Below are 57,671 nucleotides of genomic sequence, written 5' to 3' on the forward strand. Positions count from 1 at the left end.
GGAACCGCCATCCTGGCCGCCCAGGTTCTCATGAACCTCATCGGCCGCATCATGCATGCGAAGGCGCAGCAGCGCTGATCCAACAACAACGGAGCGCAATGCGGCAGGTCCGCATCGCAGGAGACCGGCGCGCTTCGGCGGCCGAAACGGGAGGAACCATCATGGACGCATCCGTCCGCACCTATCTGGATCAATACGGCGTCAGCGATGCGACACGGCGGTTTCTGGAAAAGCCGCAAAAGATGTTCATCGGCGGCGCCTGGGTCGATAGCAGCAACGGGGCGACCTTCGACATTTTCGAGCCCTCCACCGGCGGTCTGGTCACCCGTGGCCCTTCCGGCACGACGGACGATCTCGACCGTGCCGTCGCGGCCGCCCGTGCCCAGTTCGACGGCGGCGAATGGCACCGCCTGAAGCCGCTGGAGCGCGAGCGCCTGCTGCACCGGCTTGCCGATCTCATCGAAACCCATGCCGACGAATTGGCGGAGATCGAAGCCATCGACATGGGCAAGTCGGTGAGTTTCGCCCGCGAGATCGACATCCAGGGCACCATCGACACCTTCCGCTATTTCGCAGGCTGGCCGACCAAGCTGCATGGGCGCACCGTCGAGCCGTCCATTCCCGGCAACTATCTCGCCTATACCCGCAAGGAACCGCTCGGCGTCGTCGCCGCCATCGTGCCCTGGAATTTCCCGCTGCAGACCATGGCCTGGAAACTTGCCGCGGCGCTCGCGGCCGGCTGCACCGTCGTCGTCAAGCCGGCGGAGCTGACATCGCTGTCCACGCTGCGCTTTGCCGAACTGGTCGAGGAAGCCGGCATTCCCGCCGGCGTGGTCAATATCGTCACCGGCAAGGGCAGCGTGATCGGCGCGGCCATGTCGACCCATCCGGGCATCAACAAGGTCACCTTCACGGGTTCGACGCCGGTCGGGCAGGACGTCGGCCGTACGGCTGTCGGCAATCTCAAGCACGTGACGCTGGAGCTCGGCGGCAAGTCGCCGGTGCTGGTGCTCGACGACGCGGACCTTGCGAGCGCCGCGCGGGCGGTGGCAAACGGCGTGTTCTTCAATTCCGGTCAGGTCTGCGATGCCGGCACGCGCGTCTATATCCAGCGCTCGGTGCATGACGCCTTCCTCGAGGAACTTGTCGCGGTCACCAAAACGCTGAAGATGGCGCCGGGCCTCGACCGCGATTGTTATATCGGCCCGATGGTCTCGGCCCAGCAGAAGAAGGTCGTCGCCGGCTATATCGAGGCGGGCCTCAGCGAGGGCGCGAAACTCGTCCATGGCGGCGCAAATCCCGATGGCCCGGGCCATTTCATCGAGCCGGCCATCTTCGCCCATTGCACACCCGACATGCGCATCGTGCGCGAGGAAATCTTCGGGCCGGTGCTGGTGACGAGCCCCTTCGACACGCTGGAGGAGGCGATCTCACTGGCCAACGATACGCCCTTCGGCCTCGCCGCCGCGATCTATTCCAACGATCTCTCCCGCGTGCATACGCTGATCCCGCAACTGCATGCGGGCTCCGTCTACGTCAACGCGCACAGCACCATCGACCCATCCATGCCGTTCGGCGGCTTCAAGGATTCCGGCTTCGGCAAGGATCTGGGGCCGGAACAGCTCGACTATCTCATGGAGACCAAGGCGGTGTGGATCACGCTGCCGTAAGCCTGCCGGCCGCCGCCCATGGGCGGCCGCTTCGCACCATCGGCGGCTGATGGAGCCGCCTTCATCGCGGATAGACGCTTCAAGGCGCGGCGCGAAAGGGGAACGACAATGGAAAACGATATCGCCTGGCAGAACGAGCTCGCGCGTCGCGCGCGCATCTACGAGGACATCGAGGCGGGGCACCGCTTCGAAGGCACGATGACTGTCATCGACTACGCCTGCATGACGGCGCTGACGCTCGTGCTGGTGTTGGGTTTCTGGATCTGGGGAGCCTGATATGACCGATCACGTCAGCCATGGCGGCTTTGCCGCCGCCGAAACCGACCGGGCGGAAGCCGAGCGCAACCGCGCCGCCGCCGAGCGCGGCGACGCGCCGCTGCTGCCCTCCGAGCGACTCTGGGGTTTCTGGGAATTCACCTACGCCAATTCCGCGCTGGCCATTGCCACCTGGGCCTTCCTCATCGGCGGCTCGGTCGGCCTGTTCGTCGGGCCGAAGGAAGGCATCGCCGCCATCATCATCGGCAATATCGTCGGCGTCATGCTGACGGCGCTTGCGACCACGCCGCTTTCGGGCCGCTACGGGATCGAGCAGTTCGTCGCGTTGCGCAGCCAGTTCGGCTACAACGGCAGCCGCGTCGTCTATGTGCTGGCCGTGGTCATCCTCACCATGGGCTGGCTTGCCGTGCTGGCCATGATGTTCGGCCGTTCGATCGACGGCCTTGCGGCGCTGAGCGCCGGCGAGGCGGCCAATCCCACCGGCATCAAGATGATCATCGCCGCCGTGGGCGCGATCCTCGTCACCTGGTTCATCGTCGCCAAGGGGCCGACCTCGATCAAGTTCTTCAACATGGTCGTGTCGCCCGCGCTCGTCATCCTGATGGGCGTGATGCTCTACCTCATCCTGCAGCAGCGCTCGTTCTCCGAGCTGCTGGCGATGCCGGCGCTCGCGCCGCCCTTCGAGGACAACACCCTCAACTTCATCATCGCGATCGAAGTGAACCTTGCCGCGGGCTTCTCCTGGTGGCCCTATATCGGCAACCTTGCCCGCCTGACGAAGAACGAGCGCACCGCCTTCTGGCCGAACGTCGTCGGTATCTTCGGCGCCGCCGCGTTGGGGGAAATCGTCGGCCTGCTCGCAGCCGTCGCTCTCGGCGACAGCGATCCGACGATCTGGATGACCAAGATTGCCGGCCCGGTCATCGGCGTCATCGCGCTGCTCTTCGTCGCCTTCGCCAACATGACCTCGATGGCCAACATCCTCTATACCTCCATCGTCGGTCTTCGGCAGGTGGGCACGGCGTCGATCCGCGCCATCTCCTGGGGCACGATCCTCTTCCTGTTCTGCGTCATCCCATTGGGCCTCGTCGTCTTCTATCCGCAGATGTATGACGGCTTCTTCATCTTCCTCGTCTGGACCTCGGCGCTCAATTCCGCGCTCGCCGGCATCGGCATCGCCGACTACTTCTTCCTGCGTCGCCAGAAGCTCGACATGCGCAGCCTGCACGGCCCGCAGGAAAACGGTCCCTACCGTTTCTGGGGCGGCTTCAATCCGATCGGCCTCTTCGCTCTTGCCGTTGGCTTCGGGGTCTATGTGCTCGTCTTCAATCCGCAGACGCTCGCGAGCCTGCCGGCCTTCAAGTACCTCACCGCCTCCGTGCCTTCCTGCCTTGCGGCCGGTGCGGTCCACTATGTCCTGACCCGACTGTTCGCCCGCGGGCGCGGCTGGGGCCTCTACCCGTAACCTCTGGATGACAGCCATGACCGAGACCTACGACTACATCATCATCGGCGCCGGATCGGCCGGCTGCGTGCTTGCCAACCGTCTTTCGGAAGATCCGGCCACGAAGGTCCTGGTTCTCGAATATGGCGGCAGCGACAAGTCGATCTTCATCCAGATGCCGACGGCGCTGTCCATTCCGATGAACGGCACGAAGTACAACTGGAAATACATGACCTTGCCGGAGCCCGGCCTCGACGGTCGGCGGGTTCATTGCCCGCGCGGCAAGGTCATCGGCGGTTCCTCCTCCATCAACGGGCTTGTCTACATGCGCGGCCACGCCCGCGACTTCGACGAATGGGAGGAGCTGGGGGCACGCGGCTGGCGCTATGCCAATTGCCTGCCCTATTTCCAGCGGGCGGAAAGCTGGCAGGACGGGGGCGACGCCTATCGCGGCGCCACCGGGCCGCTTTCCACCAATGCCGGCAACAGGATGAAGAACCCGCTCTACAAGGCCTTCGTCGATGCCGGCCATGAGGCCGGCTACATCACCACCGAGGATCCGAACGGCCACATGCAGGAAGGCTTCGGCCCCATGCACATGACCGTCAAGGACGGCGTGCGCTGGTCGACGGCCAATGCCTATCTCAAGCCCGCGATGAGCCGGCCCAACCTCACCGTCGTCACCCATGCCATGACGCGCCGCGTGCTGCTGGAAGGCAAGCGCGCCGTCGGCGTGGAATACGAACTGGGCGGTGGCCAGCGCGTCGTGGCCAAGGCGAGCCGAGAGGTGCTTATTTCCTCCGGCCCGATCGGCTCGCCGCATCTCCTGCAGCGCTCCGGCATCGGTCCGGCCGCCGTGCTGCAAAAGGCGGGCGTCGAGGTTCTGCACGACCTGCCGGGCGTCGGCGAGAACCTGCAGGACCATTCGGAAGTCTACATCCAGTATGCCTGCAAGGAGCCGATCACGCTCAACGGCAAGATGGGACTTCTGAGCCGCGCCCTGATCGGTGCGGAATGGCTGCTGTTCAAGAAGGGGCTTTCGGTCTCCAATCATTTCGAGAGCGGTGGCTTCATCCGTTCCGACGCCGCGCTGCAATGGCCGGATATCCAGTTCCACTTCCTGCCCGCCGCCATGCGCTATGATGGCAAGAAGCCGCTCGACGGCCACGGTTTCATGGTGCTGACCGGTCCGAACAAGCCGAAGAGCCGCGGTTATGTGCGCCTGCGGTCGCCGGAAGCCCATGAGCAGCCCGACATCCTCTTCAACTATCTCGATCGCGAGGAGGATCGCGAGGGCTTCCGCCGGTGTCTACGGCTCACCCGCGAGATCGTCGCCCAGCCGGCCTTCGACCGCTTCCGCGGCGAGGAGATCGCGCCAGGCAAGGACGTGCGCAGCAATGACGAGATCGACGCCTGGGTGCGCGAGACGATGGAAAGCACCTATCATCCCTGCGGTTCGTGCCGCATGGGCGAGGATGGCATGGCGGTCGTCAACAGCGACCTCAAGGTGCGTGGTCTCGAAGGTCTCCGGGTGATCGACAGCTCCGTCTTCCCTGCCGAGCCCAACGCCAACCTCAACGCGCCGACCATCATGCTTGCCGAACGCGCCTCCGACATCGTGCGCGGCAAGCCGCTTCTCGCCGCCTCGAACGCGGAGGTCGGCGTTGCGCCCGGCGTCGGCGTCACCCAGCGCAGCGGCACGCCGATGCGCAGCCTGTAGGCAGCGACGATGCCACGCGGGATCGGCCATGGGATTGTCCGGCGGGATCCCGAGGGGCCCGAGGAGCCGCGCGACTGGGCGCTTTTCATCGAAGCGCTCTTTCGCGGGCTCATGGCCCGTTTCGCCGGCGCGCCCGTCAGGACCGGCGAGGGCCGCCTCAGGACGTGGAAAGCGTCTCGGCAAGGCGGTCGAGATAGGGGCGCATACGCTCTGCCGGCACGCCGGCATAACCGAGGATGAGGGCGTCCGGTCTCGCGGTCGCTATCGTGTAGTCGGACAGCGGATAACATTGCAGGCCGGCGTCCAGCACATCCTGTTGCACCGTCCGGTCTTTTCGCCCGTTCCGGAGCCAGACCAGCGCGTTGAGCCCGCTTTCGGAGCATTCGATCTCGGCGAGCCCGGCGAGGGCGGCTTGCCCCGCATCGATGAAGGCGCTGCGGCGTTCGGCATAGAGGCCGCGCATGCGGCGCAGGTGGCTGGCGAAATGGCCGCCGCCGATGAATTCCGCCAGCGCGAGCTGCGTTTCGACCGGCACGCTGCGATGGATCAGGCCGGAAAGATTGCGGAAGGTGCCGACGAGTTGCGGCGGCGGCACCAGAAAGCCGATGCGGATGCCGGGATAGAGCGCCTTGCTGAAGCTGCCCGCATAGATCACCCGTCCATGGCTGTCGATGGAGCGTATCGAGGGCAGGGGCGCGCCGTCGTAGCGAAACTCGCTGTCGTAGTCGTCCTCGATGATCCAGGCGTCGTTTGCCCGCGCCCATTCGAGAAGCGCGAGCCGGCGTGGCAGGGAAAGCGTCACGCCGAGCGGATGATGGCGCGAGGGCATGACGAAGGCGAGCCGTGCATCGGGATGACGCGCCATTGCGCCCGCGACGTCCATGCCGTCGGCGTCGACATCGGCAAGGCAGAGATCGAGACCGAGCGTGCGGAACAGGTTGGACGTGGTGACGGGACCGGGGTCTTCGAACCAGACGCCGTCGCCCGCATCGGCGAGAGCCAGTGCGGCGAGCGTGAAGGCGGCATGGCCGCCGGGAGTGATGACGATCTGTTCCGGATCACAGGGATCGCGCCGGTGCAGGGCGAGATATTCGGCGATCCGCTGGCGCAGCACGAATTCTCCCGCGACATCGCCATAGCCCATGCCCGCGCTACCGCTGCGTGCGCCGGCATTCCAGCATTTGCGCCAGACGGCGAAGGGAAACCGGTCGAGCGCCGGCTGGTTGGGCAGGAAAGGCCTCGGCTCCACGCGGCCGATCGCCGCCGAAACCCCGCGCGACGCGGCACCGATCCGCGACAGTCTCGGCGGGGCATCGTCTTCGGTCGGCGCAACACGCGCTTTTGCCGGCCGACGCGGCAGGGCCGCCGAAACATAGGTGCCCGCGCCTTGACGCGCCTCCAGATATCCCTCCGCCTTCAGGTTCTCCAGCACCCGCACCAGCGTCTGGCGCGACAGGCCCAGCTCCTCGCAAAGGATGCGGCTTGCCGGCAGGCGCGTGCCGGCCCGCAGATGCCCCTGCAGGATCGCGGTGCGCAACTGGTCCTGCACCTGGCGGAATTTCGGCAGCGCCGTGCCCGCGTCCAGGCGGAGAAACGGCAGGATCGGGCCTTCAAGCTGCTTGGCCAAGGGAGGCTCCAAAATTGGTACAGTCAAATGCATAATAATGGACGTTTTATTGTTGTCCAATTGTTACATGCTGCACCTACACGAAACGCACCGATGCAGCCCCTCAGGACGCAGACAGAGTGCGGGGGAACCGGAATGCACCGGATCGCGATTGCGACCGGAAGCACAGACCGACTGACAGCCAATGCTCACCATCCGTCACAGACGGTAAACAGGAGGACTTCATGACGCGCCTATCCCATGCCGCCCGCTCGGCTTTCGTTTCCACACTTGCCATCGCCGCCGCGCTGCCGGGCCTTGCCCGCGCCGAGGCCCCGCAGGATCTTGTCGATGCCGCCACGAAGGAGGGCATGCTGACGGTCATCGCCCTGCCGCACGACTGGTGCAATTACGGTGCGGTCATCGAAGGCTTCAAGGCGAAGTATCCCGGCATCACCGTCAACGAGCTGAACCCGGACGCCGGCACGGCCGACGAACTGGAAGCCATCCGTTCCAACAAGGGCAATACTGGCTCCCAGGCACCCGACGTCGTCGATCTCGGCCTCGCCTTTGCACCGGCGGCCACGAAGGAAGGCCTGCTGCAGCCCTACAAGGTCGCGACCTGGGACGAGATCCCCGACAACATCAAGGACGCGGACGGCTACTGGTACGGCGACTATTACGGCGTCATGGCCTTCGGCATCAACAAGGACCTGATCCAGACCCCGCCGGCCGACTGGGCCGACCTCACCAAGCCGGAATATTCCGGTTCCGTCGCGCTGACCGGCGATCCGCGGTCCTCGGCGCAGGCGATCCTCGCGCTGATGTCGGCCGGTATTTCGCGCGGCGCAGAGCCGGGCGCGGATTCCGGCAAGAAGGGCCTGGAACTCTTCGCCGAGCTGAACAAGGCCGGCAATTTCGTGCCCGTCCTCGGCAAGGCCGGCACCATCGCGCAGGGCCAGACCCCGATCATCGCCGCCTGGGACTACAACCTGCTCTCCTGGCGCGATGCGCTGAACGGCAACCCGCCGATGGACGTCATCGTGCCGACGACGGGCGTGGTCGCCGGCGTCTATGTGCAGGCGATCTCGGCCTATGCGCCGCACCCGAACGCCGCAAAGCTCTGGATGGAATATCTCTATTCCGACGAGGGCCAGACCGGCTGGCTGAAGGGTTACTGTCATCCCGCCCGCTTCAACGCCATGCTGAAGGCCGGGAAGTTCCCGCAGGACCTGCTCGACAAGCTGCCGCCGGCCGAAGCCTATGAAAAGGCGATCTTCCCGTCCGTCGAGGCGCTCGACGCCAACAAGAGCGCCATCGTCGAAGGCTGGGACAAGGTCGTCGGCGCCAACGTGAAGTAACCTTCAGAGCCGGAGGCGCCGCTTGCCGTGCGCCTCCGGCCAAACCTCTCCGGGAAACATCCGATGACGACAAGCGCCGCTTTTCTGCCGGCGGCCTTGCGGCCGCGGCAACTCATCAACTGGATCGGGGTTGCCCCGTTCTTCCTCTTCGCCACGCTGTTCCTGATCCTGCCGACGCTCAACATCGTCATCGGCGCCTTCCGCAATCCGCAAGGGCAGGTGACGCTGGAAAATCTCGGCAAGCTGCTCTCGCCTTCCATCCGCTCGGCCTTCTGGATTTCCATCGAACTCAGCCTGCTGACGGCCGCGCTCGGCTGCTTCTTCGGTTTCCTCATCGCCGCCGCCATCACGCTCGGCGACCTGCCGCGCTGGCTTCGCAACGGCATCATCACCTTCTCGGGCGTCGCCTCGAACTTCGCCGGCGTGCCGCTCGCCTTCGCCTTCATCGCCACGCTCGGCCGTCTCGGTTTCGTGACCATGCTGCTGCGCAACTGGTTCGGCATCAATCTCTACGGTTCCGGCTTCAATATCGTCTCGTTCCTGGGGCTGGCGCTCACCTATCTCTACTTCCAGATCCCGCTGATGGTGCTGATCATCACGCCCGCGCTGGAAGGCCTGCGCCGCGAATGGCGCGAGGCGGCCGAAAGCCTCGGCGCGTCCGGCGCGCAATACTGGCGGATGGTGGCGCTGCCGGTGCTCTGGCCCTCGCTGCTCGGCACGCTGGCGCTGCTGTTCGCCAATGCCTTCGGCGCCGTCGCCACGGCCATCGCGCTCACCGGTTCCTCGCTCTCCATCGCGCCCATCGTGCTCTTCGCGCAGATCCGCGGCGACGTGCTGAACGATCCGCATCTCGGCTATGCCATTGCCTTCGGCATGATCGCGCTCACCGCCGTCGCCAACGGCATCTATATCCTGCTGCGCATGCGCGCCGAACGGTGGGTGAAGTGATGGGAAAACGCTTCTGGTCCCTCTTCGCCGTCGCGCTCGGCGGCCTCTATTTCCTGCTGCCGCTTGCCGGCATGGTCGATTTCTCGATGCGCATGAAGCGCGGCGAATACAGTTTCGAAGCCTATCGCATCGTGCTCGCCGATCCGCAGTTCCAGCAGACCTTCCTCTATTCGGTGGGGCTTGCGCTGCTGACGATCGTGCTCGGCATCCTGCTGGTCGTGCCGACGGCTTATTTCGTGCGGCTCCGGCTTCCCGGCCTCAGGCCCGTCATCGAGTTCATCACGCTCCTGCCGCTGGTCATTCCGCCCATCGTCATCGTCTTCGGCTATATCCGCATCTACAACACGTCCTCGATCCTGCCGCTGACGGGAACCTGGTGGGGCACCAACCTGCTGCTGCTTTTCGGCTACGCGACGCTGGCGCTACCCTACATGTACCGTTCGGTCGACACGGGCCTGCGCACCATCGACATCGCCAGCCTCACCGAGGCGGCGCAGTCGCTCGGGACGGGCTGGGCGCGCATCCTCGCCGTCGTCATCCTGCCGAACGTCTTCGTCTCGGTCCTGTCGGGCGCCTTCCTGACCTTCGCCATCGTCATCGGCGAATATGTCTTCGCCGCCCTGCTCAACGTCAATTCCTTCGGCCCCTACATGGTCTGGATGGGCGGCAATCGCGCCTATGAGCCCTCGGCGCTCGCCGTCCTCGCCTTTGCCATCACCTGGGCCTGCATGGGGCTGATCCAGCTCGTCACCCGCTTTTCCAAATTCTCCACCGTGAGGCGTTGACCATGGCCTTTCTCGATATCCATCACCTGCAAAAATCCTTCGGCGCGCTGCGCGTCGTGAAAGACTTCTCCCTCGGCATCGAAAAGGGCGAGTTCGTCTCCTTTCTCGGTCCGTCCGGCTGCGGCAAGACCACGGTGCTGCGCATGGTCGCCGGCTTCGAGACGCCGACATCGGGCGCGATCCGCATCGACGGGCGCGATGTTACGACCCTTCCCGCCAACCGGCGCAAGATCGGCATGGTCTTCCAGGCCTATGCGCTCTTTCCCAACCTGACCGTGGCCGACAATATCGGCTTCGGCCTGAAGGTGGCGGGCGAGGACAAGGCGTCGATCTCCAGGCGCGTAGCGGAAATGCTGACGCTGATCGGCCTGCCGCAGCTCGGCGATCGTTATCCCTTCCAGCTCTCCGGCGGCCAGCAGCAGCGCGTGGCGCTGGCCCGCGCGCTGGCGCCCCGCCCGCAGGTGCTGCTGCTCGACGAACCCCTCTCCGCGCTCGATGCCAAGATCCGGATCAGCCTGCGCGAGGAGATCCGCCGCATCCAGCAGGAACTCGGCATCACCACGATCTTCGTGACGCACGACCAGGAGGAGGCGCTCTCCATCTCGGATCGCATCGTCGTCATGCACCAGGGCATCGCCGACCAGGTCGGCACGCCCTTCGAGATCTACAATCGTCCGGCAACGCGGTTCGTGGCGGAGTTCGTCGGCACGCTCAATCTCGTCGATGCCGATGTGATGGAGGCGGCCAATGGCCGCGTTCGCCTCGGCGAGGTGCCCGTCGCGCTGAACCGGCCGCTGTCGGCGCGCGCCGGCGAGCGTATCAGCCTGGCGCTTCGGCCGGAAACGGTGGCGCTCGGACGGGCCGAGGGGCACGACGTGGTGCTTGCCGGCCGCATCGCCGAGGTGCATTTCCTGGGTTCGGTGATCCGCATTCGCGTCATGGTCGGCGACCAGAGCCTTTCCCTCGACACGTTCAACCAGCCCGACCGGCCGCCGCCGGCCGTCGGCGCGGCCGTCGAGGTCAGCATCTGCGATCGCGACCTGCTGGTCCTCGCCGCCTGAAGGATGCGCAACGTGAACGACGGAGGAGCCGATACCGTGACGGAAATGCCATGGAGCCTTGACCCGCCGGACTGGCGCAAGTCGATCGCCGCGCTTGACCCGGCAAGCCGCACCCGGCTTGCGGCGCGCGCGCGGAGCGCACCGCTCTTTGCCCATGCCTATGCCTTTCATCTCAACATGCGCTTCGGGGGCATGACGCCGTTGCAGCTTGCGGATTTTGCTGCCGATCAGCGCCTTTGCGGTCTCAAGCTGCATGTCGACGACGGAGAGCATGCCAGCCTCAGCCGCATGGACGGCGACGCGCTGGCGGCTTTCGCCGCACAGCTCAAGGCGCGCGGGCTGGAACTCCATGTCGAGACCAGCACCACCGAGGCGTCCGGTCTTTCCGACGCCGTGCGCATCGCGCTTGCCACGGATGCGACCTCGCTACGCTGCTATCCCCGTTACGAGGGGCGGGTGTCGCAGATCATCGCCTGGACGATCGCCGATCTTCGCCGCCTTGCCGATTTCGATCCGGAGGGCCGGCTGCGCTATACGCTGGAGCAGCACGAGGATCTGAAATCGGAAGAGCTGGTGCACATCGTCAAGGCGGTCGCCAATCCGCGTCTCAGCCTGCTCTTCGATTTCGGCAACATGATCAACGCCTACGAGCTGCCCATGTCGGCGCTGGCGATCCAGAATTCCTATATCACAGAGGTTCATGTCAAGGATTGCCTCGTCAAGCCGGATCGCGGCGGCTGGGCGCATCTGGCCAGCGTATCGGGCGAGGGCCACCTGCCCATGCAGGCGATGTTCGTGGACCTGCTTCTGCTCGGCGAAGATCGCCCGCAGGTCCTCGCCTTCGGTCTGGAGGAGGAGGAGGGCTATTTTGCCCCGGCCCTGCGCCGCCCGTCGGATGCGCCGGATCCTTTCATTCCCGCCCGCACCGCAAGCTTCACCGATCTCGGACCGGGGGACCTTGCGCCGCGCCTGAGCCGCGAGGCCGCGGCCGCCCACCGGCAGGTGGAGACGGTCCGCACCATGCTCGACGACATCGCCCAGGAAGCCGAAAGGAACGACGGATGAACGCGCAAACCACCTGCCCGCCAGCCTTTCTGGCGCTCGCCCATGCCATGGCGGATGCCGCCGCCGAGACGATCCGTCCCTGGTTCCGCAAGCGGATGGAGGTCGATGCCAAGGCCGATGCCAGTCCCGTCACCATCGCCGACCGCGATGCGGAAACGATCATGCGCCGCATGATCGAGGATGCGTTCCCGGAGCACGGCATCAGGGGCGAGGAGTTTGGCGTCTGCCGGGCCGATGCGGATTGGGTCTGGGTGCTCGACCCGATCGACGGCACGAAATCCTTCCTCTCCGGCTCGCTCGCCTTCGGCACCCAGATCGCGCTGCTGTACCGGGGCAGACCCGTTCTCGGCCTGATCAACCAGCCGATCACCGGCGAACGCTGGCTCGGCACCGGTGCTTCTGCAACGCTCAACGGCGAACCGATCCGGACCAGCGACAAAACCCGGCTTGACGAGGCCATTCTCTACACGTCCGCCCTGGAACAGTTCGACCGCGCGCGCCACGACCATTTCGCGGCGCTCGCCGCGAAGGTCCGCTTCAGCCGCTTCTCGCATGACTGCTATGCCGCCGGTCTGCTTGCGCTCGGCGGCATCGACATTCTCGTCGAAAGCAATGTCTTCGACTACGACATCCTGCCGCAAATGCCGATCATCGAGGCGGCCGGCGGCATCGTGACGGACTGGGAGGGACGGCCGCTGGCGGACGCGTCGCGATACGACACGGTGCTGATGGCGGCCAACGAGGCAATGCATCGCGCGGTGCTGGCGGTCCTGCATCGCGGATGACCTTGCGTCCGCTTGCGGCTCATCCCTCGATGAGCCGCCTCGTCTGTCTCCGGATCGCTCCGGTCGCCAGAAGCTGATGGGTCAGGCAGTCAGAGGGACGATACCCGATTGCGGCCGGATCGCTTCGACAGATACAGCCCCTCATCGGCGCGCTTCAATATGTCGCCGGACGTGCGGTCCGGTGGACAGATTTCACTGACGCCGCCGCTGATCGTCGACTCGTAGCGCACGGCTTCCCGCAGGCTCACCGGAACGGACTTGCGAAGCCGCTCGGCGATTTCCAGGGCATCGCGACAATGCGTGCCGGGCATGACGACCACGAATTCGTCTCCGCCAAATCGCGCGACGACGTCATTTTCACGCAGATGCTGGCGGCAGAGCCTTGCAATCTCGACAAGCGCAGCATCGCCGGCGTGATGTCCCATTTCATCGTTGAGGCGCTTGAAGTTGTCGAGGTCGAACACCAGCACCGAGGTCGGAACCTTTTCGCGCTCGAAGGCGACCATACGGTCGTCCAGGGTCGCGATCAGCTTTCGGCGGTTGTAGAGCCCGGTCAGAGCGTCGGTCTCGCTCAGTTGCCGCAGCGTCTGCTGGGTTGCGTTCTTGTCGGTGATGTTGCTGGCCACCCAGACGACGGCTGCCTCGCCCTCCACGGGAAAATCCAGCGCCTGAACGCGGCCTTCGAACCAGATGGAATGATCGGGCCCGTCGCCGGCCCCCTTCACGTCACGACCACCGAGTTCGTATTCGACGATATGGAGCGCGCCGCTTTCCAGCGCCTTTTCGATCTGCGCGGCGAACCACCGGGCTTTTTCCTCCTTCAGCACGTCGAACATGCTGCGCCCCACAAGGTGGCTGCCATCGTGATAGTGCCTGAGGTCCTTTCCTCCGAAAACGGCGGCATAGCGGCCGCTACGGGTGAGGATGAATGCGGGATCGGGAAGCGAAGACAGGATCGACGTGAGTTGCTGCTGCGTGAACACGGATAACCTTCCCGCCTTTCCGAAGGGACCAACGCGCGTGCGGAGCCTCCCCGATCGTCAATACGCCGGCCTGCCGCCGGCGCATCAATTGCCCAACCAATCTGCCGCAAAACTGCTTCGATTTCCTAAATGCCCGACGGCGCGGAAAGACGGTATCGCTCCGCCGGGTGGTACGGGCCGACACGCAAACGGCCAACCCGGCCCGGCGAGGCTACGCCAGCTTCGTTATGGTGCTGTACAGGATGTTGCGGTTGGCACCGAACCAGACCGTCTTCGTGAAGGCATTTTCCGCCGCGCTTTCATTGGCAATCCGCCACATGTCTGCCTCGGACCGCTGGATAAGCTCCCAGTTCATATAGGATTCCATATAGCCGTCGTCGGCCATCTCGTTGGAAAAGTTCGCAAAGAGGAAGACGCCACCTGGTTTCAGCATTTCCAGGCAGATCCGCGTGAGCTGGATCGCCACCCGGTCCGTCAGGTAGTCGTACAGGCCCGCCGCATAGATGAGATCGAACGTGCCGAGCCGATGCTTGCGCATAAGCAAGCCGCGGACGGAGCCATCGATCGGCTCGACAGCGGTTCCCTCGAATTGCCTGAGGATCGAGGCGATACTTTGGGGGTCCTGGTCAAGGGCAACCCAGCGCTTGAGGCGTCCTTCGGCCAGAGCGACCGATGTTTCCGCCTCGCGAAGATGGCCGGCGGCGATGGCCAATATCTCGGCGTCCGACCCGGCACGAATGGCCGTCTCATCGACGTGGCGGGTCAGGATGTCGCGACGTTCTCTTACGGCGACCGGGCCGGGCGCGTTGATCGTGCATTCGAAGATCTCCAGGCCGAGGCGGGTGGAGCGGGCCACGTCGTCTGCCACAGCCGGATGCCCATAGATAAAGTCTATGAGCGTTGCATCGCCGGAATACCCCCGCGGTTTTTCATAGGACCAGCGCGTGAACGGGCATTGCTGCAGGATCGTCGCCGAGGAATGGGCCTGAATGAGCGGGATGAGCTGCTGCCATACGGCATCGCCGAATTTCGTCCTTATGTCATGGAGCTGGTCGATCAACCACCTCACCGTTTGCGGCCGGTTGTTCCCCGCATCGAAGCGCTGCATTGCAATGTTGATGACGATCGCAAATTCGGCCTCGGCCGTTCGAAGACGGTCACTCTCGTTGCCCGGGCTCGGGGAGGGGCGCAGCGTGTTGTTGACGGCGTGGGGTGTGATCAGGCTTTGGCCATCGAGGGAAAAGAGGGGTTCAGCCATGGAAATCTCACTCGTGAAAAAAGACTCAAAAGATTAGGTAAAATCTTAAGCATTTTCGTCGAGGTCAAGCGCCAAGGCTGGCGCCAGGGTCGCCTTGTGATCCCAATTTTAGAAACTGTTAGTGAAGCCGAGCGATACTCTACCCGCTTTTGGAGTTGCTCGGGCGCTCTCGGTTGATGTGGTGCCCGTGTGCAGCTATCCAGCAGCGAGCGGCTTGCGTTGGGCAACTGCTGAAAAATGGTGGGTGGCAGGGGCATGATGCACGTGTTAGCCGAAACCGCAGCCGCCACAACGCGGCCCCCGCTTTCGCAGGAACAGTTGCGTCATCTGTACAAGCAGAACAGCGAGGACAGCCGAAAGAGCGCCACGCGCAGCGGCCTCTGGATCGCAGTCGCCGCCTACCTTGCCTACTCGTTCACGGACTACCTGTTTATCGGCGATGTGGTCCAGTACACGATGACCGGCCGGGGCGCCGTGGGCGTGAGCGCACTGTGCATGCTGGAGCTCCTGCTCTACCGCAAGGCAAAGGCCGATACGGTCGATATTGCGGCGGCGGTGTCCGTTCTCGCAGCCTATCTCGTGTGGCTGCTCACCGCCCAGATGACCTCGATCAAGGAGGCATTTTCCTACTATATGGTTTTTGGCGCGATCTTCATGATGAGCGTCAATCTGTTCTTCAGCTTTCGCTTTCCGGTCGCTCTTGCGGCTTCTGCAACGAACATGCTCATCTTCATCGGCGCTCTCTTTTTGTTCGCGCCGATGCTGCTTCTGCACAAATTGATCCTCGGCGCATTCTGCATTTCGTGTTTTGTCTTTACGTCCTACGTGAATCTGCAGCTTAACAGGGAGCGCTACAAGGTCTTCCTCAACGCATTCGAAGCCAGCCTGCAGCAGGCTGCGGCGGAAGAGAGGGGCAAGGCCCTTCTGCACCTTTCGAATACCGACCCGTTGACCGGCCTCAAGAACAGACGGGCAATCGATGAACTTCTGCAGGATCACTGGCAGCGCTGGCACGACCACAAGATACCCTTTGCCGTCCTGCTCATCGATGTCGACTATTTCAAGCACTACAACGACGGCTATGGCCATCTGGAAGGGGACCGGTGTCTGATCGCGGTATCCCACCTTCTGCGCCGCGTCGCCTCTGCCTCCGGCTCGATCATTGGCCGATACGGGGGCGAGGAGTTCATCGTCATCACGCCCTTGCAGACTTTGGAACGGGCCACCGAGGTGGCAAATACCATGTGTGCTGCCGTCCGGGCGTTGGCCTGGCCCCACGAGCACAGGCGGGATGGCACCACCGTCATCACGGTCAGTGTGGGCGTGTCCTATACGAGGGATGCAACCAAGCAGGTCGAAAAGGTCATCTATGAAGCCGACCGCGCGCTTTACGCCGCGAAGGCCGCAGGCCGCAACACCCTCCTGGTCTTCGATCCTGAAAGCGCCCAATTTGCCGATGATAGCGAGGACATAGCCGCGACTTTGAAGATCGCGCTTCAACAGGACCTTGTCTCCCTCGTCTATCAGCCGATCCGGAACGTCCAGACCGGCAAGATGGACGCGGTCGAAGCCTTGATGCGTTTGAGGATGCTGGACGGAACGCCCGTATCGCCAGCGAAGTTTATTCCGGTTGCGGAGAGGACAGGTTCGATCATCGAACTCGGCCGGTGGGCCATTCGCACGGTGTGCCAGAACCTGCTGGCAACCGATCTGGTGCCGGTTGCCAGCGTCAACGTTTCCCCGATCGAACTCAAGAAGTCGGGTTTCGCCCACTATGTCGAAGCCACATTGGAAGAATTCTCCCTGACCGGCGGGCGGCTTGCTCTCGAAATCACCGAGGGCGCCGAGATGGAAATCGATCAGGATGTCGTTCGTTGCATCAGCGACCTGCGAAGCCTGGGCGTTCAGGTCTGGCTCGACGATTTTGGAACCGGGTTCGCAGGGCTCTCGTGGCTTCGCCTGATCGAGTTCGACACCGTCAAGATCGATCGATCCTTTCTCCATGACTGCGGCACGGAGAGAGGCAAGAGGATGTTGCTCGACATCATCGGCCTGCTGCGCAATCGCGGCGTGAAGATTCTCGTCGAAGGCGTTGAAACGATTGAACATCAGCGGCTGATGCAGCAATATGGCATCAACCAGCTCCAGGGATATTATGTGGGAATGCCGGTGCCGGCGACCCAGCTCGAAGCCAGTAACGTGCTCCAGTTCAACATGATCAGCGGTGCCGATAACAAACGTCTGTCCCGGAACGGGCAATAGGTTCTGTTTGGAACCTGCCGCCGGATGCGCCGTTTGGTATCCCGATCGATGTGATGGAGGCCGATATGAAAATGCGGACCGCAATTGTCGCTGGCGTTCTCGCCCTCTCGCTGACGCCTGCAATGGCTGAGGACGCAAAACCGCGCGCCGAGGATGGCAAGAAGCCATCCGAGATATTGGCGGCTGTAGAGGGGCGCCCCGACTTCCTGCGGCTTGTCGAGATGTCGTGGAATGAGCGTGGCTACTACGAGATCGAGTATCGCACGCGCGACAAGGCGAAGGTCGAGATCAATATCAATCCGAAGAGTGGCGAGCCGGTCGACCAGGAATAGGGGCAATCCTGGCGGTCCTGCGCCTTCCTGCAGGCGCCCAAGCCTGTCGCCATGGCACGTGCACGCGAATTTGATTTCTTTTTCCATCTTGAGGGGAACAAAAGTCGTGTTTCTCTCGTATAATATGCAGGTGCCGCAATCATCCGAAGCGGCTCGGTCCAGTGACTGTGGGAGGGTTCCATGCGAACCGACGGCAGTGACGTTTTCGACCTGTTTTCAAAGGCCTACGCTAGTGAAGCGCGCGAGACGCTGAGCCTGCAGGAGTATCTCCTCGGGTGCCGCGACAATGCGGGCATGTATGCGACGGCGCCCGAGCGCATGATCGCGGCGATCGGCGAGGCCAAGCTGCTCGATACCAGCACGGACGAACGCCTCGGGCGTGTCTTCGCCAACCGTACGATCAAGCTCTATCCGTCCTTCGCCGATTTCTTCGGCATGGAGGATACGATCGAACGGATCGTCGGTTATTTCCGCTACGCCGCGCAGGGCCTCGAAGAGCGCAAGCAGATCCTCTATCTCCTCGGGCCGGTCGGCGGCGGCAAGTCCTCGCTTGCCGAACGGCTGAAGAAGCTGATGGAGGAGCAGCCGATCTATGTGCTCGCCATCGATGGCAAGATCAGCCCGGTCTTCGAATCACCCCTCGGTCTCTTCGGTCGCGAGCGCATGGGCGACCTCTTGGAGGAAAAATACGGCATCGCCAAGCGGCGTCTGACCGGTCTCATATCGCCCTGGGCGACCAAGCGGCTCGATGAGATCGGCGGCGACATTTCGAAATTCAGCGTCGTCAAGCTGATGCCCTCGCGGCTGCGCCAGATCGCCATCGCCAAGACGGAGCCCGGCGACGAGAACAATCAGGACGTCTCGGCGCTGGTCGGCAAGGTGGATATCCGCCAGCTCGAGAATTTCAGCCAGGCCGATCCCGACGCCTATTCCTATAGCGGTGGTCTCAATCGCACGACGCAGGGCCTTCTCGAATTTGTCGAGATGTTCAAGGCGCCGATCAAGGTTCTGCACCCGTTGCTGACCGCCACGCAGGAGGGCAGCTACAACGGAACGGAGAATTTCGGCGCCTTCCCCTATCAGGGTATCGTGCTTGCCCATTCGAACGAGTCCGAATGGCTGCAGTTCAAGCACAACAAGAACAACGAGGCCTTCCTGGACCGCATCCTCGTCGTCAAGGTGCCCTATTGCCTGCGCGTCACCGAGGAACGGCTGATCTATGAAAAGCTGCTGCGCGAGAGCGAGCTGTCCGACAGCCCCTGCGCGCCCGAAGTTCTGGAAAACCTGAGCCGCTTCACGGTTGCCACGCGCCTGACGCCGCATGAGAATTCGCCGACCTATACCAAGATGCGCGTCTATGACGGCGAAAACCTGAAGGACACCGACCCCAAGGCGAAGTCCTTGCAGGAGTACCGCGATGCGGGCGGCGTCGATGAGGGCATGAACGGCATCAGCACGCGCTTTGCCTTCAAGGTGCTGTCGGAGACGTTCAACTACGACACGAAGGAAGTGGCCGCCGATCCGGTCCACCTCATGTATATCCTCGAACAGGCCATCCGCCGCGAGCAGTTCCCCAAGGAGGTCGAGGCGAACTATCTCGACTTCATCCGTTCGGAAATCGCCGCGCGTTATGCCGAATTCATCGGCCACGAGATCCAGAAGGCCTATCTGGAATCCTACAGCGAATACGGCCAGAACCTGTTCGACCGCTACATCGCCTATGCGGATGCCTGGCTGGAGGATCAGGATTTCAAGGATCCGGACACCGGCCAGATTCTCAACCGCGATATCCTCGACAGCGAGCTGTCGCAGATCGAAAAGCCGGCGGGCATCGCCAATCCCAAGGATTTCCGCAACGAGGTGGTCAAGTTCACCCTGCGGGCCCGCGCCCGGAATGGCGGGAAAAACCCGTCCTGGACGAGCTACGAGAAGCTGCGCGAGGTCATCGAGAAACGCATGTTCGGCCAGGTCGAGGACCTCCTTCCGGTCATCAGCTTCGGCTCGAAGAAGGACAGCGCCACGGAGAAGCAGCATGCCGACTTCGTCGCGCGCATGACCGAGCGGGGCTATACCGTGCGGCAGGTGCGGCGGCTGGTCGATTGGTACATGCGCGTCAACAAGGCCGGCTGACAAACGCCGATGCGGAGGTTGGCCCATGCCGAACTTCATCGATCGCCGGCTGAACCCCAAGGATCGCAGCCTCGGTAACAGGCAGCGCTTCATCAAGCGCGTGCACGACGAGCTGAAGCGCTCGATCAACGACCGGGTCAAATCCGACAGGATCACCGATGTCGATGCCGCCCACGGCGTGCCGGTGCCGAAGCGCGGTGCGGACGAACCGGGCTTCCGCAATTCTTCCGCCAGTGGCGAACGGCAATATGTCCTGCCGGGCAACGAGAGTTTTTCGGCCGGCGACCGGATCGGCAAGCCTGACAGCGGCGGCGGAAGAGGCGGGGGGCGAGGCCCGGGGCAGGGCGAAGGCGAGGATGACTTCCTGTTCGTGCTTTCGCGCGACGAAGTGCTCGATCTCTTCTTCGAGGATCTCGAGCTTCCCGACATGGTCAAGCTCAATCTCAAGGAGACCGTGACCTACAAGGCGCATCGTGTCGGCTTCACGACGTCGGGCACGCCGAGCAACATCAATGTCGGGCGCACGATGCGCAACAGTTTCGGGCGTCGCATCGCGCTGCGCCGCCCGAGCGAAGGGGAGTACCAGGCTCTCGCCGACGAGATCGCCTTGCTGGAGGCGGAGGCAGAGCTTTCCGCGCCGGAACGCCGGCGGCTTGCGGCGCTGCGTGCCGATCTGGAAATCCTGCAGAAGCGGCGCAAGCGCATCGCCTATGTCGACCCCGTCGATGTGCGCTTCAACCGCTTCGAACGCCAGCCGCTTCCCAATGCCAGTGCGGTGATGTTCTGCCTGATGGATGTCTCGGCCTCGATGGGCGAACGGGAGAAGGATCTGGCCAAGCGTTTCTTCGTGCTGCTGCACCTCTTCCTGAAACGGCGCTATGAGCGCATCGACATCGTCTTCATCCGTCACACGGACGAGGCGCGGGAGGTGGACGAGGAGACCTTCTTCTTCAGCAAGCAGAGCGGCGGCACGGTCGTCTCCACCGCGCTGGAGGAAATGCAGCGCATCATCCTCGATCGCTATCCCTCGAACCTCTGGAACATCTACGCTGCGCAGGCCTCCGATGGCGACAATGCGACGGGCGATTCCGAACGTTGCGCGCAGCTCTTGCGCGGTGAGTTGATGACGCTCTGCCAGTACTACGCCTATGTCGAAATCATCGACGAGCGGGAAAGCGAGATCTTCGGCGCGACGGACAATGGCACCGCGCTCTGGCGGGCCTACCGCACCGTCGATGGCGCGATTGCCAATTTCCAGATGACCCGCATCGCAAGGCCCGCCGATATCTACCCGGTGTTCCGAAAACTCTTTGCCCGGCACAAGGCTGCCCGGCCCGGCCGGTGAAGGGAACGACCATGGCACGCGACGCCACCCTGCTGTTTACCGGCTCCGAATGGAACTTCGCCACGCTGTCGCGCGCCTACGAGGCCATCGAGGAGATCGCCGTCGGCGAACTGGGACTGGACGTCTATCCCAACCAGATCGAGGTCATTTCCTCCGAGCAGATGCTGGATGCCTATTCCTCCATCGGCATGCCGCTGATGTATCAGCATTGGTCCTTCGGCAAACGCTTCGCCTTCGAAAGCCATTTCTACCGCAAGGGCATGCGGGGACTGGCCTATGAGCTGGTCATCAACTCCAACCCCTGCATCACCTACCTCATGGAAGAGAACACCATGCCGATGCAGGCGCTGGTGACGGCGCATGCCGCCTTCGGCCACAACCATTTCTTCAAGAACAACTATCTCTTCCGCCAGTGGACGGATGCGGGCGCGATCCTCGGCTACATGGACTTCGCCAAGAAATACATCGCCAAATGCGAGGAGCGGCACGGCATTGCGGCCGTGGAGGAAATCCTCGATTCAGCCCATGCGCTGATGGACCAGGGCGTCTTCCACTACCGCCGGCCGCCGCGGCTTTCCCCGGCCAAGGTAACGGAACGGGCACGCGAGCGCCTGGAATATGAGGAGCAGGCCTATAGCGATCTCTGGCGCACGCTGCCGGCGACGGCCGGGGCCGCCGATATCGAGGAGGCGGAGCAGGAGGCGCTGGAGCGCAGGAAAGCCCTGCATCTTCCCGAGGAGAACCTGCTCTATTTCCTCGAAAAGCACAGCCTGATCCTGGAGCCCTGGCAGCGCGAGATCCTGCGGATCGTGCGCGTGATCGCGCAGTACTTCTATCCGCAGGCCCAGACGAAGGTGATGAACGAGGGCTGCGCGACCTTCGTGCACTATACGATCATAAACCGGCTGTTCGACAAGGGACAGATGAGCGAGGGGGCCATGCTGGAGCTTCTGGCGAGCCACGCGAACGTGGTCTTCCAGCCGGGTTTCAACGATCCGCGCTTTTCCGGGCTCAATCCCTATGCGCTGGGCTTTGCGATGATGCAGGACATCGAGCGGATCTGCACGCGGCCGACGGGGGAGGATCGCGACTGGTTTCCCGATATCGCCGGGAACGGCGACGCGATGGGAACGCTGATCGACGCCTGGGAAAACCACCGCGATGAATCCTTCATCCTGCAGTATCTGAGCCCGGCGCTCATCCGCAGGTTCCGCCTGTTCCATCTCTCCGACCGCGCGACCGACCGGTTCTGCGAGGTCGCTTCGATCCACGACGAACGCGGCTATGCCGCTGTCCGCTCGGCACTTGCCCGCAGTTACGATCCCGGCGCGCAGCGGCCCGATATCCAGGTGGTCGATGTCGATCTTCTCGGCGACCGTCGTCTTCGGCTGCGGCATCTGGTCAAGAACGGTATTCTTCTGGACGAGAGCGAACGGGACGCCACCCTCGCGCACATCCGCCGTCTCTGGGGATATGATTTGACCCTCACCGGCATCGATGCGTCCAGCGAGGCAGTGCTTTACGAGCGCTCCTCAACGGATGGCGGCGCATGAGCGCGTGAGTAACCTCACCTGTTCGATCCAGCTGGGAGGACGTCGCGCGGCCGGTCGCTCACTCCCGGTCCTGCACGATCATCGGAAAGCCCTGATCAGGAGCGCAGCCCCACACACCGTCGAGGAGGCGCAAGGTTGATGACCATTCAGCAGCTTCTTGCCAACCGAATGCGCCCACGATCTCGCAAACACTGGTGCTGCTTCAAGGGTCCGCGCTTAGAAGCCCGTCGGTGCAGGATCGAGCAGAGCGGGTTTGCCTTGCTTCAGGCCATAGATGGCAAAACGGCGCTCAACGCGGCCTTGCGCATCGAAGCGGAAAGTGCCCGTCGCCCCGGCAAAGCCCGAGGCAGCGTAGAGGGCGTCCTTGCTCAGGCCCTGGTCCCCCTTTGCACGGACGATGCCGGCGGCAACCGCCACGGCGTCGAATGCATAGGCCGCTTCAAGCGACAGCGAGCGACCGTAGGCCGCCTGGAAGCGCTTGGAGATGCGCTGCAATGCGGATTGGTCGACAAGCGCCAGCATCGAACCTTCGAGCGCGGGTTCGGCATACCCGTTGACCGGCCAGGTCGCGGTGCCGAGGAATGGAATATCCGCGGCGAGCGCGCCGCCTTGCCGCAGGATCGGGGCGATGACGCGGGGCGCATCGGCGCCGATCAGCAGCACCGCCTGCGCTTCGCCGAGTTTCGCCAGGCTCTTCTTGCCGGCCGGCGAGCTGGGGTCGATGACGATGTCCAGCAGCGTCACGCCGGCTTTTTTCAGGCCGCCCCGCAAGCGTTGCGCCTCCGCGTCGCTGAGGGGCCGTGCGGTGACCGCCATGATCTTCGTGCGACCGGCACCTGCCGCATAGGCCGCCACTTCGACAAGAGCGTCGATTTCATCGGAAACGATGGCGACGCCACCGCTCTCCGGTTCGCTTGCAAGAAGCACGAAAGCCGATCCGCTTGCGCCGCTCGCGACAGCCTTGGCAAGGAACGGCGAGCCGATGAAGAACTTCGTGCCACCGGCCACGGCCTTCGAGACTTGCCCCGAAAGGTCAGCCGATCCTGCCGGCAGGTCATGGACGGTGAGCGTCAATGCACCGGCGCCGAGTTCCTTCGCCGCCAGCATCGCGCCATCGCGATAGTCACTGGCGCTTCCCGCGATGCCGCGGTCTATGAAGAGATCGATATGCGCGCTGCCGCTGCCCATCGTGGTCGATGAAGCGGACGCTGCAGCTTTGTTTTCCTGCGCTGCACTGTCGAGGACGTCGGGTGCGGAGGATTGGCAGCCGGCCAGTATCCCGAGCGAAAGCAGGCCAACGCTGAGGATGGCTCGACAGCGAGAAAAAGCGCGCATGGACGATATCAATTCATGTATTGCAGCATGCGCGAATGGAAGCATTCGCACTTGTTGATCCAGTCCTCGTCGCGATAGTTCGCCTTGAGATAGCCATAGGCCTTGCCGCAGGCGACCTTCGCCTCGGATGCCCAGGTAAAGGCCGGCTGGCGGGAGTTGATCCACCTGGGATCGTCGGCGACACCGACGGCCTCGTTCATCAGCCGGACGACATCATCGCTCAGGACCGCATTGCTCTGCTGGCTGAGCAGCGTCGAATCCGACGCCAGCGTGCATTGAGAATAGTTGCCGAGATCGGCCGCCGTCGCAGACCCGACACCGACAAGCAGAATTGCCGTGGCGAGTACGTCGCGTATCGAAGTCATGAATTCCCCCAAAAACATTAGAAATGTTGCACTCTACGTACAATAGCAGCCCGACGCTTTCAATGCCCGCCGTCCCAAAGAAGGACGGCGGGATTTGATTGTTCGATCAGATGGTCGTGTGTTGGTTGGTGTGGTTTTCGTCGTTGTAGAGAATTTTGACACCGGCGTTCGCATCGAGATGCGCCACCGTGACGAAATCTGCCGCAAGCCCCGTTCCGGCCGTGTTCACTTTGAGCACATCCGCGGCCCCAGGCCCAACCTCTTCGACCTTCACGTAGTTGCCGATGTTTGCCGCCGCGACGCCATCCAGCAGAGCTGTCAGATCGACCTCGTCGCCCAGCACATAGTCTTCAATCGTGTCGGCGACAGTAAGGTTGGAACCGTCGAGCACGAAGACGTCGTTGCCGCCATCGCCCCAAAGCCTGTCGAAGCCGTCGCCTCCGACCAGCCTGTCGCTCCCTCCGCCGCCATGCAGCTGGTCATCACCGGCTCCACCCATCAGCAGGTTATCGTTGATGTCGCCGGTCAGCGTATCGTTGAATGCGGAGCCGAGAATGTTCTCGAAGCCTGTCAGCTGGTCACCGCTGGCGTCGCCCGGCGACGACTGGGCTGTCGGGCCGACGATTCCCAGATCGACCGTTACGCCAACAGATGAATGAGCATAGCTGACGGTATCGATACCCGTTCCGCCATTCAGCGTGTCGGCGCCAGCCCCACCCTCGATGAGATTGTTGCCGCTGCTGCCTGTAATCGTATCGGCCTGGTTTGAGCCCAGGATGTTGGAGATGTTTGTCAGAGTGTCGCCGGCGGCATGACCGCCAGTCTCGGTGAGTGCGTCTCCAAGATTGACGATGACGGCGGCGTTGGAGCCGGAATAATCAACCGTATCGACGCCGCCGTTGCCAACGAAGGTCTCTGCGGCCGAGGTGCCGGTGAACCAGTCGCTGCCGGCGTCGCCGGTGAACGTGGTCGTTGTGTTGCCGGCCAGCAGGATGTTGATGACCTGGCTGTCTACAGTGGTCGACCCGACGACCTGGTCCCCATCCGCGTCGGTGTAGGTGACGCCGAAGTTGAGTGACGTGTCACCGGGTACCACCGTTCTCGTCAGCGAGAAGTTCTCGACACGGAGGCTATTTTGTTTCGACGTTGCGAACTCAATGTCGATTCGATCAAACGTACCTCCAGCGCTCAACACGACAGGAACGACGCCAACCCCGGTAACTGTCGTTGATTGCATCGACCCGACCGGGTTGCCATTGCTATAGGCTTGCCAAAAGATCGTCGCGGGACTTCCATTGTTCTGGAAATTCACGTCGAAGTTAAGAGTAGATATGGGGTTTGCGAAGGTTACTCTGACGCCGTCATTATTGCCATTGGGGTTGCCGATCAGATTCCCCCCAACCCCAAACCCACCCGTACTTACGTTGAGACTTTCGCCCGAGCTATTATTGTTCGTGATCGCGTGCGTAGCCGGATTGAATTGGAGACCATCAAAGATGATTCCGTTGCCTTCATTGAGGACGTCGTAGTTGCCACTGGCAGAGTTTGAAATCAGGTTCGCCACGGTTGTCGTCGGGCGTGGTGTTACAAGGTCAAAGACATACCGTCCATCTTGATACCAGGTCATGGTGTAGAACGTTGTCGGAACGTTGTTTACCGACGTGGTGGCGACGATTTGCATGCCTCCGTCCGGAGTCGCCTGAGGCCCCGAAACGGTGACGCCTGATGGAGTGTTAAGGGCGCTAAGCAGGATACTGCCTGGGCCGTCGGAACCGAAGCTGCCCGTGATCGTGCCCTCAACCTGTCCAGCGATGTTTCCGATGATGCCATCGGTCGCACCCGTGTAACTTGGCCCGGAGTCCTGAATGGTAAACGTGCCCGAACCAAGCGTGAGCGTCGACGACGCCTTGTCGCCATCCCCGTCCGTCAAGGTCCGTGTCAGGCTGATCGACGCGGTAATCGAGGCCCCTTCGTCATAGCTTGCTGTACCCGGGGTCGGGTGCCAGATATTCTTGAGCTGGGTGAACGTCACCAGGCCGAGGTCGGTTGCGGTGATCCTGAAATAGGTGTTCCCCGCGTTGATGTTCCCGACAGCAGCGGCGGTGCTGCCCGTGATCGTCTTTCCGTCGGCACTGACATAGAGCAGGATTGCATTCCCCTGGCCGATCCCATCGGCGTCCAGCACCTTGTCGCTCGGGTCAAGAGCAAAAAGCCCCGACTGCGTACCAGCAGCAACAATGAGGCTGTATACGACTGAATTGAGCGTTGCAGCACCGTCAGCACCGAAACTGGCAGCAGCAAAGCTTGCCGAGAGACTTGCACTTATCGAAGCCCTGCCTCCGGGAAGGGCGCCGCTAGCGGTGTCGGTCCCCAGGGGGCGCGATTCATCGAGGACGAATGTTTGAGGCGTTGCGGTAACAGGGCCTGGAGCCGGGCCGTCGTCCTCGAAGACGATCTGGCTGCCGACGCTCACCGCCGAGGAGATGGCCGTGTCGCCATCGCCGTCCGTCACCGTCGCAATCACCGACAGCGCGCCGTTCGTCAGGCTCGTCGGTTCGTCATAGTTGGCGATGTCGCCATGCTGGAGCGACAGGTACTGCTCGACCGTCACCACGCCCGTGTCGGCGTCCATCGAGATGGCGAACGCAGCCGTCGTGCCGTTGACCACACCCAGAACCAGGGTGTCGGACACCTTCACAAGCGTCACGTCCGTTCCGTCCGTCAGCTTCACGCCCGAGGCGCCGCCGGCCACCACCGACAGCTTGTAGCTGATGCCGTCGCCGGTGTTCGGGCCGTCAGCGCCCGTCAGCGCCGACACGTTGATCAGCGCGGCAGCGCCGCTCGTGGCCCGCGCGATATAGCCCTGGCCTGCAACGTCCAGGTCGTCGCCCGCCGTGTAGCCGTTCGGAACCAGCGTTGTCGGGGTGCTCGTGCCGGCAACGCCGGCATTGGTGTCGCCTTCGTCGAGCGTCACCTTCGTCGCCGTGTTGGCCGAAACCGATACGATCCTCGGGCCGTCGTCCTCGAAGACGATCTGGCTGCCGACGCTCACCGCCGAGGAGATGGCCGTGTCGCCATCGCCGTCCGTCACCGTCGCAATCACCGACAGCGCGCCGTTCGTCAGGCTCGTCGGTTCGTCATAGTTGGCGATGTCGCCATGCTGGAGCGACAGGTACTGCTCGACCGTCACCACGCCCGTGTCGGCGTCCATCGAGATGGCGAACGCAGCCGTCGTGCCGTTGACCACACCCAGAACCAGGGTGTCGGACACCTTCACAAGCGTCACGTCCGTTCCGTCCGTCAGCTTCACGCCCGAGGCGCCGCCGGCCACCACCGACAGCTTGTAGCTGATGCCGTCGCCGGTGTTCGGGCCGTCAGCGCCCGTCAGCGCCGACACGTTGATCAGCGCGGCAGCGCCGCTCGTGGCCCGCGCGATATAGCCCTGGCCTGCAACGTCCAGGTCGTCGCCCGCCGTGTAGCCGTTCGGAACCAGCGTTGTCGGGGTGCTCGTGCCGGCAACGCCGGCATTGGTGTCGCCTTCGTCGAGCGTCACCTTCGTCGCCGTGTTGGCCGAAACCGATACGATCCTCGGGCCGTCGTCTGTAACGTCCACATTTAAGGTTGCTGAAGCATTGAGACCATCCTGGTCCGTAACGGTCAGGGAAAAGATGTCCTTGTCCTGTTCGGTGGACGGGCTGTTCGGGCCGGCGCTGGTGAAGGGCGAGGTCAGGGTGTAGCCGTAGCTCACCACGCCGGTCGTCGTGTCGTAGGCGGTGATCGTCAGGGTGCCGAGGGTGCCGGCGATCGAACTGCCGACAAGCCCGCCGATGGAAATTGTCTGGCCGTTGATGGTGAGGCTGGCAATGTCGTCCAGGCCGTCGGGGTCGGAGATCCGGAACGTGCCGGTCGTCGTGGCCCTGAGCGTCGGGTCTTGCGCACCATCCGGATCCGTCCCGTTGGCGAGACCGGCCTCATCGACGAGCGCACTGCCGATGGCGATGTCGCTCCCCCCATTCGTGTTCGGGAAACCGATGGACGGGGCTTCGTTTTCCTTATCGAGCGCGGGGAAGAGAAGTTCCTGGTCGAGCGTGCCAAACTGCAGCGCGGTCGGCGGCAGGAGGTCGATTGCAGGGCCGGCATCGCCAATGCCGGGAATGGCTTCGCTGAAGTTGCCGCCACCGCTTGTGTTGCCGCCCGCCGTGGCCGTCAGTGTTCCATCCGGGCCGGCGGCGACGTTGATATTGTTCGCCTCGAGCGCGGCGACCAGGGCTTCCTGCGGAATTTCAACGTCATCGATGACAAAGGTCGGAACATGCAGGGCTGCATTTTCGATGACGACGCGGCTACCGTCCGGCTGGGTGAGGACGATGTTGTTGCCGTCGAGCTCTATGTTTTCGATGGAAGTGCCAGCGGGAAGCTTGACGATATTGTTCTCGGCCACGACGGTCTGTTCGCCCGGCTGGGTGGCTGTGGTCGTCGCCACGGCTTCCGCGCCTTGCTGTGTCGCGCCTTGCTGTGTTTCAGCCTGCGCCAGCAGTTGAGGCTGACCGTTCTGAAGCAAGGCCGCTTCGCTGGGGAATGGCGTGAGGTGCTCTCCGGCTTCGTACGAATCGTCAGAAGTCGTCAGTTTCTCGGTGAAGCCTTCGGTAATCATTGCCGTACTCCCTATACACTGACACTAGCGAATCCACGGAATTTAGAACCATTCAATAGTGCGGCGCGGAGTGCCATATAGCGGGGTATGTAGGCCTCTTGCCTTTTTTACGATTGGTTAACTTAGGGGGCGCTTACTCGCCTTAAGGTGTTGCTCTTCCAGAGCCGGCGGGAGACCCGCCGGGCTTGATGGATAGAGCTTGAAATGTGCGACCTGCTTTGGGGGGGGCGTTTACTGCAACCGCACCGGCTCGCGGTCGGCCCATCCGCCAATCGACGTGTACACGATCCAGTCCTGATCCTGCCCCCTGGTCAACTCCAGGGTGCTTTCCGCGGCCTTGAGCAGGGTGTCGAACTTCGTCTGATCGGCGACGATCACCGCGCCGGCCCTGATCGAAAGAGGGTGCCGGACGCCCGTGGGGAAGAAGTCGATGGCGGTCACGCTTTTATAAATGCGTTCGGCGACGCCTTTTGCATCCGCTTCGTTCGCGCCAGGCAGGAAGACGCCGAACTGGTTTCCGGACACGCGGCCCACGATGTCTCCCTGGCGAACGGTTCCGCGAATGGCCGCAGCGACCTTGACGAGCGCGTCATTGCCCCAGCTGTAGCCGAAGCGATCGTTGACGGCTTGAAGTTCATCCAGATGGATGAGCACGACGGTTCCGCGCGTGGTGTCCTTTCCGGCCGCGCGCCGGTCGGCATAGGTATCGACGAGCGCGGAGAAGGTCTGTTCGTTAAGGCAGGCGGTGAGCCCGTCGCGCTGGCCAGCCCGTTGAACCTCCTGGCGCAGGAAGGCGATGCGCCTCGCCATTCGGCTGCAGGTGTAAAGGAGCGGCAGGGCGACGCCCAGGGCAACCGTTCCCGCAAGTGCGGCGACGCCCGCGGCCGACGTCATCGGCCCGAATGCGTTTCCGACAGCTGCGGCGCCGAGGCCGAACACGAGCGCGGCTGCGCCCCCTCCGGCCAGCCAGGTGCCCGTGGCCCCACGAGGAGAAAAGTTGTCCAGCATTTCGCGCATACCCATCGTTCACATCGCTCCCGTGTTCCGGTATGGCGAGAGTTATAAGGCAGTCGCGTAAAACCGCCGTTGCGGATATGTGTAGGATTCTACCGATAGGCGATGTAAATTAGACATATCTACTGGGGAGCTCTTCCATGCAGGTATTTCGGCCCATTTTCCGGTTTGGTCTCGCCGCTGCCCTGTCGCTGCTGTTTTTCACGTCTCCTGCCTTGTCGGCTCAGACCGCACGCCAGTTCGATGCCAGGACTGGAAAGTGGATCGTGAAATCTGTCGATAACGGCAAGCTCTCGGGGCGGTTGAACGCTGCGCCGATCGCCGCGCAGACCGTGGCCTACGATGGGGAATTCAAGCGCGGCACCGTCATCGTCGACACGCAAAGGCGCCGTCTGCTCTATGTCAACGGCGACGGAACCGCGCGCGAATACATCATCGGCGTCGGCCGGGAAGGTTTCGCGTGGAAAGGGAAGGAAAGGGTCAGCCGCAAGGCTGAATGGCCGGTCTGGACGCCTCCCGCCGAAATGGTAAGCCGGGAGGCCTTGAAGGGAAGGGAGCTGCCGACCTCCATGGAAGGTGGCCCGGACAATCCCCTTGGCGCGCGCGCGATCTATCTTGGCTCTACGCTTTATAGAATTCACGGCACCAACGAGCCTTGGACTCTCGGCAAGGCCGTTTCATCCGGGTGCATCCGGATGGCAAACGATGACGTCGTCGACTTGTTCAATAAAGTGGATATCGGCAGTCTTGTTATAGTTCGTTAGTACGCGGGAATATGTGGCGGAATCGCCACAGGGTTGTGTATAATATTGTATTTTACTGATATTTGCCCTCTTGCTGATTGAAGCTTATAGTGACGCCTGCTTAGGATGCTAGAAGAGTGAGTCTTCGCTGCCGGCTGCATGAGGCCTGCATACGGCGCGTGTTGAATAGGGTTGGGGGCATGCGCAAATCTGTAATCGGAGCTGTTTCGGCAGCGCTGTTGGTAGGGGCGGCCTTTTTGCCGCTTAACGCTCATGCTCTGACATTGAAGGAGGCGATGGCGGTAACGCTGGAGTCCAACCCTGAAATCGGGCAGGCGATGGAAAATCGCGAAGCGATCGAATTCGAGCTTCGCCAGGCGCGCGGTCTTTATTTGCCCAGCATCGATCTGGAAGCCGGCGCCGGCATTCAGGATCTCGACAATCCCTCCCGTCGTCTCGGCGGTCTCGACGATGACCCGCTTTATCCCGCGGATGTCGGTCTTTCCATAACGCAGAAGCTTTTCGACGGCGGCGCACGCCGGGCCGAGCTGGAGCGTCAGGCCGCCCGCGTCGACAGCGCCTCGTTCCGCGTTCTCGAGCGTTCCGAAACGATCGGCCTGCAGGTCGTTCGTGAATATCTTGAAATCATGCTTCAGGGCGAAATCGTCAAGGAATCGCGCAACAACGCGGCGGTCCACCAGCAGATGCTCGGCGATATCAATTCGCTGATCTCTGGCGGTACGTTGACAGACGCCGACCGCCAGCAGGCAGAAGAGCGTTTGCTCGCTGCCAAGGTGCGCATCAAGGAAGCCGAGGAAGAACTGGAAGCTGCCAAGACGCGCTTCCTGCGTCTTGTCGGCAAGCCGTTCTCCAATGCGACGATGCCCGGTTCCATGGCCGCCGCCCTGCCGAAATCCCTCGACGAGGCAATTGGCCTGGCCCGCGCGAACAATGCGCGCATCAAGGTCGCCAATTCCGATATCGACGCGGCAGATGCGCTGGTGAAGGCCGCGCGTTCTGACATGTTCCCGACCGTTTCCCTTGAAGGCCGCGCCCGCACCGGCGTGGACATCGATGGAAGCGACGGCCGCAGCACCAGCCTTCAGGCGCGCGTTGTCGCAAAGTGGAACCTCTATCGTGGCGGTATCGATATCGCCAACGAGCAGGAGCAGATCCGTCGCGCCAGCGAGCAGCGCCTCGTGCTTCATCAAAGCTACCGCGAGGTCGAAGAAGCCGTCCGCATCTCGTGGGACCGGCGTATTCGCCAGACCGAGCTTGCCGCGACCCTGCAGCAGCAGGCCGCAGCAAACGGCAGCCTGGTAAAGTCCTATCGTGATCAGCTTGCTGTTGGCAGCCGTTCGTTGCTTGACGTCCTGGGCGCACAGAATTCGCGCTACACCGTCAACGTCCTCTCGCGTACGGCTGTCTATGCAGCACGCTTCGCGGAGTACCGCATTCTTGCCGCCAGCGGCATGCTGCTCAGCAGCATGAACCTTGCGCCCGCCAAGCAGTCCGAAGCTTATGCGCGCACGGAGTTCCATGTCCCGGAAACCGCTCCGACAGAGACCTATCGACGTGTGCCTTCGCGGCAAGTGAACGACCTGCCGTTGGACCTTCTGGCGACGATGAAATAATCGTACGAAAGCAGCAAGCATGCTTCGCCGCGGACCGATTGGTATGAACTGGAACGTTTCGCCTGTCGCGGCGCTACGTGTCGCGCCATCGCCATTATGTGGGCGATGGCAATGAAGCCGACCCCGGAAGCGGTCGGTACTGTGCGCGACATTCGGGAGCCGATGCCGTTCGGTAGGGAAACCTTCAGAACGGCCTTTCAGCGTATTGCGGTCTTTCTCGGCCGGCCCGGCTCCGATGTCGTTCTGTTTTCCGGCGTCCCCTTCGATGACGTCCATCCCTCTTTCGAGGACATCCAGCGCCTCAGTGACCGTATCGGTCTCGACGTGCGCGCGTCTGGCTGGCGTGATCTGGCGGCGGACAACCTCGATCTTCCAGCCATCATTCTGTTTCATGACGGATCCGCGGTAACGCTGCTGGAGATCCACGACGCCGGGCGCTCGTCCTATATCGAGGCGCTCCGCGCGCAGTTGCAGGGACGCCGGCCCGAGAAGGACGACGTCAAGGCGATCCTCACCTTTAGCGCGGTCAGTGCGGATACGATGAAATCCGCCGTCGACGGCATGGACGGCGCCATTGTCCGCCAGCACTGGCTGGTCAGCGCGCTGATCCCGTTCTGGCGATCCTACGCGCAGGTCGCCGTTGCGGCCCTGTTCATCAATCTGCTGGCGCTGACCTCGCCGCTCTTCACGATGAACGTTTATGACCGGATCCTGCCGAACAATGCGAAGGCCACGCTCTGGGTCCTGGCGCTCGGCGTCTCGGGTGCGGTGATCTTCGATCTCGTGCTCAAGACGGCGCGGGCGGCGCTGATCGACTATGCCGGCCGGCGTGCGGACCTCAAGCTTTCCTATCTGCTTTTCGAGAAAGTCCTCAATGCCAGCATGTCGGCGCGTCCGATGCAGACCGGGGAATATGCGAACCGCGTGACGCAGTATGAATTCGTCCGCGAATTCTTCACCTCCAACACCATCAGCGTTCTCATCGACACGATCTTCGTCTTCGTGTTCCTGATCGTCATCTATCTCGTGGCGGGATGGATCGTCGTCATCCCCGCCGTTGCGTTCCTCCTCGCGCTTGTCATCGGTCTTATCGCGCAGCACAGGATCGGCCGGCGCGTGGCGGCCGCGGCGAACGAATCCTCGATGAAGCAGTCGCTGCTGGTCGAAACGATCTCAACGATAGAGACCGTCAAGTCGCTGAAGGCGGAGCGTAATCTTTTGCGCAAATGGCACGAGCTTTCCAAGAAGGCGGCGCTCACGTCGGAAGAGATCAAGCAGCTCTCGGCCTCGGCGGCAAACTGGACGCAGTTCGTCTCGCAGCTCGTATCGGTGGTCATCATTCTCGCCGGCGCCTATGAATTCTCCGAAGGCAGGATGTCCTCGGGTGCGATCATCGCGGCGGTGATGTTGTCCGGGCGCGCGGTCGCGCCGATGGGGCAGATCGCCATGACGCTGGCGCGCCTGCGCCAGGCCATGCTGTCGCTGCGCATTCTGAACTCGATCATGACGATGCCGGAAGACCTGCCAAGCGCGACAGGCTTCGTGAACCGCGATATCGAAAGAGGCGGTTTCACCTTCCAGCAAGCCGACTTCGTCTATCCGGGCTCCGACCAGAAAGTCCTGAACGGGCTGACATTTTCAGTTCGGCCGGGCGAGCGCGTCGGCGTGATCGGCCGCATCGGATCGGGAAAAACGACGATCGGGCGCCTCCTCGGGGCCCTCTATCCTCCCAGCGCGGGCAGCCTGCTGATCGATGGCATCGACATTCGTCAATACCATCCGGCGGTGGTGCGCACGGCCGTTGCCGTTGCCTCGCAGTCCGCGGACCTGTTTTCCGGCTCCGTGAAGGAAAATCTCCTCATGGCCAATCCGGAGGCGAGCGACGCCGACATCATCGAGGTGGCGCGCCGCACCGGGGTCGACGAGTTCGTTTCGCGTCATCCCCGCGGCTACGATATGCCGGTCGGCGAGCGTGGCAGCAATCTCTCGGGGGGCCAGCGCCAGGCGGTGGCGATTGCGCGGCTGCTGCTGGCCAAGCCGAAGATCATCTTCCTCGACGAGCCGTCGGGCGCGATGGACCTTGCCTCAGAGCGCCGCCTGATCAGCAACCTGTCCACCGCTTTCGGCCCGGAGACGACGATCATCATCTCGACGCACCGCTACAGCATGCTGGAGCTCGTCGACAGGCTGATCGTCCTGGAGGGCGGCCGCGTCATCGCAGACGGGCCAAAGGCTGCAGTCATTGAGGAACTGCAGAAGAAAGCAGGCCGCCCCTCATGACGGATGCACCTCCCTTCTGGGCGCGGATGAGCCTCATTTCGGTTGCTCTCCTGATCCTGTTCTTCGTCGTCTGGGCCGCGATCACGGAAGTGGACGAAATCGCGCGCGGGCAGGGGAAGGTCGTGCCGATTTCCCGAACGCAGCTCATTCAGGCCAGCGAAGCGAGCGTCGTCCAGGAAATCGCGGTCAAACTCGGCCAGATCGTCAGGAAGGGCGATCTGATCGTCAGGCTCGATGACACCGCGACAACCTCGACCCTCGGCGAGCTGGAAGCGCGCGCCCGAGCGTTGCGCGTGCAGATCGCTCGTCTCGAGATGGAGCAGGCCGGCGACCTGCTGTCGCCGATGACCTGCCCGACCGAGGTCAGCAAGACCAGTCCGGAAGTCTGTGCGAACGAATCCCAGTTGCTCAAGGCGCGGCGCGACGCATTCCAGAACAAGCTCTCCGTCTTGCAGGAGCGTCACCTTCAGCGACGCAAAGAGCTTGACGAGGCTTTGGTGAATATCGATCGCCTCGAGAAGAACATTGCCGTTTCGGAGAAGGAAGTCGGCTTGCTGGAGCCGCTCGTCAAACGCAAGCTGGCGCCGCAAACCGATCTGCTTCGCGTGCAGAAAGAACTCACCGATTCAACCGGCCAACTGAGATTGTTGAAGGAATCGCTTGATCGCGTTCGTGCGTCGATCAAGGAAGCGTCGCTTCAGGTGGATGAACTGATGCTCTCCTTCCAGCAGGAGGCTCTCGCGGAAAAAACCAAGGCGCTGGCCGATCTCTCGGTCGTCAACGAAACCGTTCGCGGCGCTTCCGACCGTGTGCAGCGCACGGATCTGCGCTCGCCCGTCGACGGTGTGGTCAACCGCCTGGAGATCACGACGATCGGCGGTTACGTGCAGCCCGGTACGGTCGTTGCCGAGGTGGTGCCGACATCGGACACGCTGCTCGTGGAAGCGCGCATTTCGCCGACGGACATTGCCTTCATTCGGGTCGGGCAGCCGGCACTGGTGAAGATCACCGCATTCGATTTCTCGATCTATGGCGGTCTGCACGGGGAAGTCTCCAACGTTTCCGCCGACTCCCTGTTCGACGAGAAATCCAACGAGACCTATTATCTCGCGCAGGTGAAGACGGAAAAATCCGAAATCGTCCGCAACGGCAAATCCCACGCGATTATTCCAGGCATGGTTGCTTCCGTCGACATCATGACTGGCCGCAAAACCATTTTGCAGTATCTGTTAAAGCCGATCAACAAGGCGCGGACCGAGGCCATGCAGGAACGGTAGCCGATGGAGCATTCCTCCAACACGACGAGCGACCATCCATTGGAGGAAGATGCGGAACTCGTCTTCCGGGCCGTCGAGGGCGGCAAGGTTCGACGTGGTATCCGCCTCGAGGCGATCTACTGGCGCGTGTTGCGGGAAATTGCCGATCTGAAGCAGAAAAGGATCGGTGCTCTGGTCGGGGCTGTCCTTTCGGACGCGCCGGAACCGGCGAATACGACGTCGCTGCTGCGCGTTTACTGTCTGCGATGGGCGCTGGATGCGCTTGCCGCGGAACGGAAAGTCACCGATCCGGTCGGCGTCGTGAACCTCGTGCGTGCATCGCCGAGCCCCGCCTTCGCGCTCGGTCTGGACAAGCGTCTCCTCGCTTACAATCAGTCGCTGCTGGATTATATCCAGGCCCGGTTCTCGTATGGAGAAGCCGGGCTGATCAATAGCGATCTTCGCCTTGCCCTCGATGTGCAGGTGATCGCCCTTGCCGCCACGCTGAAGGAAAATGGCAATCGCCCTCTGGAGGTCGGCTACGTCGTCGGTCTCGGTGGCCGGCGCCTGAGGGGGAAACTCAACGCCCTCCTCGCACCGGGATCGCGCGAGAATATCGTTCTGTGCTACCTTTTGCCCTGACGCTCGCGGCTGCCCGTCAGAACGACACCGGAATGCCTTCGCCCGGCTGCACCGCCTCAAGCGAGGCCGGGCGTTTCTGCATGGCGTATTCCGAGCCGCGCTTGTAGCCGTGTATCCAGGCGCGTTCGCTTCCAAGGGAATAGAGCGCCTGATATTCCGGCAGCTGGCGGTCCGTCAGAACCGCATCGCGCATGTTGTCGAGCACGTAGTTCTTGCCGCCCACCGCGATTGTCAAAACGGCATGGTAGAAGTTTCGCCGGGATTCCCTGAGGACGACCAGCGTCATGCGATCCTCCTTGACGCCGGCCTGACGCAGGGCGGCGAGCTTGAGGATCGCATAGTCTTCGCAGTCCCCCTTGCCGGTGGCGAGAATTTCCGACGGGGTTGCCCAGTAGTCGAGCTTCCCGTGAACGTCGACGTCCTTGCTGTATTTGATCAGTCGGTTGACCGCGACGTTGATCGCTTCGATCTTCTGAAGAAGGGACTTGTCGGCGCCGGCAGAGACCGCGTCACGCAGCATGTTCAAGCGCGTTCGGCATGCGGCCTGTTCGTCGCAATCCTTGGGGGAGAGATGGGCGGCCGCGCCTTCGATCTGCCGCCAGCGCGCAAGGGCGCCCGGCTTGAAGGGGAACGCCACCGATCCGAACAGGCCGGTCGCGACCGTGCTGGTCGTCATCATGTCGAGCCCGAGAGTGTTCCCGGCCTGACCGTCTGCCGTTCCCGCGATTGTCATTGAGGTCTGCTGGCGCACGGTGTCCGCGACCACTCCTCCATTCGCGGTACAGCCACCGACCAGGAGGCTGCCCAGCACGATGCCGCTCATAGCGATGTGGCGCTGTCTCTTTTGAGGTGCTCTTCTTCTTGCCATCGGTCCGCTCTCCAGGGTCGAGAGCAACCATATCTGGCCGAATTCTATATCCTGCTAAAATACGCGGTGAACGCCAAGTTTATTCCAAAGTAAAAACCGAAAATTATTCTACTTGCTATTGTAATAAAATATTAACCTTTCAGGCCCCGTGGGGCGCTGTTATGCGCCGTGCAGGGCGACTCGCGTCTAAGGTGTGTCCGGAATAGTTGAGGAAATAAGTCAGAATAATACAGGTTTTGCCCTTTATTTACAATTCGTTGACTCTCCCGAGACACGGGAGTATTAAATTTTTCTAAGATAGAAATGAGGGCTATCTCGTCATTGCAAATGCGGCTCGGTGCCAAGAAGCTTCTTCTTGGCGTGTTTTAATGTGCGCGGGAGTAAAGCGATGGCAATCGGCGATATTAAGACTTTTGATTTTGTTTACGCCGGCCTGAAGCTTCAGATAAATGCAATTGATATGGGCGGTGGCAATGTCCGCTTCGAGGTGAACTGCCTTGAAGGTTATGCCGATATCAATGCGCTTTACTGGAGCGATGGTGTTGCTGACGGCAACAATTTCGATCTTGGAAACAAAAAAGACAATAGTTTGAATATGAACGGCTCCGGCGAGGACTGGGATGGCGGCGTTAAGCTGTCGTCAACAGGGCTGGGTCCGCAAGGCAATGCGAAGCCGACCTTCCTGCAGGCCGGTGAAAGCTACGTGATGAACGCGACGTTGGACTGGAACAGTCTCGACACGCTTGGCGTTCGCGCGACCAGCACCAGCACCGCCGGTGGCAGCATCAAGGGCGTCGACGGCGATGCGGACGTCACGCTGGCACCGAAGGCTTGCGTCGAAGACGCTGCGCCGGTGGTCGAAGGCGGCAATGCCGCATTCACGATCCATCTCGATCATGCCTACCAGTATGACGTCACGATCAACTACACGACTGTTGCCGGAACGGCGGGAACGTCGGACTACAACGCGACGACGGGTTCCGTCACGATCCATGCCGGCGATCTAAGCGCGATCGTCAATGTCGGTACGGTTGACGATGCTCTTGTCGAGAGCACGGAAACGTTCACCCTTCATCTCACGGGGGCGACCGCGGATATTCCGGATCTTCCCGGCGGGCCGGACAGCGTGCTTGGCGTTGCGATCCAGTGTGTCGACGGAACCGGGACGATTCTCGACAACGACGTGGTGACGCCGGTAAACCGGCCGCCGGATGCCGTCGACGACAGCACCGCCTGCGTGTCCGAACTGGTCGGTGCGATTACGGGCGTATCGGGGGCGGTCCTCGCGAACGATACGGATCCGGATGGCGATACGCTGGTCGTGACGCATGTAAACGGGACCGCTCTCGTCAATGGAGAAGCGAGCATCGTCCTGAAGGACGCGGGCAATGAAGACATCGGCACTCTCGTGATCCACGGGAACGGCACGTTCACGTTCAAATATACCGGCCCCTACGACCCTGAGCATATCGAGCCGACGTTCACCTACACGATCTCCGACGGCAAGGGCGGTACCGACACTGCGACGGTAACGCTGTGCCTCGAGCCGTTGGACAATCCCGGACGAGGGCATGCCCTGTCTCCTGGAGGCTGGACGAACCCAGCGCATAGCCTTGCTGATTCCGAGAACCTGCCGACAGGTCTGAGGGACGGTTCGATAACGATGGACGACTTCTTCAACCTTGATGACGGTTTGGTGCCGGTCACCAATCGCACCTGGACGGTTGGCGGAAACACCGTCCAGGATATCACGCTGGTCCAGGCGCTGAATCAGACGGGAAATCCCGCAACGGTTCCGAACTTGAGCGGCAATGAGAATGCCCTGATCCGGCAGGCGGCCACCGACGTGGCAAACTGGTACGATAATGATGGTCAGGCGGATTTCGTCGCGGCCTACATCTATCAGCGTGCGGTCAACGACAACAACAACACGCTGGCCGACAATCCCTATGACGCCGCAAGCGTCCTGCTGGATTTGAAGCAGCAGGTTCACGACGCCTTTGAGGGTGCCGTGGGTGCGTATGGTATCGATACCCTGACCAATATGCTCGATAACAGCCACGAGGCATGACCAACGATCAAACGATCTGCTTTTTTGCGCGTAGCTCATTTGCGAAAGCAATAGATCATGGCTCAGAAGCCCAAATCTGACGAACTCCGGCACGTCCTGAAGGCGTGTCGGAGTTATTTTATCATCGCCGCCATTTTCAGCTGCGCCATCAACCTGCTGTATCTCGCGGCGCCGCTCTACATGCTGCAGGTCTATGATCGGGTGGTCTCGTCGGGCAGCGAGACGACGCTCGTCATGTTGACCGTGGCGCTTCTGCTGGCCTTTTCGGCGCTTGCCGGCTTGGACACCGTGCGTGCCCGGCTTCTTGCGCGGGCGAGCGTTCGCTTCGACAAGCTCATGGCGGGGCGGGTGGTCTCGGCCATGGTGGAGAAGTTCGGAGGGCTGGCTTCGGGCGCGCAGCTCCTGCGGGATTTCGACACGTTCCGGCAGTTCATTACCGGCAGCGGTATCAACGCGATCTTCGATCTGCCCTGGGTGCCGATCTACATTTTGGTGATTTTCCTTCTCCACCCGCTGCTTGGTTTTTTCGCCGCTGGTTCGGCGGTCATCCTTGCCATCATGGCGCTGGTCAACGAGTTGCTGGTGCGCCGTCCCCTGGCCGAGGGGGCCGCTGCAGCCTCGAAGACCTATGGTTTTACCGACATGAGCCTGCGCAATGCCGAGGTTATCCTGGCGATGGGGATGACGGAGGGAGTGTTGCAGCGCTGGGGGCGAGACCGCATTCGCATGGTCGCCCATCAACTGGCGGCCAGCGACCGCGCCGCCGTCATGCAGAGCCTCATCAAGTTCCTGCGCCTGGCGATGCAATCGCTGATCCTGGGCCTTGGCGCCTATCTCGTCATCAACCGCATGGTGACGGCCGGCGCGATGTTCGCGTCCAGCCTGTTGCTTGGACGCGCCTTGCAGCCGGTCGAGCAGACCGTTGGCCAGTGGCGTTCCGTCGTGGCGGCGCGCTCGGCCTTCTCCCGCGTTCGCGACCTTCTCGTCGCAAGCTCCCCTGCCGAGCCAGGCCTGATCCTGCCGCGGCCACAGGGCTGCGTTTCCGTCGAGAACCTTCATTACATGGCGCCCGGCAATGCGCGGCTCTTGCTGCGCAACATATCCTTCCGGCTGGAGGCCGGCGATACGCTCGGCGTCATCGGCGCTTCCGGCGCGGGAAAGTCGACATTGGCGCGGTTGATGGTCGGCGTTGTCCGCCCGGGCAGCGGTGTCGTGCGGCTCGACGGCGCGGATATATGGGGATGGCCGCGGGGGCTTGCCGGCAAATATATCGGGTATCTTCCGCAGGACATAGAGCTCTTCGCCGACACGGTCGCCGCCAATATCAGCCGTTTTCGCACCGGCGCCGATGCGGAGGTCATTCGGGCGGCACGCATGGCTGGCGTTCATGACATGATCCTGCGGCTGCCCAACAGCTATGAGACTCAAGTGGGTGACGGCGGGGCCTCTCTTTCGGGAGGGTACCGTCAACGCATCGCGCTCGCTCGCGCTGTCTTCGACAGGCCGGCCCTCGTGGTCCTGGATGAGCCGAGCTCGAACCTGGACAGCGAAGGCGATCAGGCCTTGTCCGAATGTATCGTCCAGTTGAAACAGTTGGGCACGACGGTCGTGGTGATTTCCCATCGCCCGGCGACAATCGCAACGGCGGACAAGATTCTCATCCTGCGGGATGGCGCCGTCGACATTTTCGGCCCGAGAGACGAGATCGTTTCCAGGCTGAACCTTCCGCCTCGCGTGCGTGTGGTCCCCACCAGTCCGCAGGTCGACACAACGGTGGCGGGAGGCTGACATGAGCCAAGCCGTTGCGCTGCGCGACGAATACGCGTCTGTGGTGGAGCAGCCATCTCCGGTGGCGGACTCTGCTCGAGGAACCATATTTGCCGGTTTCTTCATCGTTCTGATCTTTTTCGCCGGATTTGGCGGCTGGGCCGTGACCGCGCCCCTGAACGGCGCCGTTGTCGGAGAGGCGATCGTCAAGGTGGAAGGCAATCGTAAGAGCGTGCAGCATCAGGACGGTGGCGTCATCAAGGAGCTGCGCGTCAAGGACGGGGATCACGTCAAGGAGGGGGATGTGCTCATCGTCCTCGACGACACCCAGTCGCTGGCGGAAGTCGACATCCTGTCCCAGCAATATGCGATGCTGCGGGCGATCGAAGCGCGCCTGGCCGCCGAGTCGGCCAGCGCTGACGTCGTGGCCTTTCCCGTGGAACTGACCGAAAGCACTGAGCCCTATGCCAGGGCATCCATCGAAACGCAGCAGCATGAATTCGAGAGCCGCCGTTCCGCGTTGAGTGGCGAAGCGCAGATCCTGGACTATCGGATTTCACAGCTGAAGGAACAGATCGTCGGGAATGAGGCGCAGGCGAAAGCCTATAGCGAGCAACTGGCCTCGGTAAACGAGGAAGCAAAAAGCCTTTCAGGCCTTGTGAAAAGCGGCGCAGTGACACGGACGCGGATCTCCCAGCTGGAGCGCACCGTGTCAGGGCTGGAGGGACAGATTGCCGCCAGCCAGGCGGCGAAGGCAGCGGCGCTTCAAAGCGTGGCCGAGTACACCCAGCAGATCGCCCAGATCCAGAAAAACCGCAGCGCGGAAATCGCAAAGGAGCTGAGTGAGACCCAGTCGAAGCTGCTCGATGTGCTGCCCCGTCTGCACAATGCGAAAGTGTCGCTCGGGCGAACCGAAATCCGGTCTCCCTATGCCGGACAGGTGGTGGGGCTGAACGTGTTTTCGATCGGTGGCGTCATCGGTCGCGGCGAGAAAATCCTCGACGTCGTGCCTGATCAGACGGCCTTGATTGTCGAAGCGCGCGTTCGCGTCGAGGATATCAGCGATCTGCATCCCGGCATGCCGGCGGAAGTCCATTTCACATCCTACAAGCAGCGCACCACACCCGCGATCCATGGCAGCGTGACGCAGATTTCGGCGGATCGCCTGACCGAAGAGCGCACCGGCCAGTCCTACTATGCCGTTTCAGTCGCCATGGCCAAAGGCGACATGGAGGCCAACCCGGAAATCAAGCTTTATCCGGGCATGCCGGCCCGCGTCATGATCACGACACGGCAGCGAACCGCGCTGGATTATCTGCTGGGTCCTCTTACGCAGTCCTTCGATCAGGCGTTTCGTGAAAAGTAAAGTTGTCGCTGGCAGGCAAGTTTTCTTGGCATTATCTTGTGTTGAGCGGTAGTATTGATTCAAGCTGCGATTGAATTCGGTTGAATCAGGGCGATTGAAGACTTTTCTGTGTGCCGTCGCCGAAAACCAGGCTAAATTCAGTGGGTAGGACGGCGCGACAAAAACTTCCAAATTTTATCATGTTTATTCGTGCTTTAGTCGAGTTTTCTTAAAAATCCGATTGAAGAAAAGGCTTGCTAGCGTTCATCTGCGCATATAATCTTTGTTTAATTTAGATGATCGAGCAGGTTAGACGCGCTTTGTTTTGAGGGCGTCCGCACCTTTCCTATGAAACCTGGATAGTGAACCTCGACGGGGGCGAGCATGAGCGAAGCCAGTCGTGCAACTGAAGGTAGCGCTCCGGCTTCTGACGCAACGCAGTTCCCCTATGCGGTTCTCGATCAATCTCTCTGGGCGCGGTTTCAGCAGGCGGAGAACGTTCAGCAGTTCCTCGACGCCTGGCTCGCTCTTGTCAGTCGGCAAATCGATGGTCTGTCAAGCGCGCTCCTGATGGCGAGCGAAGATGTGGACGCCGGGGCCTTCCAGGCTGTTGCGCGCTGGCCCGCCGGAACGGACACGCCTGGCGATCTCGCGGAGGCCTGCGGCCAGGCAATCGCCGAACGCCGCAGCGTTGTCTTCGGGGAAGGATCGGATCGCCGCGTGCTCGCGCACCCGCTGATCCTGGCGGAGCAATTGTTCGGTGCCGTGGCGGTGACGGCCCCCGCCAAGGCGGCGCCCACCGCCGCCCTTTTCCGGCGCCTGCAATGGGCGGCCGGCTGGATCGAAGTGCTGGTACGGCGCGAACAGGAGGCGAAGGACAGCGAGTTGCGCGAGCGCGTGACGGTGACCTTCGACATGCTCGCGACGCTTCTCGAACACCAGCGGATCGACGAAGCCACCGCAGCGCTGGTGACCGATCTTGCCCGTCGCCTGGACTGCGAAACGGTCAGCCTCGGTTTTGCGCGGGGGCGGCACGTGCGCGTCTACAAGGTCTCGAACGCGGCCAGTTTCGGCAGGCGTTCCAATCTGATCCGGGAGGTCGGCCTTGCCATGGAGGAGGCCGTGGATCAGGAGGCGGTCGTCCTGTGGCCGCAGCCCGAAGAATGGGAATTTCGCGTCAACAGGGCACACAAGGACCTTGCCGATACGCATGGCGTCGAGGCGGTGCTCACGATCCCGCTCAACGTCAACGACAAGATCATCGGGGCACTGACTTTCGAGCGCCGGGAAGGAAGGCCCTTCACGGCGGCGGATGTGGAGGTCTGCGATGCCGTTGCCGCCATTGCCGGCCCGATCGTCGAAGATCGACGTCGTGCAAGCCGCTGGCTGCCGGTGACGATCGCCTCGAGTGCGAAACATCAACTCTCGCGGCTGCTGGGTCCGTCGCATTTCGGGGCCAAGCTCGCCACCCTGGCGGTCGCGGCCACCGCAGCCGCACTTTGGTACGTGACCCTGGAGTATCAGATCTCGGCTTCGGCGCGGCTCGAGGGAACCGTGCAGCGCAGTATCGTTGCGCCGTTCAACGGCTATCTCGCCTCGCAGAGCGCCCGGGCCGGCGACCTCGTCGGCAAGGACCAGATTCTTGCCGTGCTCGACGAAAAGGATCTCGCCCTGGAGCAGCTGCGCCTCACCACGACGAAGCAGCAGCGCTCGCGTGAACTCGACCGCACCATCGCCGAGCGGAAAATGGCGGAGGCGAACATCATTCGCGCGCAACTCGACCAGGCCGACGCCCAGCTCGCCCTTGTCGACGAACAGCTGGCAAGGACACGGATTCGCGCACCCTTCGAGGGTTACGTCGTCGAGGGCGATCTGAGCCAGCAGGTCGGCGCGTCCATCGAACGCGGCCAGACGCTCTTCCGTCTGGCGCCCCTCAACGGTTTTCGGGTCGTGCTTGAAATCGACGAACGCGACATCGCCGACGTCGCCGTCGGGCAGCAGGGAAAATTGAGGCTCGCCGCCTTTCCGGAGATGCCGCTCGACTATGTCGTCACCGAGATCATGCCGATGGCCCAGCAGGGGCAGGGCCGCAACTTCTTCAGGGTGGAGGCGGACCTGCGTGGCGATCGCACCAAGCTGCGCCCCGGGATGGAGGGGGTGAGCCGCACGGCCGTGGACGAGCGGCGGCTTGGCTGGCTGATATTCCACGACTTCCTGGATTGGGCACGGCTCGCCGTGTGGAGATGGGCGCCATGACCGAGGTTTGCGGCCCATGACCGAAAGAAGCTGGACAAGCGCGACATGGTACCGTGTCTCGGGTTTCCGGCCTCGACTGCGCAGCCATGCCAGCATTCATCGCCATGTCTATCGCGGAACATTGTGGTTCGTCCTGCAGGATCGGGCCTCGGGTCGCTTTCACCGCTTCACGCCGGAGGCCTACCGCGTCATCTCCATGATGGACGGGACGCGCACGCTGGATGACGTCTGGCTGCTGGCTTCGGGCCAACTCGCCATCGATGCGATGACGCAGGATGAACTCGTGCGTCTCGTCGGCCAGCTCTACTCCGCCGATGTGCTGGCCGGCGACGTGCCGCCGGATATCGCCGAAGTCTCGGCCCGGGGACGCAAGACGGCCCGGCAGAAGATCATTCGCTCCCTGCTCAACCCGCTCGCGCTGCGCGTGCCGGTTTTCGATCCGGACGACTTCCTCACGACCACCATGCCGCTCGTCCGGCCGCTCTTTTCATGGCTCGGCTGGCTGGCCTTTTTCGGCGTGCTGATAACGGGTCTGGTACTGGCCGCGATAAACTGGGGACCGCTTACCGAGAACATCACGGACCGCGTCCTTGCAAGGGACAACCTGATCCTGATCCTCATCGCCTATCCGGCGATCAAGATCCTGCATGAACTGGGCCATGCCTACGCGATCAAACGATGGGGCGGATCGGTCCATGAGATCGGCTTCATGTTTCTGGTCTTTATCCCCGTTCCCTATGTCGATGCCTCCGACAGCATCGCCTTTGCCTCCAAATGGCAGCGTGCCCTCGTGGGCGCGGCCGGAATTCTGGTGGAACTGTTCTGCGCATCCATCGCCATGATGGTCTGGGTCGGTGCGGATGAAGGCCTGGTGCGTGCCTTCGCCTTCAACATCATGTTGATCGGCGGCGTTTCCACCCTTCTGTTCAACGGCAATCCGCTGTTGCGCTTCGACGGCTACTATGTGCTCTGCGACCTCGCGGAAATTCCCAATCTCGGGCAGCGCTCCAACCAGTACCTCAGCTATCTCGTTCACCGATATGCCTTTGGCGTGCGCTGGATGGACAATCCCGTGGACGCTCCCGGCGAGGCGCCCTGGCTGTTCTTCTATGCGATTGCGGCCTATTTCTACCGCATCGTCGTCACGACCGCGGTCATCGCCCTCGTCGCCACCCGCTTCTTCACGCTGGGCCTCTTCCTGGCGGCCTGGGCCCTGTTCCTGATGCTCGTGCTGCCGATCCTGAAGGGGGGCTGGTATCTCTTCACGGCGCCCTCGCTCCGGCGCCACCGCGGCCGGGCGCTTGCGATGACCGGCGCGGCCATTGCCGCCGTGCTGGTGGCGATCGTCGCGGTGCCGCTTCCCTACAACACCATCGCCGAGGGCGTCGTCGCGCCTCAACCCGAGGCGTTCGCCAATGCGACGTCCGAAGGCATCATCGTGGAAATCTACGTAACGCCCGGACAAACCGTCAAACAGGGAGACCCCTTGCTGCGCATAGAGGATCCGCTGATCGCCGCGAGACGCCAGTTGCTGGAAGCCCGCATCAGCGAAATCGAACTGCGCCGTGCAGCGGCGACACCCTTCGACCGAACCGCCCTGCGCATTGTCGAGGATGAACTGGCGGCGGCCAAAGCCGATCTGGCATTGACGGATGCGCGCATCGACGAACAGACCGTTCGCGCCCGAACGGATGGCCGCGTCATCCTTCCCGTCTCGACCGACCTCATGGGACGTTTCGCCCGCCATGGCGATCTCGTCGCGATCGTCGCCCCCTTTGAAGACCCGCTTATCCGCGTCGTCGTGACGGAGGACGATGCCGATCTCGTTCGTCATGACACGAAGGCGCTGGAGGTTCGCTTCTCGACCGACCTGGCCGCCGGCCACACGGCACGGATCGTGCGGGCGCGGCCGAGCCTTACCCGCAGCCTTCCGTCCCTGGCGCTGGCGACCGAAGGCGGCGGCCACGTGACCCTCGATCCCAATCGTCCGCGCGATCGCCCCGAAGCGATCGACGCCTTTCTCCAGGTGGATCTTGCGCTTGAGACGCCGACGCCGGTCGCGGTCTACGGCGAGCGCGCCTTCATCCGCTTTTCCCATGCCGACACACCGCTTGCCGTTCGCTTCTATCGCGCGGCGGCACGGGTGTTCCTCAAGTACTTCGCCGCCGGAGCGGTAGAAGCCTAGCCCGCAGATCAACCTCAACAATGAACAGGGAGGACCTCGACAATGGCAACGCAACTTCTCTTCTACGAGCGCGCGACATTGGTGACTGCAAAAGCCCATCGCGATATCAGCGTTCGCTCCGGCGCGGGTTACGGCTTTGCCCAGAAGGTCAACTCGGTGCCGCTGACCGCCATCGAGTTCGCCGCCGCCGCCGCCCATTATCCGATCGTCTTCGCGGGCGTCGAGGACCGGGTCATGCCCGCCGTGATCTTGGGGGCGAAACCCAGCGAAAACTACTTCGTCGACGGTGAGGGGAAATGGAAGGCCGGCGCCTACATTCCCGCCTTCGTGCGGCGCTACCCGTTCGTGTTCTCGACCGACCCCGACAACAAGAACTTCCTCCTCAATATCGACGAGAGCTATGAAGGCATAAACCGCGACGGTCGCGGCGAGCGCCTGTTCGATAGCGACGGCAATCAGACGGTCTATCTTCAGAACATCCTGCGTTTCCTGCAGGAGTATCAGGGGCAGTTCCGCCGTACGGAAGCCTATTGCAAGCGGCTGAAGGATCTGGGCCTGCTTCAGCCCATGCAGGCGCAGTTCAACCTCGCCGATGGCGAGAAACGTTCCCTGTCCGGGTTCCAGGCGGTCGACCGCGAAAAGCTCAAGAGCCTGAGCGATGCGGACCTGCGCGCGATGTTCAACACGGACGAGCTCGAGTGCACCTTCCTCCACCTCTTCTCCATGCGGCATTTCCAGACCATGCTGGGTCACTTCGTGCCCGCGGCCGCAGCGGACACCGCCCCTCAGGCGGAAGCGGGCGGTTCCGACGAAGGCAGCAACAGCCGCGTGCCGGCCGAAGCGTCCGCATAGCCGATGCGTGCCACCCGCCTCCAGCTTGAAGGCATCACGCCGCCACAGACCAGGTTCTATCCCGAACGGAAGGACAAGGATCCCGGCTGGCTGGATGAGGCCGGACAAGCTGCGGTCGGACGGGTGGCGCGCCTCGCCGCGCGCTTCATTTCGCCGTTTGAAGACTCTTTCGAGCTTCAGCGCATTTTGTCCTTGTCGCGCGGCCTCGCCATGCTCGACGAGGCCGCATTCGATGCGAAAATCCGTGAAGCCCGCGTCACGTTGCGTCTTGCCGGATTGACGCGGACCTCGATCCGTCTCGGGATCGCGCTGGCGCGGGAGGCGAGTTTTCGAACGCTGGGACTGCGCCAGCACAAGGTGCAGATCAGAGGGGCGCTGGCGATGCTGCGCGGGCGCCTCATCGAAATGGATACGGGGGAAGGCAAGACCATCACGGCAGGCCTTGCCGCCGCCGTCGCCGCCATGGCGGGACTGCCCACCCATGTCATTACGGTCAACAACTATCTCGCCGAGCGAGATGCGCAGACCCTGCGCCCCGTCTATGCGCGGCTTGGTTTGTCGACGGGCGTCATCCTCGAGAAAACGGCGCCCGACGAACGGCGCGCGGCCTATCGGTGCGACATCACCTACGGCTCGAACACCGAAATCGCCTTCGACTATCTTCGCGATCGCCTCGCCTTCGGGCAGGAAGGGGCGCAGCAAATCCGACGCAAGCTGCGCCGTGTCTGCGGTCCTGGCGGTGGAGAAAACGTGCCTGTCATGCGGGGGCTGCACTTTGCCATCGTGGATGAGGCCGACAGCGTTCTCGTCGACGAAGCGCGTACCCCCCTCATTATCTCGCGCCAGAGCAACCCCGAAGACGAGGCCGCGTGGACGACCAGGGCGCTCCAGATCGCGCGGGCGCTGAAACGCGGACCCGACTACAAGGTCATCGGCGATGAGCGCAGGGTGGAACTGACCGAGACGGGGCGGGAGACGATTGGCCGGCTGGTGGCGAACGAAGCGGGCCTTTGGGAAAGCCCCATTCGGCGTGGCGAGGTCATTCATCAGGCACTGACGGCGCTTTTGATCTTCAAGCAGGGAGAACATTACCTGGTGAACGACGGAAAGGTGCAGATCGTCGATGAATATTCCGGACGGCTGCAACCCGACCGCTCCTGGTCCGACGGCATGCATCAGCTCATCGAGACGAAGGAAAATGTCGAGGTAACAGGCCAGAATCTCTCAATCGCGCGCATGACCTATCAACGTCTCTTCCGTCGCTACCTGAAGCTGGCCGGAATGACGGGAACTGCGCGCGAGGTGACGGGCGAGCTGATCTCGGTCTACGGTCTGGTGACGCAACGCATTCCCCCGAACCGCCCGTCGCGGCTGCGCTTCTCGATGCCACGCGTCTATCGGACCCAGGACAGGAAATGGCGGGCTGTCGTGGCCGACGCGAAGGCCGAGATCAACCGCGGCCGGGCCGTTCTCGTCGGTACGCGCTCGGTCGCCGCCTCCTATGCCGTTTCCGCCGCCCTGACGGCGGCCGGCGTTGCGCATCGTTTGCTGAATGCGGAGACGGACGCGGAGGGCGCGGCCATCATTGCGCAGGCCGGTCAGGCGGGCCAGGTCACCGTGGCGACCAACATGGCAGGGCGCGGGGTCGATATTGCGCTCGCTCCGGAGGTCGTCGCCGCCGGCGGCCTTCACGTCATTTGCACCGAGCGACACGATGCCGGCCGCATCGACCGCCAGCTTGCCGGCCGCGCCGGCCGCCGCGGCGAGCCGGGTTCCGTTTCGATACGCCTCTCGCTCGAAGATCCATTGCTGGAGGTCATCGAGGCGCCGATGACCCGGATATTGACGTGGCTGCCGTTCGTCGGCCCCGCCATGGCGCTCCGTCTTTTCGATCGCGCCCAGCGGCAGGCCGAAAAGAGCCATGCGCGCATGCGCAAGGAACTCGTCCGCCAGGACCGGCGCCTCAATCAGCTTTTGTCATTCACCGGAGGCCTGGAATGAGAGCCCGTGGGAAGACCCGTTTTCTGGCTTTTGCCGCGCTCGTCTTCGGCGCGCTGCCCGTGAAGGCCGAGAGCTTCGATTGCCTGATGGATCCGGCGGAGGTGATCGAACTCGGCAGCGCCGTCACGGGCCTGCTTGACGAGGTGACGGTCGACCGCGGGGACAGGGTGCGCGCCGGCGATGTCGTGGCGCATCTGGAGTCCAGAGTGCAGCAGAAGACGGTCGAGCTGCTGCGGGTGCGAGCCAATTCCGTCACGGTGATCGACGCCCAGAAGCAGCAGCTTGCAATGATCGAAAAGCGCTATGCGCGTCTGTCGCAGCTCAGGGATCGAGGCATTGCGAAGGAGGACGCCCTCGACCAGGTCGAAGTCGAGCGGATCGCCGCGGCCAGCAACCTGTTCCAGGCCGAGCTCAATCAGCAGATCGCGGCGCGGGAGCTGGAGCGGTCACAGGCGGAGCTCGATCAGCGCACGATCCGCAGTCCGGTCGATGGCATCATCGAGGAACGGATCCTGACGGGGGGCGAGTATGTCGGAAATGACGACCACATTCTCAAGATCGTTCGCCTCGATCCCCTGAAGATAGAAGCCTTCTTTCCCGTCTCGCTCTATGGCTCGATCAAGGTGGGGGACCAGGCGATCGTTCGGCCGGTTGCGCCGCTGAGCGGCGCGTATGTGGCGAAGGTCAAGGCGGTCAACCACGTCTTCGATGCCGCGTCGGCGACCTTCGCCGCGGTTCTCGAACTGCCCAATCCGGAGGGCGTGCTGCCTGCGGGGCACCGTTGCCAGCTCTCTCTTGGCGGCGATGTCGAGGCGCAATGACACGCTTTTAAGGATTCGTTAAAAAAAAGAGCGAGGAGCAGGTGCAGTGTATTGAGTTTGAGTTGCTACTTGAGATATCCTTAATATGAGGATGGAGACACCGTACGCTCCGTTTGCCCGTACCGAACGCGGGAAACCCACGCGGGACCTGCAACGCGGCAGCGTGCAGCGACTTTGCGACACCGATGCATGAAATAGCGAGAGGCTGAAGTGCCGGAGCGATCGAAGGATCGCGACGCGCTTGCGGCATGATCTTGCACGTCTGGGCTCCAGGGGTAATTCCCGGATAGGGGGAACAAATGGCATTTCCGTTTGGCTCGAAGGCGTTCTCGAACGCCCTTAAGATCGATTTCGACGAAGTCCGCCGAATTATGAATTTCCCCCGATGGTCCCTGAGCGGGCCGCCGCATCGCCTGCTGGGCAAACGGAAAGCGAAACACTCCATCCGCGAAGTCGTGCGTGTTTCGGCTTTGAAGATCCAGGCACTGGAGCCGCGTTATCTCCTCTCGGCCGATATCATTCCGATGGCCGACATGGGAGGAGAGGGTGCTTCCTGGACGCTGCAATACGACAATGTGGCCGCCACCTTCCGCGTCATCGATGACGAGACGGGCACCCTCATCGACGAAAAGGCATCGGCCGACATCACGGAACTGCACATCACGGGCACGGGTGGAAACGACCGGCTGACACTCGATGTCGCCGGAGACTTCCCCCATGGGCTTGTGATCCTGTTCGACGGTGGGGCCGGCAAGGACACCGTCTCCGGACCGAGCGGGGATACGACCTGGACCGTCGACGGCGCCGATCAGGGCACGGTGCGAGGCCTTCGCTTCGTTTCGGTCGAAAATCTCGCCGGATCGGCGAACAATCAGGACACATTCGTCGTCAAGGCCGGCGGCTCGCTTTCGGGCGGCGTCGACGGCGGTGCGGCCGGCTACGATACGCTGGCGCTCGATGGCGGCAATTTCGCTTCGGTAAAGTATGTCGCAACGGATGCGACCTCGGGCGCGGTCTACCGTGACACCGACATGCTGGTCTTTACGGGTCTCGAGCCTGTCTCGTCGTCGATCACGACGAGCACGGTTTCGATCGACCTTAGCGCTCTGTCCGACGACGCGCTGGTAACGTACGATTCCATCGCCAACACGATTACCATCGCGGCCCAGGGTGTCCCGACATTCGAGGGCATTACCTTCGCGGTGCCCACGGCCTCGCTCACCATCAATCTTGGCGACGACAAGGGCGTCTTCCCACCGTTGACCGAATATCTCGGCGAGACGGATGTCGACCTCAGTCTCATCGCCTTCCTCGAGGGGGACAAGATCACCTTTGAGGGTCCCATCGACTTGGGCGGCGCAAGCCTCACCGTCGATGGACAAGGCGGGCTGGACGAGGTTGCCGTCACGGGAACGCTGAAGGCCGGCGCCATCCACTTCATGGCGGAGGAGATCGATATCGCGGCCGGAAGCTCCATTACCGGCACGTCCGTCGCGTTCGACGCCATGGGCACGGGCAATGGCCTCATTCCGGACGAAATCACCGAGGGCGTCTATCTTGCCGCTCCGCGTGCGAAGATCGACGTGCAGGGCAGCGTTGCCGCCACGGCCGGCCATGTGAAGATGCATGCCGCCACCACCTCGGCGCTGACGCCCACCCAGGGGCAGGTCGGAAGTATTGCGGGCGCCGTCATCGTCGGTCTTCCCAAGGCGACGATCACGCTTGGCGTCAAGGGGGACGCCGGTTCCGGCGCCGCCGTCTCGGCAACGGGCGATATCGATCTCGATACGACGGTGTCCGTCACCGTCACCGCCGAGGATGCCGCCGACGCGAGCGACAACACCGCTGACGCCGATGCCGCCGTCGCCGTGACCACCCTCATCACCCGATCGCTGATCGGTATCTACGGCGCCACGACCATCGACGCCGACGGGGCGGTCAGCGCCGATGCGAGCACGCAACTGACCATCTCGAATATCGCGGACGGCTCCGCCGGCGGTGCGGGCGCGACGGTCGCCGTCACTGTCGTCGATGCCGAGACCGACGTGACCCTCAGCGATCTGGCCTCCATCGGAAACACCAAGGCGCCGACGGCAATTGCCCTGGGCGCGACAACGACGAGCACGATCAATACGTCCGCCACCTCAACCCAGGGTGGCGCGCAAGAAAGTGCAAACAACAGCAACGACAATGTCTCGCAGGCCCGCCTTGCCGATCCGAACCAGGATGGCAATAACGCCGACCAGGCGGCGACCCAGAAGGGCGCCGTCTCGTTTGCCGGCGCCGTCGCCGTGTCTGTCTACCTTCCCAAGACGCATGTTCTCGTCGACACGTCCGGCAATGTATCGACGGCAGACGATGCATCGATCACGCTCGCCGCGCACCAGACCGACGCCATCACCACCGCCGCCAGCGGCGTCAACACCGCTTCGAACGCCACCGGCGTTGCCGTGGCCGTGGGCATCGGCGTGGTGAGTGCCGACGTGTCCACGCTTCTGGGCGGAAGCACCGTCTATCATACCGGCAGTGTCGCCGCCGATACCTCCCTTGGCGCGGACTATACCCTGACGGCGGTCTCGGGCGCGACGGGCGCCGAAACCAGCATCGCCGGCGGCGTCGCCATTCACGTGGTCGACACGGATGTCAGAGCGCTCGTTCTTGACGGATCGACCCTCGATCTCGGTGGTGCCGATCTCTCCCTCACCGCGACGAACACGACGACAGTCACGACCTCGGCCTCCCCGGCCGATGTGGACGTCAATGCATCGAGCCTCGGCGTCGGTGCGTCGGTCGCGCTCTATATCGGCACGAACACCACGACGGCGGCTCTGGAAGGCAACGCGCTCGGGAACGGCGCAGCGGCGCAGATCGGCGCCTTGAGTCTGGCTGCGACCGGCACGCATATCGATACGACGACCGCCGAAGGCGGCGCTGCCGGTAGCGGCACGACGGTCGGCGGGGCGATTGCCATCGCTGTCGTGGACAATCAGACCGGGACCGATCTCGGTTCGACCGGTTCGCTTGTGACCGATGGCGATATTTCCGCCACCGCAACGCATTCCGGCACCAGCACCATCACCGCTGATGGCACCACGCTTGGCAATGCCAGCATGGCGATCGGCGCGGCGATCGCCCTGGCCTTCGTCGACAACAATGCCAGCGCGAAATCACGCCGCAATGTCACCAGCGGCGGCGCTGTGAACCTGTCCGCCAGCGCGACCGGGGTATCTTCGGCCTCTGCGAAGGCGTCGAGCCAGGGCACGGAGGAAAGCGAGGAAGACGGCGCCACGACGGCCGATCAGCAACGCGACAAACAGGTCGGCTTTGCCGATGGGCGGACGTCCAAGGATCTTGGCGGCAAACTTGGCAGCCAGGAATCCGCATCCTCGTCGGGCGGCAATGTCGGCATTGCCGCTGCTTTCGCGCTTAACGTTTCCGGCAGCGAGGCGGAAGCCGAAGTTCAGGCCGGAACGCTGACCGCAACGGGTCTGACCGTCGAGAGCAGCGCCGAAATGGATGCCTCCGCCATTGCTGACGGTTCGGCCTCCGGCGGTGGCGGCACCAAGATCGGCGCGGCGATTGCGATCAATGTCGCGACGCTCACCAACACCGCCTCGGTGGCTCCGGCCGCCGCCGTCAACCTGACGGGTGCAGGCGGGCTCACCATTCGGGCGCTGCGTCCCGACGACAGTGCCGTCAACGATTTCGCCGCCTCGGCGACATCGGGCGCATCGGGCGGCGATACCGGCATTGCCGGCTCTTTCGCGCTCTCCATCGTGGATACCGACACGCGCGCCAGCCTCAAGGGCAGCGCCGCCGTCAATGACGGCAATGTCGAGATCAAGGCTGCGACGTCGTCGGACGATACGGTTTCCGCGACGGCTGCGCAGACCGGCGACAGCGCCACCGGCGTCGGCGCCTCGATCGCAATTTCCGTCGCCAACCATCTGGCCGTCGCCGACATCGCCAACAGCGCCTCCCTGACCGGTGCGAACGATCTTGCTGTCAACGCCGAAGGCGTCACCACGGCCGCGACGACGGCCGAATCCGGCGCCTCCTCCTCCGGGACGGCCGTGGGCGGCTCCCTCGCGCTCGACGTGCACGACCGCGTAACCCGCGCGCGCATCGGAACCGGGGCGTCCCTGGTTCTGGGCGGCGCTGCGACGCTTTCGGCCGAGCATTCGGGGTCGAGCCATGCCCTGGCCGATGGCAGCGCCACCGGCAACACCGCGGTTGGCGTCTCGCTTGCGCTCGCCTTTGTCGACGACACGGCCGAAGCCGATCTCGATCGCGGCCTTACGGCCGACACCTTGGCAATGTCCGCCTCCGGCATCGGGCTTTCCAAGGCGGAGGCCACGGCCTCGGCCGAAGGCACCGACAAGCAGGCGGAGAATGGCAACGGCAATACCAGCGCCGACAAGCAGATCGGCAAGGCGGAAACGACCGCCGAAAGCAAGTCGAACACGTCGCAGGATGCGACCAAGGGCGGCAAGGCCGGCGCGGATGACGGCAATGGCGGAGGCGTCGGTGTCGGCGCGGCAATCGCCGTCAATGTCTCCAGCTTGACGGTCAACGCCGTTCTCGAAGGTGTGACGGTGAGTGCCGATACGGCGCTCGACACCCGGGCGCATATGGACGCCGCGGCGCTTGCCGACGGCTCGGCCGCCGAGGGCGAGGGCACGAAGGTCGGCATCGCGGTCGCAATCAACGTCGCGAACCTGGAAAACACGGCCGAGCTCGGCTCGGGCACCGTCAATGGCGCCTTCAGCGCCAGGGCGCTGATGGTCGACGGCGAGACCCACGACTTCGAGGCCTCCGCCATATCCGGTGCTTCGGGCGGCGACACGGGCGTTGCCGGCTCCTTCGCCCTTTCCATCGTCGATGCGGATACGCGCGGCGGGCTGGACGGAACGGTTGCCGCCTCCAGCGGCGACGACATCGTGCTGTCCGCCGGCTCCTCGACGACCGATACTGTCTCGGCGACGGCTGCCCAGGACGGGGCCGCTTCGACGGGTGTCGGGGCTGCCATCGCGATCAGCGTGGCGGATCATCTGACCGAGGCCGAGGCCGAAGGCGTCGTTACCGGCGCCCATGACTTCACCGCCACCGCGACGGGCAGCCACACGGCCACCACCACGGCCAAATCCGGCGCGACATCCGAAGGGGGAACCGCCGTTGGCGGCTCGCTCGCCATCGACGTGCATGACCGCGTCACGCGCGCCCGCATCGGTACGGGTGTCTCGACGATGGTCCTCACCGGTGCGGCCATCCTGTCGGCCGATCATGCGGGCTCGAGCCATACCCTGGCCAATGGCGATGCCACGGGCAACACCGCGGTCGGCGTTTCGCTGGCGCTCGCTTTCGTCGACGATACGGCCGAAGCCGATCTCGACCGCAACCTGACGGCCGCAACGCTCGCCATGTCGGCGACCGGCACCGGCGCGTCCAAGGCCGAAGCCATTGCCTCGGCGGAGGGGACGAGCAAGTCTCAGGAATCCGGAAAGGGCAGCAGCACCGCTGACCAGCAGGTCGGCAAGGGCACAACCGCCGCCTCGAACAAGTCGGGCAAGGCGCAGGATCCGAATGCCGGCGGCAAGAACACCTCCGCCAGCGGCACGAACGGTTCCGTCGCGGTGGGCGCCGCCGTTGCGCTCAATGTTTCCACCCTCACCGCGACGGCCATCCTCGAAAACCGTGTTGTCCATGCCGACGTCACGCTCGATTCGCGTGCCGACATGGATGCTGAGGCCAGCGCCGACGGTTCGGCCACGACGGCCGAGGTGAAGGACCAGAACAACAATTCCACCGCGAGCAGCGACCGTGTCGGCATTGCCGTCGCGATCAATGTCGCGACGATGCAGAACCGCGCCGAAATCATCGGCGGTTCGGTGACCGGCGGCGTTGCCGCAAGGGCGCTGATGGCGACCGCTGGTGACGACAAGCATGTCATCGGTGCGACGGCCGTTTCCGGTGCCTCGGGCGGCGATCTCGATGTCGCCGGCTCCTTCGCCCTGTCGATTGCCGAAACCGATACGCGCGCCGCCCTCGGCGGCACCGTCACCGCCGGTGGTGACGATATCCTCCTGTCCGCGGCCTCCACTCAGGAGACGACCGTGTCGGCCTCGGCCGGTACGAAGACCGGCAAGACCGGCGTCGGGGCGGCGATCGCCATTGACGTCTCCAACATGCGTGTCGAGGCGGAAATCCTCGCCTCCGTGGTAACGGGCGCCGACGATGTGACGCTGATGGCCAAGGGGAGCGGCAAGAATACCGTTTCCGGCGTCGGCGGTACCGAAAGCAAGACGCAGAATTCGACCGCCATCGGCGGGGCCATCGTCGTCTCGGTCATCGACCAGAGGTCGCATGCCCGCATCGCCGACGGCAATGCTCTGAGCGCAACCGGCGCGCTGTCGCTTACGGCCGATCATCATGGCGCCACCACGACGACGGCGACCGGAAGCGCGGTCGGCGGCACCGCGGTCGGCGCGTCGCTGGCGATCGCCTTCGTCGAGGATGCGGCCTTCACCGACCTGTTACGGACGACGTCGGCCGATAGCGTTACGTTGAATGCGTTCGGCGACGGCTTCTCCAAGACGGAAGCCACCGCCGCCGCCATGGGCGTGAAGAAGAGCAATACCACCGCCGACCAGCAGAAGAGCGCCGGGACCAGTCTCGGCAACAGCAAAGCTGCCGGCACGGGAACCGGCGCCAAGGGCACGAGCACAACGGCCTCGCAGAACGGCGGCAGTGTCAGCGTTGCGGCGGCGCTTGCCGTCAACGTCTCGTCCTCGAAGGCGCAGGCGGAGTTCAACGGCACTGCTGTGACCGCAACCGCGGGCAACGTTTCGCTCGTTACGCAGAACAACATCACGGCTTCGGCGATCGCCAAGGGCGAGGCCGCCGCGAATGCCGGCGATACGGCCGTCGGCGTCGGTGTTGCCATCAACGTTGCCGACATGACGAATTCGGCCATCGTGAAGCCTGCAGCCGAAGTGACG

General features: G+C 63.0%; 37 protein-coding genes (1 of these 37 running past the window's edge). 29 read left to right on the plus strand and 8 right to left on the minus strand.

Going from position 1 to position 57,671, the window contains the following annotated elements; genetic code table 11:
* The first annotated feature begins 161 nt into the window (after positions 1-161).
* The 4 genes from V8U06_RS17355 to betA all read left to right on the plus strand — a co-directional run bounded on the left by V8U06_RS17355 (position 162) and on the right by betA (position 5,110).
* On the plus strand, positions 162-1,670 hold the full coding sequence (locus tag V8U06_RS17355; RefSeq protein ID WP_427141719.1) for an aldehyde dehydrogenase family protein: 1,509 nt from the start codon (positions 162-164) through the stop codon (positions 1,668-1,670).
* 108 nt (positions 1,671-1,778) lie between these two features.
* The gene (locus V8U06_RS17360) at positions 1,779-1,946 is read left to right on the plus strand and encodes a hypothetical protein (RefSeq protein WP_226922772.1); all 168 of its coding nucleotides are present in this window, start codon (positions 1,779-1,781) and stop codon (positions 1,944-1,946) included.
* 1 nt (position 1,947) lies between these two features.
* Positions 1,948-3,411 (plus strand): purine-cytosine permease family protein, encoded by a 1,464-nt coding sequence (locus tag V8U06_RS17365; protein WP_427141720.1) that lies wholly within the window; start codon positions 1,948-1,950, stop codon positions 3,409-3,411.
* A 16-nt stretch (positions 3,412-3,427) separates the two neighbouring features.
* A complete protein-coding gene (gene betA / locus V8U06_RS17370; protein ID WP_226922770.1) occupies positions 3,428-5,110 on the plus strand; it encodes a choline dehydrogenase in 1,683 nt (560 codons plus the stop codon).
* Positions 5,111-5,267: 157 nt separating this feature from the next.
* Here the strand turns inward: betA and V8U06_RS17375 are convergent, their stop codons facing one another.
* Entirely contained in the window at positions 5,268-6,737 is a 1,470-nt protein-coding gene (locus V8U06_RS17375) for a PLP-dependent aminotransferase family protein (RefSeq protein WP_427141721.1), read from the minus strand.
* A gap of 224 nt (positions 6,738-6,961) precedes the next feature.
* Here V8U06_RS17375 and V8U06_RS17380 point away from each other — a divergent pair, with 224 nt between their 5' ends.
* From V8U06_RS17380 to V8U06_RS17405, 6 genes are all read left to right on the plus strand, one after another.
* Entirely contained in the window at positions 6,962-8,077 is a 1,116-nt protein-coding gene (locus V8U06_RS17380) for an ABC transporter substrate-binding protein (RefSeq protein ID WP_226922768.1), read from the plus strand.
* Between the two features lie 63 nt (positions 8,078-8,140).
* Positions 8,141-9,025, plus strand: a complete 885-nt coding sequence (locus tag V8U06_RS17385) for an ABC transporter permease (RefSeq protein ID WP_226922767.1) — start codon at positions 8,141-8,143, stop codon at positions 9,023-9,025.
* Entirely contained in the window at positions 9,025-9,810 is a 786-nt protein-coding gene (locus V8U06_RS17390; RefSeq protein ID WP_427141722.1) for an ABC transporter permease, read from the plus strand. Before V8U06_RS17385 ends, V8U06_RS17390 begins: the two co-directional genes overlap by 1 nt.
* A 2-nt stretch (positions 9,811-9,812) precedes the next feature.
* The gene (locus V8U06_RS17395) at positions 9,813-10,871 is read left to right on the plus strand and encodes an ABC transporter ATP-binding protein (RefSeq protein WP_427141723.1); all 1,059 of its coding nucleotides are present in this window, start codon (positions 9,813-9,815) and stop codon (positions 10,869-10,871) included.
* Positions 10,872-10,883: 12 nt separating this feature from the next.
* Positions 10,884-11,936 (plus strand): TIM barrel protein, encoded by a 1,053-nt coding sequence (locus V8U06_RS17400; RefSeq protein ID WP_427141724.1) that lies wholly within the window; start codon positions 10,884-10,886, stop codon positions 11,934-11,936.
* Positions 11,933-12,721 carry an inositol monophosphatase family protein gene (locus tag V8U06_RS17405; protein WP_427141725.1) on the plus strand — a complete coding sequence of 263 codons (789 nt, stop codon included), beginning with the start codon at positions 11,933-11,935 and terminating at the stop codon, positions 12,719-12,721. Before V8U06_RS17400 ends, V8U06_RS17405 begins: the two co-directional genes overlap by 4 nt.
* 89 nt (positions 12,722-12,810) lie before the next feature.
* On the opposite strand, the gene V8U06_RS17410 is transcribed toward V8U06_RS17405, so the two are convergent.
* A complete protein-coding gene (locus tag V8U06_RS17410) occupies positions 12,811-13,704 on the minus strand; it encodes a diguanylate cyclase (protein WP_427141726.1) in 894 nt (297 codons plus the stop codon).
* A 211-nt stretch (positions 13,705-13,915) separates the two neighbouring features.
* Positions 13,916-14,962, minus strand: a complete 1,047-nt coding sequence (locus V8U06_RS17415) for a class I SAM-dependent methyltransferase (RefSeq protein WP_427141727.1) — start codon at positions 14,960-14,962, stop codon at positions 13,916-13,918.
* 255 nt (positions 14,963-15,217) lie between these two features.
* On the opposite strand from V8U06_RS17415, the gene V8U06_RS17420 reads away from it, so the two are divergent.
* From V8U06_RS17420 to V8U06_RS17440, 5 genes are all read left to right on the plus strand, one after another.
* Entirely contained in the window at positions 15,218-17,224 is a 2,007-nt protein-coding gene (locus V8U06_RS17420) for a putative bifunctional diguanylate cyclase/phosphodiesterase (RefSeq protein WP_427141728.1), read from the plus strand.
* Positions 17,225-17,289: 65 nt separating this feature from the next.
* Positions 17,290-17,556, plus strand: a complete 267-nt coding sequence (locus V8U06_RS17425; RefSeq protein ID WP_427141729.1) for a PepSY domain-containing protein — start codon at positions 17,290-17,292, stop codon at positions 17,554-17,556.
* 180 nt (positions 17,557-17,736) lie between these two features.
* The gene (locus tag V8U06_RS17430; protein WP_427141730.1) at positions 17,737-19,686 is read left to right on the plus strand and encodes a PrkA family serine protein kinase; all 1,950 of its coding nucleotides are present in this window, start codon (positions 17,737-17,739) and stop codon (positions 19,684-19,686) included.
* Between the two features lie 25 nt (positions 19,687-19,711).
* Positions 19,712-21,031, plus strand: coding sequence for a YeaH/YhbH family protein (locus V8U06_RS17435; RefSeq protein ID WP_427141731.1), 1,320 nt, complete (start codon positions 19,712-19,714; stop codon positions 21,029-21,031).
* 11 nt (positions 21,032-21,042) lie between these two features.
* Entirely contained in the window at positions 21,043-22,584 is a 1,542-nt protein-coding gene (locus tag V8U06_RS17440; RefSeq protein WP_427141732.1) for a SpoVR family protein, read from the plus strand.
* Between the two features lie 216 nt (positions 22,585-22,800).
* On the opposite strand, the gene V8U06_RS17445 is transcribed toward V8U06_RS17440, so the two are convergent.
* The 4 genes from V8U06_RS17445 to V8U06_RS17460 form a co-directional block, all read right to left on the minus strand.
* Positions 22,801-23,919, minus strand: coding sequence for a hypothetical protein (locus V8U06_RS17445; protein WP_427141733.1), 1,119 nt, complete (start codon positions 23,917-23,919; stop codon positions 22,801-22,803).
* An 8-nt stretch (positions 23,920-23,927) separates the two neighbouring features.
* Positions 23,928-24,284, minus strand: coding sequence for a hypothetical protein (locus tag V8U06_RS17450; RefSeq protein WP_427141734.1), 357 nt, complete (start codon positions 24,282-24,284; stop codon positions 23,928-23,930).
* 106 nt (positions 24,285-24,390) lie between these two features.
* Positions 24,391-28,938, minus strand: a complete 4,548-nt coding sequence (locus tag V8U06_RS17455; protein WP_427141735.1) for a DUF5801 repeats-in-toxin domain-containing protein — start codon at positions 28,936-28,938, stop codon at positions 24,391-24,393.
* 231 nt (positions 28,939-29,169) lie between these two features.
* Positions 29,170-29,961, minus strand: a complete 792-nt coding sequence (locus tag V8U06_RS17460; RefSeq protein WP_427141736.1) for a GGDEF domain-containing protein — start codon at positions 29,959-29,961, stop codon at positions 29,170-29,172.
* A gap of 131 nt (positions 29,962-30,092) precedes the next feature.
* Between V8U06_RS17460 and V8U06_RS17465 the strand changes: the two genes are divergently transcribed.
* From V8U06_RS17465 to V8U06_RS17485, 5 genes are all read left to right on the plus strand, one after another.
* Positions 30,093-30,716, plus strand: a complete 624-nt coding sequence (locus V8U06_RS17465; RefSeq protein ID WP_427141737.1) for a L,D-transpeptidase — start codon at positions 30,093-30,095, stop codon at positions 30,714-30,716.
* 179 nt (positions 30,717-30,895) lie between these two features.
* Complete coding sequence (locus tag V8U06_RS17470; RefSeq protein WP_427141738.1) at positions 30,896-32,329, plus strand: TolC family outer membrane protein; 1,434 nt, start codon at positions 30,896-30,898, stop codon at positions 32,327-32,329.
* Positions 32,330-32,491: 162 nt separating this feature from the next.
* Positions 32,492-34,609, plus strand: coding sequence for a type I secretion system permease/ATPase (locus V8U06_RS17475; RefSeq protein ID WP_427141805.1), 2,118 nt, complete (start codon positions 32,492-32,494; stop codon positions 34,607-34,609).
* Positions 34,606-35,886: an HlyD family type I secretion periplasmic adaptor subunit gene (locus V8U06_RS17480; RefSeq protein ID WP_427141739.1), complete on the plus strand. Its 1,281-nt coding sequence runs from the start codon at positions 34,606-34,608 to the stop codon at positions 35,884-35,886. Before V8U06_RS17475 ends, V8U06_RS17480 begins: the two co-directional genes overlap by 4 nt.
* Positions 35,887-35,925: 39 nt before the next feature.
* On the plus strand, positions 35,926-36,507 hold the full coding sequence (locus V8U06_RS17485; RefSeq protein WP_427141740.1) for a ribbon-helix-helix domain-containing protein: 582 nt from the start codon (positions 35,926-35,928) through the stop codon (positions 36,505-36,507).
* A gap of 16 nt (positions 36,508-36,523) precedes the next feature.
* On the opposite strand, the gene V8U06_RS17490 is transcribed toward V8U06_RS17485, so the two are convergent.
* On the minus strand, positions 36,524-37,330 hold the full coding sequence (locus V8U06_RS17490; protein ID WP_427141741.1) for a transglutaminase-like cysteine peptidase: 807 nt from the start codon (positions 37,328-37,330) through the stop codon (positions 36,524-36,526).
* A 433-nt stretch (positions 37,331-37,763) separates the two neighbouring features.
* On the opposite strand from V8U06_RS17490, the gene V8U06_RS17495 reads away from it, so the two are divergent.
* From V8U06_RS17495 to V8U06_RS17535, 9 genes are all read left to right on the plus strand, one after another.
* Positions 37,764-39,446, plus strand: coding sequence for an Ig-like domain-containing protein (locus tag V8U06_RS17495; RefSeq protein ID WP_427141742.1), 1,683 nt, complete (start codon positions 37,764-37,766; stop codon positions 39,444-39,446).
* Positions 39,447-39,503: 57 nt separating this feature from the next.
* A complete protein-coding gene (locus tag V8U06_RS17500) occupies positions 39,504-41,234 on the plus strand; it encodes a type I secretion system permease/ATPase (protein WP_427141743.1) in 1,731 nt (576 codons plus the stop codon).
* 1 nt (position 41,235) lies between these two features.
* Entirely contained in the window at positions 41,236-42,579 is a 1,344-nt protein-coding gene (locus V8U06_RS17505) for an HlyD family type I secretion periplasmic adaptor subunit (protein ID WP_427141744.1), read from the plus strand.
* A gap of 363 nt (positions 42,580-42,942) precedes the next feature.
* Positions 42,943-44,814, plus strand: a complete 1,872-nt coding sequence (locus tag V8U06_RS17510) for an HlyD family efflux transporter periplasmic adaptor subunit (RefSeq protein ID WP_427141745.1) — start codon at positions 42,943-42,945, stop codon at positions 44,812-44,814.
* Positions 44,815-44,830: 16 nt separating this feature from the next.
* On the plus strand, positions 44,831-46,999 hold the full coding sequence (locus V8U06_RS17515) for a biotin/lipoyl-binding protein (RefSeq protein WP_427141746.1): 2,169 nt from the start codon (positions 44,831-44,833) through the stop codon (positions 46,997-46,999).
* 42 nt (positions 47,000-47,041) lie between these two features.
* Complete coding sequence (locus V8U06_RS17520; protein WP_427141747.1) at positions 47,042-47,851, plus strand: SapC family protein; 810 nt, start codon at positions 47,042-47,044, stop codon at positions 47,849-47,851.
* A gap of 3 nt (positions 47,852-47,854) precedes the next feature.
* Positions 47,855-49,852: a prepilin peptidase gene (locus tag V8U06_RS17525; protein WP_427141748.1), complete on the plus strand. Its 1,998-nt coding sequence runs from the start codon at positions 47,855-47,857 to the stop codon at positions 49,850-49,852.
* Positions 49,849-50,673 carry an efflux RND transporter periplasmic adaptor subunit gene (locus V8U06_RS17530; RefSeq protein ID WP_427141749.1) on the plus strand — a complete coding sequence of 275 codons (825 nt, stop codon included), beginning with the start codon at positions 49,849-49,851 and terminating at the stop codon, positions 50,671-50,673. Before V8U06_RS17525 ends, V8U06_RS17530 begins: the two co-directional genes overlap by 4 nt.
* 299 nt (positions 50,674-50,972) lie before the next feature.
* Positions 50,973-57,671: the beginning of an LEPR-XLL domain-containing protein gene (locus tag V8U06_RS17535; protein ID WP_427141750.1), read on the plus strand. Its footprint extends 23,313 nt past the window's final position; the window shows 6,699 of its 30,012 coding nt (coding positions 1-6,699); the start codon lies at positions 50,973-50,975; the stop codon falls past the right edge of the window.

The sequence above is a fragment of the Shinella sp. G-2 genome (assembly GCF_050172695.1).
Lineage (GTDB): Bacteria > Pseudomonadota > Alphaproteobacteria > Rhizobiales > Rhizobiaceae > Shinella.

Bases quoted from the DNA above. Each gene is read 5' to 3' on its own strand.
- V8U06_RS17355 (WP_427141719.1), top strand. From the start codon at position 162: ATGGACGCATCCGTCCGCACCTATCTGGATCAATACGGCGTCAGCGAT.
- V8U06_RS17360 (WP_226922772.1), top strand. From the start codon at position 1,779: ATGGAAAACGATATCGCCTGGCAGAACGAGCTCGCGCGTCGCGCGCGC.
- V8U06_RS17365 (WP_427141720.1), top strand. From the start codon at position 1,948: ATGACCGATCACGTCAGCCATGGCGGCTTTGCCGCCGCCGAAACCGAC.
- betA (WP_226922770.1), top strand. From the start codon at position 3,428: ATGACCGAGACCTACGACTACATCATCATCGGCGCCGGATCGGCCGGC.
- V8U06_RS17380 (WP_226922768.1), top strand. From the start codon at position 6,962: ATGACGCGCCTATCCCATGCCGCCCGCTCGGCTTTCGTTTCCACACTT.
- V8U06_RS17385 (WP_226922767.1), top strand. From the start codon at position 8,141: ATGACGACAAGCGCCGCTTTTCTGCCGGCGGCCTTGCGGCCGCGGCAA.
- V8U06_RS17390 (WP_427141722.1), top strand. From the start codon at position 9,025: ATGGGAAAACGCTTCTGGTCCCTCTTCGCCGTCGCGCTCGGCGGCCTC.
- V8U06_RS17395 (WP_427141723.1), top strand. From the start codon at position 9,813: ATGGCCTTTCTCGATATCCATCACCTGCAAAAATCCTTCGGCGCGCTG.
- V8U06_RS17405 (WP_427141725.1), top strand. From the start codon at position 11,933: ATGAACGCGCAAACCACCTGCCCGCCAGCCTTTCTGGCGCTCGCCCAT.
- V8U06_RS17415 (WP_427141727.1), bottom strand. From the start codon at position 14,962: ATGGCTGAACCCCTCTTTTCCCTCGATGGCCAAAGCCTGATCACACCC.
- V8U06_RS17420 (WP_427141728.1), top strand. From the start codon at position 15,218: ATGATGCACGTGTTAGCCGAAACCGCAGCCGCCACAACGCGGCCCCCG.
- V8U06_RS17425 (WP_427141729.1), top strand. From the start codon at position 17,290: ATGAAAATGCGGACCGCAATTGTCGCTGGCGTTCTCGCCCTCTCGCTG.
- V8U06_RS17430 (WP_427141730.1), top strand. From the start codon at position 17,737: ATGCGAACCGACGGCAGTGACGTTTTCGACCTGTTTTCAAAGGCCTAC.
- V8U06_RS17435 (WP_427141731.1), top strand. From the start codon at position 19,712: ATGCCGAACTTCATCGATCGCCGGCTGAACCCCAAGGATCGCAGCCTC.
- V8U06_RS17440 (WP_427141732.1), top strand. From the start codon at position 21,043: ATGGCACGCGACGCCACCCTGCTGTTTACCGGCTCCGAATGGAACTTC.
- V8U06_RS17445 (WP_427141733.1), bottom strand. From the start codon at position 23,919: ATGCGCGCTTTTTCTCGCTGTCGAGCCATCCTCAGCGTTGGCCTGCTT.
- V8U06_RS17450 (WP_427141734.1), bottom strand. From the start codon at position 24,284: ATGACTTCGATACGCGACGTACTCGCCACGGCAATTCTGCTTGTCGGT.
- V8U06_RS17455 (WP_427141735.1), bottom strand. From the start codon at position 28,938: ATGATTACCGAAGGCTTCACCGAGAAACTGACGACTTCTGACGATTCG.
- V8U06_RS17460 (WP_427141736.1), bottom strand. From the start codon at position 29,961: ATGGGTATGCGCGAAATGCTGGACAACTTTTCTCCTCGTGGGGCCACG.
- V8U06_RS17465 (WP_427141737.1), top strand. From the start codon at position 30,093: ATGCAGGTATTTCGGCCCATTTTCCGGTTTGGTCTCGCCGCTGCCCTG.
- V8U06_RS17470 (WP_427141738.1), top strand. From the start codon at position 30,896: ATGCGCAAATCTGTAATCGGAGCTGTTTCGGCAGCGCTGTTGGTAGGG.
- V8U06_RS17475 (WP_427141805.1), top strand. From the start codon at position 32,492: ATGCCGTTCGGTAGGGAAACCTTCAGAACGGCCTTTCAGCGTATTGCG.
- V8U06_RS17480 (WP_427141739.1), top strand. From the start codon at position 34,606: ATGACGGATGCACCTCCCTTCTGGGCGCGGATGAGCCTCATTTCGGTT.
- V8U06_RS17490 (WP_427141741.1), bottom strand. From the start codon at position 37,330: ATGAGCGGCATCGTGCTGGGCAGCCTCCTGGTCGGTGGCTGTACCGCG.
- V8U06_RS17495 (WP_427141742.1), top strand. From the start codon at position 37,764: ATGGCAATCGGCGATATTAAGACTTTTGATTTTGTTTACGCCGGCCTG.
- V8U06_RS17500 (WP_427141743.1), top strand. From the start codon at position 39,504: ATGGCTCAGAAGCCCAAATCTGACGAACTCCGGCACGTCCTGAAGGCG.
- V8U06_RS17505 (WP_427141744.1), top strand. From the start codon at position 41,236: ATGAGCCAAGCCGTTGCGCTGCGCGACGAATACGCGTCTGTGGTGGAG.
- V8U06_RS17510 (WP_427141745.1), top strand. From the start codon at position 42,943: ATGAGCGAAGCCAGTCGTGCAACTGAAGGTAGCGCTCCGGCTTCTGAC.
- V8U06_RS17515 (WP_427141746.1), top strand. From the start codon at position 44,831: ATGACCGAAAGAAGCTGGACAAGCGCGACATGGTACCGTGTCTCGGGT.
- V8U06_RS17520 (WP_427141747.1), top strand. From the start codon at position 47,042: ATGGCAACGCAACTTCTCTTCTACGAGCGCGCGACATTGGTGACTGCA.
- V8U06_RS17525 (WP_427141748.1), top strand. From the start codon at position 47,855: ATGCGTGCCACCCGCCTCCAGCTTGAAGGCATCACGCCGCCACAGACC.
- V8U06_RS17530 (WP_427141749.1), top strand. From the start codon at position 49,849: ATGAGAGCCCGTGGGAAGACCCGTTTTCTGGCTTTTGCCGCGCTCGTC.